Genomic DNA, 57,671 nt, shown 5'->3' with positions numbered 1-57,671 from the left:
TTCTGGTGGCCCGTCAGCTGGCACGGCAGGGCATCGCTTTTTATCCTGACGGCTACCCCGCCTCCAGTGTCATGATTCCCACATCCCTGCCCAATGGCCTCATGCCTGCCCTCATCCGGCAGGAAAGCAGCATGGATGAGTTTGCTGTCAGCCCCCGTCATGCGCTGGGGCTGACCCAGCTTCTGCTCCCCACCGCCATACAGACGGCCCGACGCCACAACCTGCCCTACACGCTGACAGGACCTCTCGACCTGCTGGACCCCAACGTCAATACAACAATCGGCAGCTTCTTCATGGAGGACCTCCATACCCGCTTCGGCCATGTCCTCCCCTATGCATTGGCTGCCTATAATGCAGGCCCGACACGCTCCCGGCAGTGGCAGGAGCAGATGAACAGCCCGGCCTCCCCCGGCCCGGAAGACGAAGACACCCTGTTACGCTGGCTTCTGCTGATCCCTTACAAGGAGACCCGGCTTTACATCGAGCATATTGAAGCAGACATGTCCCTTTATGCCCTTCTACCCAGCCCATGAGACGCTCATCCGATTACCGGGACAGGACATAAAAAAAACGGCCCCTGTTACGGGGCCGTTTTCATAACTGACAGATCGCTCTGAATCAGTTTGCCTGAGCCGGGGCCGGAGCGGCTTCCGGAGCAGCCGGCTGGGCCGGAGCTGACGGCGGGACAGCCGGCTGGGACTTCTGTAGGGAAGAAGCATTCAGGTCGTCAGTAGCCTGCGGAGCCTTGCCGTCTTCCTTCTTCTGGCCGTGCTTCATGTTGCACTTCTTGCCATGATGGTGGTGGCCATGATGATGAGCTGCACCTGTGTGAGCATCAGCAGCAAAAGCCGGAGCAGCAGCGGCTGTCAGGCCGATCAGAGCGAGAGCAGAAAGGGACAGTTTCTTCATAAAATCCTCCTCAATCATCCTTCCATGTGATGACGGAAGGCATATTAGGACGAATATTTCCGCAAGACAATCACGCATATCTAAAAGAAATATTACATAAAAAACAGCTGACTACCCTTATCGCCTTTACCATAATGAAAGGGTTTATTTACACTATCAGCGTTCAGTTTCCCTTTGGCGGACCATAAATTCTGCCTGCACGGGTAATAAAAGCCTTCACCATCAGTTTCACACCTTCATTGAAGACCATGCCGATGGCATTCCGCAGGAGACGGGAGCGGAACTCAAAATCAACGAAGAAATCAACACGACAGCCCTGTCCTTCCGGCGTGAACGTCCAGACATTCTTCAGGTGTTTGAAAGGACCACGTTCGTAGCCCACAATAATCCGATGGGGGCGTTCCAGCCGGACACGGCTGGTATAGCTCTCCCGAAAGGGACCAAATCCGATGGTCAGGTCTGCCAGCAACTCATCTTCCGTTCGGGAGCGGACAACAGACCGCACACACCACGGCAGAAACTCGGGATACTTACCCACATCCGCAACCAGATCGAACAGCTGCTCGGCAGAATAAGGAATAACTCGCTGTTCAGCATGTGTCGGCATCAGCTCTGACCTTTTCCCAGACGACGTTCCCGTGCCTCACGCAGTTCAGCAAAGTCCCTGTCCGCATGGTAGGACGACCGGGTCAGCGGGGAAGAGCTGACCTGAAGAAAACCCTTTGCACGGGCCATCGCCCCATATTCGGCAAACTCATCCGGCGTGACAAAAGACTTCACAGCCGCATGTTTGACAGTTGGTTGCAAATACTGGCCCAACGTCAGAAAATCGACATCCGCAATCCGGAAATCATCCATCACCTGTGCAACCTCCATCTTTTCCTCACCCAGCCCCAGCATCATGCCAGACTTCGTGAAGATGGAGGGATCAAGTTTTTTGGCGTCATCAAGAAGACGGACAGACTGATAATAACGAGCTCCCGGGCGGATACCCGGATAGAGCCGAGGAACTGTCTCAATATTATGATTGAAGACGTCTGGCCGGGCTTCCACCACCACTTCCAGCGCACCCGGCTTCCGCAGGAAGTCCGGTGTCAGGATTTCAATGGTCGTGCCGGGGGAAGACGCCCGGATGGCAGCAATCACATCCGCAAAATGCTGTGCCCCGCCATCAGGGAGGTCATCACGGTCCACTGAGGTGATGACCACATGCTTCAGCCCCAGCTTGGCCACGGCCTCGGCTACATGAGCGGGCTCATCAGGGTCCAGCTTGTTGGGCAGACCCGTCGTAACATTACAGAAGGCACAGGCCCTCGTGCATATCTCGCCCATGATCATCATGGTCGCATGGCGCTGGGACCAGCATTCCCCGATATTCGGGCAGGCTGCTTCCTCACAGACGGTCGCCAGACCATGCTTACGCATCAGCTCTCTTGTTTCATCATAGACAGGATTGCTACCCGGAGCCTTTACCCGGATCCATGAAGGTTTCTTCTGGATCGGGTTATCCGGCCGATGGGCTTTTTCTGGATGCCTTATGGCCGCCATACGTTCCCGCTGATGATTGATAACAATACGCTGAACCATGAATCAGATGTGCAGAGCACCCTCATAAGCTGCGAGAACAGCCTCATGCATCGTCTCGGAGATGGTCGGATGCGGGAAGACTGTTTCCATCAGCTCGGCATCGGTCAGTTCACCCGTACGGGCAATGACATAACCCTGGATCATCTCCGTCACTTCGGAGCCGATCATATGGGCACCCAGCAGCTCGCCTGTCTCGGCATCAAAGACGGTCTTCGTCATGCCTTCAGGCTCACCCATGGCAACAGCCTTGCCGTTGGCAAGGAAGGGGAAACGCCCAACGCGGACCTTATAACCCTCTGCCTTGGCCTTCTCCTCGCTCAGCCCCACAGAAGCCACCTGCGGACGGGCATAGATGCAACCCGGAATATTGCGGATATGGAGAGGCTCCGGAGAACGGCCACTGATCTTCTCGACACAGATCACGCCTTCATGGCTTGCCTTATGGGCCAGCCACGGCGGAGCCGCCACGTCACCAATGGCATAGATGCCCGGCTCACCAGTCCGACAGAACTCATCCGTCTTGATATGAGACCGGTCGACCTGAACCTTCGTCCCCTCAAGGCCGAGGTCCTCCACATTGCCGACGATGCCAACAGCGCAGATCACACGGTCTACCGTCAGATCAACCTTGCCCTTGGCAGTTTCGATTGTGGTGGAGACCTCATTGGCACCCTTCTTCAGCGGGCCGACCTTGGCACCCGTATGGATGGTCATGCCACGCTTCTCGAAGGCCTTGTGAGCCTGTGCGCTGATTTCGGCATCTTCCGTCATGAGGATACGGTCAGCCACTTCAGCCACCGTGACCTCACAGCCCAGATCACGATAGAAGGACGCAAACTCGATGCCGATGGCCCCGGAGCCGATGACCAGAAGACGCCTGGGCAGCGTATCCGGCGTCATGGCCTCACGGGCACCCCAGATGAGCTTGCCATCCGTCTCCAGGCCGGGGAACTGACGCCCCCGTGCCCCGGTTGCCAGAATGACATGCGGTGCCCTGATCTGGCCCGTTTCCTTGCCATCCTTCGTGATGGAGACTTTATGCGCTTCACCGGCACGACCGGCCAGCCTGCCACGACCGTCAAAAGTCTTGACCTTGGCCTTTTTCAGGAGGTGAGCAACACCCTTGCCCATCCTGTCCGCCACGCCACGGGACCGCTTCACGATGGAGGCGAGGTCAAAGGAAGGCTGACTGGCAGACAGGCCATATTCCTGAAGATGACCCAGCGTATGATACACCTCAGCAGAACGCAACAGGGCCTTCGTGGGGATGCAGCCCCAGTTGAGGCAGACGCCGCCCATATGGGTGCTCTCCACCAGAGCCACATTCATACCGAGCTGGCTGGCCCGCAGGGCAGCCACATAGCCCCCCGGACCGCCACCGATCACAATAAGATCAAAAAGGTCAGACATGATCACAGCACCAGAGAGTAAGGGTTCTGAACGAGGTCACGCAGCGTGTTGAGCCACTGCGCACCGAGAGCACCATCCACGGCACGATGATCCACCGAGAGCGTGGCCGTCATGACAGTTGCCACGGCCAGCTCCCCATCCCGCACCACGGGACGTTTCTCGCCCGAAGCAATCGCGAGAATGGCAGCCTGCGGCGGATTGATGATGGCGGCGAAGTCCTTCACGCCAAACATGCCCATGTTGGAGATGGAGAATGTCCCGCCCTGATAATCCTCCGGAGAGAGCTTGCCGTCACGGGCACGGGTCGCAAGACTGCGGGCCTCCTGACTGATCTCCTTGAGGCTCTTGCGGTCAGCCTGACGGATGACCGGTGTCACCAGCCCGTCCGGCACGGAAACGGCCATGGAAATGTCCACATCCTCAAAATGCAGCATTTCGGTCTCGGTGAACTGAACGTTCAGACCCGGCAGCTTCTTCAGGGCCAGAGCCACGGCCTTGATCATCATGTCATTGACAGAAATCTTGCAGCCTTCGGCCTCGAGAGCCTTGTTCAGCCTGCTCCGCAGGGCCAGCAGGGCATCCAGCTCGATGTCAACCGACACATAGAAATGCGGAACCTGCGTCTTGGATTCCGTCAGACGGCGGGCAATGACCTTCCGCATTCCGGAATGCTTCACATGCTCGACATGCCCCGCTGCCGGTGCCGCAGAAGCAGCAGAGGTGGAAGCAGGTTTCTGTTCCTTTGCCTTCTCCACGTCACGGCGCAGGATACGGCCATTGGGACCTGTCCCGGTCAGGCTGGCAATATCAACCCCATGTTCCTTGGCAATGCGACGGGCCAGCGGAGAAATGAAGATGCGCTCTCCCTTGTCCTTCTCAGCCGCAGCGGGCTTTTTATCCGGGTCGAAAGAAGAAATTTCGATCGGGGCCGGTTTCTCGTCCTTTGCCTCAGCCTTCTTCTCAGGCTCTGCCTTTGCCTCGGAGGCCGGGGCATCCGGAACATCTTCACCCTCTTCCACCAGAATGGCGATCGGGGTTTTCACGGCCACATGGCCGGTCCCTTCCGGGATGAGGATTTTCCCAAGAATCCCCTCATCCGCAGCTTCCACTTCCATGGTTGCCTTGTCGGTCTCAATCTCGGCGATCACGTCACCGGACTGGACCATGTCACCCTCTTTCTTAAGCCAGCGGGCGACCGTACCTTCTGTCATGGTCGGAGACAGAGCCGGCATTAAAATATTGATTGCCATTGGTTTCAGTCTCCAAACTGCTTGCGCACAGCTTCAACAATCCATTCCGGCTTGGGCAGAGCCAGCTTCTCCAGATTTGCTGCATAAGGGAGAGGAATATCCAGCCCACAGACACGGGCCGGCGGGGCATCCAGCCAGTCAAATGCCTGTTCGACCGCCACGGTGCAGATTTCGGACCCGATACCCGCAACCGGCCAGCCTTCTTCCACAGAAACGATGCGGTTTGTCTTCTTCACGCTCTTGATGATCGTTTCCGTGTCCAGCGGGCGCAGGGTCCGCAGGTTGATCACCTCGACATCAATGCCCTGCTCGGCCAGAAGCTCGGCAGCTTCCAGAGCCACACCGACCATGATGGAGAAAGCGACCAGCGTCACATCCTTGCCTTCACGCTCGATCTTGGCCTTGCCGATCGGCAGGATGAAATCTTCATCCACCGGGCACGGGAACTTCTTGCCGTAAAGGATTTCGTTCTCCAGAACCACGACTGGGTTCGGATCACGGATGGCTGCACGGAGCAGACCCTTGGCATCTGCTGCGGACCACGGAGCCACGACCTTCAGCCCCGGAATATGGGCATACCAGCTGCCGAAGCACTGGGAATGCTGCGCACCGACACGGGCCGCTGCCCCGTTGGGACCACGGAACACGATCGGACAGGACATCTGACCACCGGACATGTAGCGTGTCTTGGCAGCCGAATTGATGATGTGATCCACGGCCTGAAGGGAGAAGTTCATCGTCATGAATTCAACGATCGGCTTTACACCGGAGAGAGCCGCACCAACGGCCATGCCCGTGAAACCATGCTCCGTAATCGGCATGTCCATGACACGCTTCTCACCGAACTCATCCAGCAGGCCCTGACTGACCTTGTAGGCACCCTGATACTGGGCGACTTCTTCACCGAGCAGGAACACGTCCTCATCACGGCGCATCTCGGCGGCCATCGCATCACGCAGGGCTTCACGCACCGTGATCTCTGCCGTTTCACCCCATTCAGGTTCCACAATCTCAGTGGTGGAGCTGCTGGCAGGAGCCTGTGGCGCAGATGCCGGGGCCGGAACATTCTTTTCCACCCTGGCAGCCGGTTCAGCCTTCGGGCCGAGATCCAGCTTGTCCGCAGCGGAAGCATCTTCACCGTCTTCCAGCAGAACGGCGATCGGCGTATTCACCGCCACATGGTCCGTACCTTCAGTGACCAGAATGCGTCCCAGCACGCCTTCTTCAACGGCTTCCATTTCCATGGTGGCCTTGTCGGTCTCGATCTCGGCAATCACCTCGCCGGGCTTGACCACATCACCTTCTTTCTTGACCCAGCGGGCCAGAGTGCCTTCCTCCATGGTCGGAGAAAGAGCGGGCATGAGAATAGGAGAGGCCATGACTTATTCCCCCACCAGAACGTCGGTCCAGAGCTCGGACGCATCCGGCTCGGGGCTGGTTTCTGCAAATTCGGCAGCATCCTTCACAGTGGCCTTCACATCCTGTTCCACTGTCTTGAAGAAGGATTCATCAATGCCGTGCCTGACCATTTCTGCTTTCAGTGCTTCGATCGGGTCACGTGTGCGGCGCATCTCGTCCACTTCGGAACGCTGACGGTACTTTGCCGGGTCGGACATGGAGTGGCCACGGTAACGGTAGGTTTCCATCTCCAGCAGGAACGGTCCCTTGCCGGATCGGCAATGCTCCATCGCCTCCTTGGCAGCCTGATAGACGGCGGCTACATCCATGCCGTCCACCTTGCGGGACGGGATGCCCCACGGAGCCGCATTCTTCGAGAGGTCCCGGGAAGCGGAAGAACGCTCGATGGAGGTTCCCATGCCGTACCGGTTGTTCTCGATCACATAAAGGCAGGGCAGCTTGTGCAGGGCGGCGAGATTGAAACTCTCGTAAACCTGCCCCTGATTGGACGCTCCCTCACCGAAATAGACGATGGAAACAGCCCCGTCATTCTTGTAGGCACTCGTCAGGGCAAGGCCGGTCCCGATGGCCACCTGTGCACCGACGATACCATGCCCGCCATAGAATTCCTGTTCCTTGGAGAACATGTGCATGGAGCCGCCCTTGCCGTGGGAATACCCACCAGAACGGCCTGTCAGCTCGGCCATGACGCCACGGGCGGTCATGCCCGCCACGAGCATCTGCCCATGATCACGATAGGATGTGATGGAACGGTCACCCTTCTTCATGGCAAGACCGATGCCCGCCACGACCGCTTCCTGACCGATATAGAGATGGCAGAAGCCACCAATCAGCCCCATACCATATAGCTGGCCTGCCTTTTCTTCAAAACGGCGGACCAGGAGCATTTCCCTGTAGGCACGCTCCATTTCTTCCTGCGATAGCGCCGGGCCATTCTGGCGGCTCGGCGCATCCGTCATAGAACCCATGACACTCTCCCGGGGTTAACAACTTTGCGTGAGGCGGACTTGTAACAACACTCCACCCCAAAATCCAGCGATGCCGGACCGGTCAGCCCACTTTTTATACTGGGCTGGTACCCTTTAAAAACCGAGCAGACGCCGTGCAGCAAGGCCGGGGTCTTCTTCCCGCAGGAGAGATTCCCCCACCAGAACGGCACTACAGCCCGCTTCGCCAACTTTCGTCAGATCATCCGTGGTGGCGATGCCACTTTCCGACACGACGAGGCGATCCGGCGGAACCTGAGGGGCCAGGTCCAGCGTCGTCTGAATGTCCGTCTTCAGTGTCTTGAGATTGCGGTTGTTGATCCCGATAAGGAAGCTGTCATAGGCCAGTGCCCGGTTCAGCTCCTCCTCATTATGCACTTCCAGCAGCACGTCCATGTCCAGCCCACGGGCCAGAGCGATCAGCTCGACGGCCTCTTCTTCCTTCAGTGCCGCCATGATGAGCAGGATGCAGTCTGCACCAATCAGACGGCTTTCATGCACCTGCCACGGCTCAAGGATGAAGTCTTTCCGCAGGATCGGCAGGCTGCAGGCTTCCCGCACGGCCTTCAGGTCATCCACGCTCCCGTGAAAGCAGGACCCCTCCGTCAGTACGGAAATGCAGCTTGCTCCTGCATTCTGGTACGACCGGGCAATCTGGGCCGGATCATAGTCAGGCCGCAGAACACCGGCGGAAGGCGACGCCTTCTTCACCTCAGCGATGAGACCGACACGCCTGTCCGCCGTGATATGCTGGAGGGCCTGCCCGAACCCGCGGGTCGGCATGGAGACCTCCTTGGCCCGGGCGGCAATTTCCTTCAGCGGCATGACCTGCATCCGCTGCTCGACATCGAGACGGGTCCGTGCACAGATGCGGGCCAGCACATCACCTGCTGCATCCCCAGCGACGCTGCCGCCTGCCCCCTCTTCCGTCGGAACAGGATGAGACTCTTCCGTGCTGGATACGTCCTGCGTGCTGCTCTCCGCAGACGCATCAGAAACCGGAACCTGTCCGCCGTCCTCGACAGGAGCAAAAGCAGCCATCGACCGCTGTGGCAAAAAAATCATGATCGTCCTGAATCTTTACCTTGGAACATTAAGGAACGGTTCTAGCGTTCATTCCCGAGCACTTACACTCCTTTGAGCACGGATTAAAGCCTCACGGGCCAACCCGTCATCAAGAGACCGTGCCGCCTCGGCGATATTGTGCCGGAGCGCAGGAACGGAAAGCTGACCATTTTCGAGCAGATTGCCCCGACCGGCAACATGCAGACCAACCGCTGCGTTCAGCAGGACTGTATCACGATAACAGCCAGCCTCTCCACTAAAAAGACTCACCATGCGCTGCGCATTACTGGCCGGGTCTCCCCCCTTGAGGGCCGCAATGTCATACCGGGGCAGGCCTGCCATCTCCGGTGTCAGCGCAAAGGAAAAAGACTGGCCATGCTCCCACACATTATTGTGAGTTGACCCGGCAAGTGTCAGTTCGTCAATGCCTCCCTCATCCGTATGGCCATGCACGACCCAGGCCGAAAGAGCACCAAGCTCCCCCAGCACATGCGCCACAGGGCGGCACCATGTTTCAGAAAATACGCCGACAAGCTGCCGCCGGACCCGTGCCGGATTGCAGAGTGGCCCCAGAAGATTGAAAAGCGTCCTGAACCCCAGCTGCTTGCGGACCGGAGCGGCAATCCGCATGGCTGGATGATGGAACGGTGCTGCCAGAAAAGCGAGCTGGTCATCCCGCAGCCGTTCCTCCTGCCGTCCATGATCGGCTTCGGCAGGAATGCCCAGTGCTTCCAGAACGTCCGTTGCCCCGGCACGGGACGAGAGGGCACGCCCTCCATGTTTCGCCACGGGAACACCGAGCCCGGCCAGCACGAAAGCCGTGGCCGTGGAGACATTCAGCGTCCCCAGCCCATCCCCCCCCGTGCCGCAGACATCCACTGTCCCCTCCGGTACCGCATCGAGAGCCTGCATATTGCGCCGGACGGCTCTCACGGCCCCGGACAGCTCCTCCTCCGTTTCTCCCCTCATCTGAAGGGCCGTCAGGAAGGCGGACAGTTCCACATCCGAAACCTCTCCCTCCATGACGAGCATGAAGGCCTGCTCGGCTTCAGAAACATCCAGCTCCTGCCCGGCAGCCACTTTCCTGAGAAGGGACGTAAAAGGCTTTTCCTGCCTGCCCATCAGCCTGCTGCACCTTCTTTCTTCGGCAGGACATTGGCCAGCCGGAGGAAGTTGGCCAGCAGCTCACGCCCGGAATTGGAAGCAACACTCTCCGGATGGAACTGCACACCGTGAATCGGATATTCCCGATGACGGACCCCCATGATGACGCCATCTTCCGTCTTCGCATTGACGACAAGCTCATCGGGAATGCTGGCAGGATCCAGCGTCAGGCTGTGATAGCGCACCATGTCCACCGGGTCTGGCAGACCGGCAAAAACCCCGCTCCCATCATGATGGATGGCGTTGATCTTGCCATGCATCGGCACGGAGGCCCGGACAACATCCGCCCCGAACACCTGCCCGATGGACTGGTGCCCCAGACAGACACCTAGAACGGGCACCTTGCCAGCGGCCTTTTCGATCAGCTCACAGCAGATGCCCGCCTCGTCCGGAGAGCATGGCCCCGGCGACAGCACGATGGCAGAAGGATTCATTTCCAGCGCCCGGTCGGCAGTCAGCACGTCATTGCGCTTGACGGCACACTCCACACCCAGCGCACCAAAATGATGCACCAGATTGAACGTGAAACTGTCATAATTGTCAATCAGCAGAATCATCTGATGGTCTCCTCACTCCGAGAGGTCTTATCTGCCCTCTCAGATGATGCGCCGGACGGGGATTTACACCCCCCTTTCATAGCAATCCTCTGCTGTCCGTTATGAATGGCCTGACCGATGGCCGCCTCCGCCGCCGTGAAAAGCGCACGGGCCTTGGCCCTCGTTTCCTGATACTCTGCTTCAGGATCAGATTCCGCAACCACGCCACAGCCAGCCTGCACATGCATCTGGCCATCTTTCAGCAGGGCCATGCGCAGACCGATGCAGGTATCCATGTCACCATCAGCACCGAAATAACCGACACACCCGGCATAGGGGCCACGCCGGGTCGGTTCCAGCTCATCGATGATTTCCATGGTGCGTATCTTCGGTGCGCCTGTCAGCGTACCGGCCGGGAAAGCTGCGGAGAGCGCATCAAGGGCACCACAGTCCGGCCTCACCTTCCCCGTCACGGTGGAAGAGATATGCATGACATGACTGTAACGTTCCACCACGAAGCGGTCCGGCACCTCCACCGTCCCCAGCTGGGACACACGCCCGACATCATTGCGGCCGAGATCGATCAGCATGAGATGTTCGGCAAGCTCCTTGCCATCGGCCAGAAGTTCTTTCTCCAGTGCCAGATCATGCTCACGGTCCCGCCCACGGGGCCGGGTTCCTGCCAGTGGACGGACCGTCACGATGCCATCCCGCATCCGCACCAGAATTTCCGGCGAGGACCCCACGAGGGTAAATTCCCCCAGCTCCATCAGGAACAGGAACGGTGCCGGATTGATGCGCCGCAGGCTGCGATAGAGAGCCAGTGAAGACAGCGGGAAAGCCGTCGTGAAACGCTGGCTCGGCACGATCTGGAAGGCATCACCGGCGGCAATATAGTCCTGCGCCGTCTTCACCTTCTGAAGAAAATCCTCATGGGTGATGTTGGAAACCGGCTCACCAAGCCTGCTGCCTTCCGGCAGGGTTTCTGCCGGATCGGGCACGGGCTGGCGCAACGCCGCCACGGCCTCTTCCAGCAGGGCTTCACCCTCTTCCACGGCGACACCATCCCGCAACGGGGTGGCCAGAATCAGCTCATCCCGCACCGTATCAAATACGGCAAAGAGCCGGGGGCGGATCATGACACCTTCCGGCAGGTCCAGATCATTCGGTGGCGGGTTAGGTAACTCCTCCATCTGCCGGACCATGTCATAGCCCAGCACGCCGAAAACACCGCCAATCATCGGCGGCATACCCTCCGGCAGTGCCATCCGGCTTTCATCCAGAAGAGCTTTCAGCGACACGAGCGGAGCGGTCTCTTCCTTCCGTCCATCACGGAAGGCCTGACCGTCCTTGCACCGCCATACTGTATCCGGCAGCAGGGCAATGATGGAATAACGCCCCCGGGCCTCACCACCTTCCACGCTCTCGAAAAAGAGGCGGTACGGATCATCAGCCAGACGGGACAGACGGAGAAAAACGGAAAGCGGCGTCAGCAGGTCTGCCGCTTCTACCCTGTGTAAAATCCTGCTCACTGCTGGCCGAGCCTTCCAGAAATCATGCTGAGGACCCTGTCATTCACATCATTGAACAGGGCTGCGTTGAAATGGCGTGGCGGAGCCGCACGGGTATAGGACATGCCCAGCGTCTCCTGAAGATCATTGCGATAGGCTGCCGTCATCTGGGCGGCAAGACGCTGCCGGATGGCCTGCATCAGGGTCGATGATTCCTCATAGGTTCCCGTCACATTGACGAGCCAGTAGGCATCACCCGCCTGAAGCATAGCCGTCTGCCCCGTCTTCTGCTGGAGGGCGGCCTTCAGAATCAGTGCGGGCACGTCATGACGCAGCTGAAGGTTGGAAAAATGCTCATCCTTCTGGAGCATGGCCTCTTCCTTCTGCCCTGCCAGTGCCTGACGCAGACCCGTTTTCTTCGCTTGCTGGAAGAGGGCCGTCACCCGCTGTTCCGTGGCATGTTTCCGGGCATCGGCCAGCCAGGCATCCTTCACGCCCTGCTGGACCGCCTCATAGGGTTCCTGCGTGCCCGGCGTGACGTCATCCACCATCACGGCAAAAGAGCTGCCATCCGGTTCCGTCACGACATGCGGCGGCTCATCCTTCTTCTGGCTGAAAATCTGTTCGATCAGGGCCTGGCGCAGGGCCGCATCCCCTGGCAGCGGGGCTGGCTCGCCACCCGGCAGATTGCCATGAGCGTCCAGGCTGCCCTCCAGAGGGAAGGCCCCGATATCAGCCGGCACCTTGTCCAGTGTCACGGAACCGGCCACGGCTTCTTCAAAGGCTCTCTGACGATCCTTCAGCATGGAAGCCGCACGGGCGTTCGCCAGGTCTTCACGGATGCTGTCTTTCAGGCTCTCAAAACTGGCATGTGTCGCCGGCTTGACGGACAGGACATGCACCACGCTCCATCCCGCTGCCGTATGGACGGGAGCGGACACTTTCCCTTCCTGCGTGGCAAAAGCCGTCTTCCCCAGAGCCGGATCAGGCAGGTCCGTCTGGCGGGCATCATTCAGCGTTGCGGGAATGGCCTTCGGATACTGTTTCTGCAGGGCGGCCCAGGACTGCCCCCCCTGCCATGCCGCCGCAAGCTCCTGCGCCGTGGCTTCATCGCCCACGGCCAGAACTTCGATGGACCGCAGTTCCGGACTGTTATAGCGGGCAGCCTCGGCAGGGTCCTGCATCTTCATCCGGTAGGATGCCTGAAGGTCCGCATCAGAAATCTGGATCGTCTTCGCCACGCTGCCTGCCGTCATGACGACGATGCGGGCATGACGGTATTCCGGCTTGCGGAACTGCCAGAGATGGTTCTGGTAATACCGTTTCAGCTGGTCATCGGTCGGCTGGGTGGAGACCGCACCCAGAGAGAACGGCAGACGTACCATGTCCACCACCTGACCATGACCAATATGATTCACCATCCAGTCCAGTTCCTGCGCCGGAGGCTGCACGGTCTGGCCAAAGGCCAGCATGGTCGCCCGGCCATACAGCATCCGCCGCGTTTCCTGAATCAGGTCCTGATGGCTGAGATTATTCACCCGCAGGAGATCGTCCATCTTGTGAGGGTCAAATTTCCCGCTCGGGTCCCTGAAGTCCGGCATGGCGAAAATCACGCCACGAATCGTTTCATCACCCGGATTGAGGCCATTGCGCTCTCCAGCCAGGGCACCCTCATGAACAAGGATGAGGTTGCGCAGTGCGGCATGTCCAACCTCCTGACGCCCCTGCGGGGTCTTCAGGAAATCAGCCGCACCGCCATTCTGCTGCATGGCATAGCCAACCTGCCGCTGGACGGCTTTCTGGAACTCGACGGGCGTGATCTTGTGCGACCCGATCTGCACCACGGTATCACCACCGAGACCGGCCATGCCGCCGCCCATCCCGAAAAACGTACCTCCCAGAACAACAAAGGAGAGGAAGACCACAAAGGCAATCACCCGGCCGAGCCAGGAGTCAACCAGGAAATGACGCAGGGCAGTAATCATCGAAGGCGCATATCACTTTACTGATGGCAGAATAGCATTAGCAGAGGAAACCCGCTAAGCTGCCCCAGCATAGAGATGCCGACACAGATTGACCAGCACGGCGTGTTCCTTACTTCGCCCAGGCGGAAGAGATGCATCGTGCCGACCGGGGAGAGCAGAATGACCACCGTACCCAAATTCGTCATTGGGAACTGGAAAATGCAGGCTCGCCACGAGCATGGCCTCCAGCTCGCACGGGACATTTCCCGCCGTCTGAAGGATGCGCCGCCACCGCCTCACCTCCACACCATCATCTGTCCGCCTTTCACCCAGCTGGATGGCGTCCATCAGGCCCTGAAGGAAACCGGCCTGCCCCACGAACAGCTGGGCATGGGGGCGCAGGACTGCTACCCGGCCTCATCCGGCCCCTTCACCGGGGACATTTCCGCCCCGATGATCAGGGACCTCGGGGCACGCTATGTCATTCTCGGCCATTCGGAACGCCGCCAGAACCACGGTGAGACCGACGCCATCATCCGCCAGAAGGTCAAGGCGGCCACGGCGGCCGGGATCACACCGATTGTCTGCATCGGCGAACATCTGGCCGAACGGAACGAAGGACGGGCCGCCAGTGTCCTCTCCACCCAGATCGAAGGGTCACTGACCAGGGGCTTCCGTGGAATCCTTGCCTATGAGCCTGTCTGGGCCATCGGCAGCGGCATCACGCCCTCCCGTGACGAGCTTCAGAGAAAGCTGACCCTGATCCGTGCCCTGCTGCCCATGAGGCTCATGACAGATGACATTCGTGTCCCGGTCCTGTATGGCGGGTCTGTCACTTCCGTTCAGGCACCTTCCATCATGTCCATCGAGGCGGTGGACGGGGTGCTGGTCGGCAGTGCCAGCCTTGAAGCACAGAGCTTTCTGGACATCATCGACGCTGCGGCTGAAGCGACGACGCCTCAGCCCTCCCCATAACCTGTTGGACCTGACTGCATGACCACATTACTGCTTATCCTCACTGTTCTGGTTGCCCTGGCCCTCATTGGCGTTATCCTGATCCAGCGTAGCGAAGGCGGTGGTCTCGGCGTTGGCAGCAGTCAGGGGCTTGGCTCCTTCATGTCCGGCCGGGGTACGGCGACCCTGCTGACCCGCAGCACGGCCGTGCTGGCCGCCATCTTCATGGTGCTCTGCCTCTGTCTGGCCGTGCTGAACCGTGGTGCCTCCAGCGGCAATACGGGCCGTGACATTCTGGCCCACCCGCCGGTCAGCCAGCCTGCCAGCTCCACCGCACCGGCCCAGACACCCCAGCATCCCTGATCCGGCCTTCAGGGAAAGCGGACTGCACAATCTGCTTTCCCTCCCCCCCTCTTCGCTATATAAGGGCCTCCCATGATGCGCTTTGTTTTTGTGACGGGTGGGGTTGTATCCTCCCTCGGTAAAGGTATTGCTTCGGCGGCTCTGGCCGCCCTCCTCCAGGCCCGTGGGCACAAGGTCCGCATCAGGAAACTGGACCCTTATCTGAATGTCGATCCGGGCACGATGAGTCCGTATCAGCATGGTGAGGTGTTCATCACTGATGATGGTGCCGAGACCGACCTTGATCTCGGCCATTATGAGCGGTTCACGGGTGTTCATGCCCGCCGCTCCGACAACACCACGACAGGCCGCATCTACTCCAATGTCATCGCCCGGGAACGCCGGGGCGACTATCTTGGGGCAACTGTCCAGGTCATTCCGCACATCACCGATGCCATCAAGGAAGCCGTGGTCACCGATACGGATGGCTATGATTTCGTGCTGGTCGAAATCGGCGGTACGGTCGGCGACATCGAGAGCCTTCCCTTTCTGGAAGCCATCCGCCAGCTCCGTAATGATCTCGGGCATGAGAACACGATGTGTGTCCATCTCACCCTCCTGCCCTATATTCCGTCCGCCGGTGAACTGAAGACGAAACCGACCCAGCACTCCGTCAAGGAGCTTCAGAATGTCGGTCTCCAGCCGCAGATTCTGCTCTGCCGGTCCGACCGCCCCATCCCGCAGACGGAACGGCAGAAGATCGCCAGCTTCTGCAACGTGCGCCCCGAGGCCGTGATTGCAGCCCTGGATGTCGACACCATCTATGCCTGCCCCATCGCCTATCACGAACAGGGCATGGACCGTGAAGTCCTGCGCTATTTCGGCCTGCCTCATGAGACCGCCCCGGACCTCTCCCGCTGGGAAAAGATTGTCCGTGGAGTGCGGGAGCCGAAGGGTGAGGTCCGCATCGGGATCGTCGGCAAATATACGGCCCTGCTGGACAGCTACAAGTCTCTGGCAGAAGCCCTGCTGCATGGCGGGATTTCCCAGGATGTCCGTGTCCACATGAACTGGATTGATGCGGAGGAGCTGGAAACCCCCGCCAACCTCGACGCACTACTGAAGGACATGGACGGCATCCTCGTGCCCGGTGGTTTTGGTGAGCGCGGGTCTGAAGGCAAGATCAATGCCGTACGCTATGCCCGCGAAAACAGCATTCCATTCCTTGGCATCTGCTTCGGCATGCAGATGGCGGTGATTGAATGTGCCCGCTCCCTTGCCGGACTGAAGAAGGCGTCCTCCACGGAGTTCGGCCCCACGGAAGAGCCACTGGTCGGCCTCATGACGGAATGGGCACGTGGCACGGAACTTCTGCGCCGCCGTGAAGGCGGAGACCTTGGCGGGACCATGCGGGTCGGTGCCTATCCGGCCAGGCTGGTCGAAGGGTCCCGTGTGGCGGAAATCTACGGCAGAACGGACATCCGTGAACGCCACCGTCACCGCTGGGAAGTCAATGTCCATTACCGTGAGGTTCTGGAAAAGACGTCCCTGCGCTTCTCCGGCATGTCCCCTGACGGCGTGCTGCCGGAAGTCGTGGAATATCCCGATCACCCGTGGTTCATCGGTGTGCAGTACCATCCGGAACTGCTCTCCAAGCCGTTCGATCCGCACCCGCTCTTCGTGGGCTTCGTAGGAGCAGCAAAAAAGGAACATCTTTCACGGAAACAGAGGGCATGAACGTCCCTCTTAGCAAGTTCATCATTGGTCAGGATCAGCCCTTCCGGCTGATCGCTGGCCCGTGCCAGATTGAATCCCGTGACCATGCCTTCTTCATGGCCGAAGCCCTGCACACACTCTGTCAGGAGCTGGATATCGGGCTGATCTACAAGAGCAGCTTTGACAAGGCCAACCGCAGCTCCGTCCGGGCTGCCCGTGGCATCGGCATGGAAGAAGGGCTGAAAATCCTTTCCGACATCCGCTCCCGCTTCGACATGCCCGTCCTGACGGATGTTCATGCGCCGGAGCAGTGCGCCCCGGCAGCAGAGGCCGTGGATGTTCTCCAGATTCCGGCCTTCCTCTGCCGGCAGACGGACCTGCTCCTGGCTGCCGGGAAGACAGGCAGGGCCATCAATGTCAAGAAAGGGCAGTTCCTGGCCCCGCAGGACATGCAGAACGTGGTGGACAAGCTGAAATCCACTGGCAATGAGCGCATCCTGCTCTGCGAGCGTGGCACCTGCTTTGGCTACAACACGCTCATCAATGACATGCGTGGCCTGCCGATCATGGCACGGACGGGTTTCCCTGTCGTGTTTGACGCCACCCACTCCGTCCAGCAGCCCGGTGGACTGGGAACCGCCACGGGGGGACAGCGGGAGTTTGTAGCCCCTCTGGCCCGTGCCGCCATTGCCACCGGTGTCAGTGCGCTTTTCATCGAGACCCATCAGGAGCCGGACAGGGCCCCCAGCGATGGTCCGACAATGATCCCCCTTTCGGAGATACGTGCCCTGCTGTCCTCTCTCAGGAAGCTGGATCAGCTTGTAAAGGAAGACGTCCTCTGAACAGGGGACTCTTTCCAGAGTTCAGAAATGTCCCTGTGGGGACAGCAGCGCGAGCAGGAACCCCGCCACACACAGCCCTGTGCTGACCGCCCTGACCATGAAATAGCCCGGTGGCAGGTCACCACAGCGGTTGGCGATTCGTTCCAGCGCAAAGACACCAATGAAGCCGAGTGCCTCCAGCCCGAAACCGGTCCTCAGATTTCCAAGCAGCCCGACGCAGAGGGACAGCCAGCCCCACAGGAAGGCAAAAGCTCCCAGAAGGAGTGCCCGCCTGTCCCGCAGCCCTTCTCCCTTCGGCAGAATGATCGTGGGTTTGCTGACAAGAAACCCCCACTGCACGGCCCCATAGAAAGACAGCAGGCACCCCCCATAGGCCAGCAGGATCAGGCTGAGATGGGGCAGTGCGGTCAGAATCCCTACCAGAAACAGCCACACACCCACCAGGAGGGGGAAAACGCCGCCAAGCGCAACAAGCATGGCAGCCGTGACAGGAAATTGTCGCATCTTAATTGACCTCAAGCGCATATTTTGAGACTGAAATAAAGCGAAAGCGGATCCTAGCCTTACCTGATGATAGGCTGTTCAGGGTTCGCCGCATAGAGTCAGGAGAATTCCCTTGAGCGCTATTGTTGATATTATTGCCCGCGAAATTCTGGACAGCCGTGGTAACCCGACTGTTGAGGTCGATGTTGAACTGGCCTCCGGTGTCGTCGGTCGTGCTGCCGTTCCTTCCGGTGCCTCCACCGGTGCCCACGAAGCTGTGGAGCTGCGCGATGGTGACAAAAAACGCTTCCACGGCAAGGGTGTCCTGAAGGCAGTCAACGCCGTGAACACGGAGATTGCCGACAAGCTGCGCGGCATGGAGTCCGAGAACCAGATCGCCATTGACCAGGCCATGATCGACCTCGATGGCACACCGAACAAGGGCCGTCTTGGTGCCAATGCCATCCTCGGCGTGTCCCTCGCCGTGGCCCGTGCCACAGCCGAGGAACTGGACCTGCCGCTCTACCGTTACATCGGTGGCACGTTCGCCCATGTCCTGCCGGTCCCGATGATGAACATCATCAACGGTGGTGAACATGCCGACAACGCCATCGACTTCCAGGAATTCATGATCCAGCCGGTGGGGGCTTCTTCCGTTGCTGAAGCCATCCGCATGGGGTCTGAAATCTTCGCCTGCCTGAAGAAAGAGCTGCACAAGAACGGCCTGAACACCAATGTTGGTGACGAAGGTGGTTTTGCTCCGAACCTGAAGTCCACTGAAGAAGGCCTGAAGTACATCGAGAAGGCCGTTTCCGACGCTGGCTACAAGTTCGGCACGGACATCACGATCGCCCTCGACTGTGCCTCCTCCGAGTTCTACAAGAACGGCCGTTACGAGATGAAGGGCGAAGGCAAGAGCTTCTCCTCCAGCGAAATGGTCTCCTATCTGGAAGAGCTGACCAAAAAGTTCCCGATCGTCTCCATCGAGGATGGTCTGGCCGAGGATGACTGGGAAGGCTGGAAGGAACTGACCGAGCGTCTGGGTGACCGCATCCAGCTGGTCGGTGACGATCTCTTCGTGACCAACCCGGCCCGCCTGAAGGAAGGCATCGAGAAGGGCGTTGCCAACTCCCTGCTCGTGAAGGTGAACCAGATCGGCTCCCTGACAGAGACCCTGCACGCCGTGGAAATGGCACAGCGTGCCCATTACACGACCGTGATGAGCCACCGTTCCGGCGAGACGGAAGACAGCACCATTGCTGACCTCGCCGTTGCCCTGAACACCGGGCAGATCAAGACAGGCTCCCTGTCCCGCTCTGACCGTATGGCCAAGTACAACCAGCTGATCCGCATTGAGCAGCAGCTGGGTGACAGCGCAAAATATGCCGGTCACAGCATCCTGAAGGTCCGCAAGTAACAGCTGACCACGGCAGGTCAGGCGACTGACCTGCCAACCGGAAAAAGCCCTCATCCGCTGGATGGGGGCTTTTTTCATGCCGGTGCCTGTCTTGCCTCAGCAGCAGAAGGCCCTATAAATGATCGTCAGAAGTTTTTCCGATTATCATGACCGCTGAGGAGCCACTGCATGATCGTTCTGCTGCGCCGTGCGCTGGGTGCCGTATTCGCCCCCTTCCTCTTCCTGCTTCTGACGGCCTATTTCCTCTGGAACGCCCTGCATGGCGATCTGGGCATCACCGCCTATCAGCACCAGAAAACGCTTCAGGCTGAAGCACAGACGGCCCTGCAGGATGCCCACAAGGAGCAGGACATATGGCGGCGGCGGGTCATGGCCCTGAATGAGAATGCTCTCGACCCGGACATGCTTGACGAGCGTAGCCGTGTGATGCTCAACAGCAGCCGCAAAGGTGATCTGGTCATTCCCTATGGGGAAAAGAACGCCCTTTACTGAGAAACCCGTCTTCAGCTGGCTCCCCATCCCTCATTCAAAGACACAAAAAAAGCGGCCCGCAAGGCCGCTTTCTTCTTCATCAGATGATCTGATGATTACTTGATCTTTGCCTCGCGGAAGACAACGTGCTTGCGCACGACCGGGTCGTACTTGCGCACTTCCATCTTGCCCGTTGCCGTACGGGCGTTCTTCTTCGTGACGTAGAAATAGCCCGTATCTGCGGAAGAAACGAGACGGATCATGATTACGTTTGTCTTGGCCATATTACCCTCGGACTGCTGCCGCATGATGGGACGCCGCTTCATCATTATCGGAGCAGCACATCCCCTATACCTGGGCGGAACAATGATACCTTGTGCCTTTCAGGTCAAGCCCTTTCAGGCACAGGATACCACCATTGAGACAGATTATAGTCTTTTTCTCGCAGGATAAGTCTTACTTATCCCAGTCAAACTGGTACACTCCATCATCATAATGAGAACGTGCATGATGATGAGAACGTGCATGATGATGAGAACGTGCATGACGCACAGGGACTTCAGAGCCCAAGGCATCCATATAAGTTGAACCTCCTTTCTTAGAATAATGCTCTCTCTTCTTAAGACGATGCCTCTTTTTTGCAGAAACAGCCTTAGTTTTTGGGACCAGTGCCTTATGCTTGGTAGAGAGATCCTCCCTAATCATAGGCTGAGACTTCGCCTGTGAATGCGGAGCCGTAGCTACAATAGGCGAATTCGTAGACATATCATAAGGCCTCCTTAGAACCGTTCCACCAGCTCTAAGATGCGGTGAAGTTGACTTAGAAGGGGAGGCTTCTTGCGCATCATTATGCTGCTGATGACGAGGAACTTCAGTCACGTAGCCGTTATCAGGCTGTGCGTATGTGGCTCCCCCTGTTCCCGTTCCATCACTGCCATGACCATGCCCGAATGTCTTGGCATGTTCGAACAAGGCGGCCTTGCTGTGGCTGACAATCTTAAGGCTGCCATCCGGAGCGATCAGCGTGTCAGTACCATCGCCATTCGGAATGACAACAATGCCACGATTCACCGACTCCATGTAAGGTGGTGCATTATCCTTCACATGAGAGGCAATGGGTTTACCAATCGGCATCACATCCCTGCCGGACCCATAACGCTGGCTGACGTCTTCCCCGACGCTCATGCCCTGCCCATCACCAAGCTGCTGCCGCAGATCCGCATCAAGCTGAGGACGGGCCTTCTGCCATTTTTCAATGAAATGCGCATCAGAGCGGCTGACATCCCGGAGGCTGGGTACCGGCTCCGGCTGGCCGGGCCAGACATCGCCATCTTCCGCCACGACAGGGGTGGCCGTCACCTTCGCCCCACGCACACGCTGGGCCGTCTCGCTACGGGTATCGGGCGTGTTCGGGTTCCCATATGGGTTGAGTGTCCCGCTCAGATGTCTGTCCAGCCCTGTACAGCTGACAGCAAAACCAGTGCAGCCCACCGCAAAGAAGGACATTACAACCCCTGCCTTCTTCAGGCTTCCTTCTCTGATCTTCATGCCATCCCCTTTGCAACCGTCACAACCCGATCATGGAAGAACATAACCAGTCCCCCGTCACCACTATATTGATCTACCCGATATCTCAAATCAGTCTATCCCCGCATCCGTGCCACAGTCGCCCTGAGATACCCTGTCCCTGTCAGAAGCGTAGGAATGACAGACAGCCAGAGCAGCACCGCTCCGGTCACGCCAAAGTACCATGTCACCTTGTCATATAGAGACCCGACCGCCCCCTGGCCCAGAATGAGACAACCGATCGCCACCATCTGCATCCCCGTTTTCCATTTGGCCAGACGGGTGGAAGGGATCGTCTCATTCCGGGACGCCATATATTCCCGCAGCCCGCTGATCAGGATTTCCCGCAGCATGATGAGGATGGCCGCATAAAGCGAACCGAAACGCAGCCCCCCCATGCCGGCAAGAGCCAGCAGCAGCCCCCCCACAAGGAGTTTGTCCGCAATGGGGTCCATCATCCGGCCGAGGTCTGACGTCAGCCCCTGCCGGCGGGCCAGAGCACCATCAAGATAATCCGTCACGCAGGCCCCGACATAAAGCAGAAACGCCATATCCGCCCACAGGCCACCAGCTGCCAGACACCCGATGAGCACCGGAATGACAAGAATACGGAAAAGCGTGAGAAGATTGGGAAGATTGATCACCTTATATCCCTATATGGTAAGGTCACTCCCCAACACGGTGCTCAGTCAGGGTTTTTCGAGGACGTCACTCTGCTCTCTTACCCATTCTGGATGGAAATATCCATAAATGACCTGCGCCATTTCACGATTAATTCCCGGTACACGTTCCAGCTCTTCCAGAGCAGCCTGCCGGACCTGCCGGACAGAGCCGAAACGGGTTAGAAGAGCCTTCTTGCGGGCAGGGCCGACACCGGGAACATCATCCAGCCCGGAATGCGTCAAGGCTCTGGAACGCCCTGCCCTGTGCGTGGTGATGACAAAGCGGTGAACCTCATCCCGCAGCCGCTGCAGATAATAGAGGACGGCATCATTCACCGGCAGCTGGAACGGCTCCTTCCCCTCCACGAAGAACCATTCCCGCCCCGCATTGCGGTCCACACCCTTGGCAATGCCCACTACCGGAATGGATGACAGCCCCCGTCCGGCCAGTATGTCCTTCACGGCACGGACCTGCCCTTTGCCACCATCAATCAGCAGAAGGTCCGGCCAGGTGTCACTGCCTGCATCCTCCATGCTCAGCTGGGCAAAACGGCGGCTCATGACCTCCTTCATCATGCCGAAATCGTCACCCGGAGCCACGGGACCACGGATGGAAAATTTCCTGTAAGCCCGCTTCACGAAGCCTTCCGGCCCGCCAACAACCATCGCCCCATAAGGGGCCTGCCCCATCAGATGCGAGTTATCATAGACCTCGATCCGCCGGGGCGGTGCGGGCAGGTCAAACAGTTCTGCCACTTTCTCCAGCAGCACGGCCTGCCCGGCCGTTTCAGCCAGCCGCCGTTCCAGAGCTTCCCGGGCATTAAGAACGGCATGATCCAGCACGGCTTTCTTTTCGCCCCGCTGCGGCTGGAGCAGCTGCACCTTCTGCCCCCTCTGAAGGCTCAGGGCTTCGGCAAGCAGGGGCTGTTCCGAAGGTTCGCTGCTGGTCAGCACCTGCAGGGGGGGCTGCTTGTCTTCATAGAACTGGAGCAGAAAGGCCGCCAGAACATCAGCGGCTGGCTCATCCGCCCCATGCCGGGGATAGAAGGCCCGGTTGCCGTTATTCCGCCCCCCACGGATAAAAAAGACCTGTATGCAGCTCTGTCCGGCCTGCTGCCAGAGAGCCACCACATCGGCCTCACGGATGCTGATGGGATTGATGGTCCCTGACGCCCGCAGATTGGCAAAGCCCCGGATACGGTCCCGAATCAGGGCCGCCCGCTCGAAGGCCATGTCTTCCGAGGCTTTTTCCATCTCCGCTGTCAGACGCTGCTGCAGCTCCCGGCCTCCACCACTCAGGAATTCCTTCGTCTGTTCCACAAGCCCCTGATATTCGGAAGGGCTGATCCGGTCCACACAGGGGGCGGAACACCGCTTGATCTGATGGAGCAGGCAGGGCCGTGTGCGGGATTCAAACACGCTGTCCGTACAGGTCCGCAGCATGAAGGCTCTCTGGATGACCTGAATGGTCTGGTCCACGGCTCTGGACGAAGCAAAAGGCCCCCAATAGGTCGCCCCTTTGACGGGTTTCCCCCGTTGACGCATCAGGCGGGGATAAGCGTGATCCCCACTCAGCAGAAGCCACGGATAGCTCTTGTCGTCCCGCAGAAGGATGTTGAAGCGGGGCTTCATCCGCTTGATGTAGTTGGCTTCCAGCAGCAGGGCTTCGGCCTCGGTACGGGTGACGACGATCTCCATGCTGACCGTCAGGGACACCATGAGCCTCAGCCGTTCCGGCAGACGGGCCACATGCGTATAGGAGGTGACACGCTTCTTCAGATTCAGGGCCTTGCCGACATACAGCACCTCCCCCTTTGCACTGAGCATCCGATACACGCCGGGACTGTCGGGAATCGTCTTCAGAGCCTTCCGAATCGCAACGACGCCATGGGGTGTATCAGCCATTTCTCTTGGTTTTCCGCCAGTTTCCTGTGATCATGACAACCCTTTTACACTCATCCACCATTCCTGTGGAAAAAGCTGTGAATACTCCAAGGGTAAAAGCACACAGCACAGGGTTTCTCTTCTTTTTTGCTAGATTGCCCATTTTTTAGGCACATGGAGCAACCCATTGAAAAATAAGAAGTTGTGAAAGATTTTTCCCTGCCCCTTCTCTCCCTCCTGCCCCCCGGAGAGCATAATGACTGTCAATCCTGTTTCTGAAAAAATTAGTGGGCAAAAAAAGTTACAAAATCCTTCAGAAGGAGACTTTTATGTTTGACTTTCGAAAATTTCCTTCTCTGCACTCTCCATGAGGCGCAGCATGTTTCCACCACATATGGCCCGAATCTCGGCTCCATCCAGCCCTGCCCGCTCCAGTGCCACAGGCAGATGATGCGTCTCGCTGGCATCCTGCCAGCCCTCTATCCCGCCACCGCCATCAAAGTCGGATGAAATGCCGACATGCTCCACACCAATCCTGCGGGTAACATACAGCACATGCTCCACAAAGTCGGCCAGCGTTCCTCCACCTCCACGACGCAAAAATGGAGCCATTGCCGTTATCTGGATCAGACCCCCACTGGCCTTCAGGGCATCAAGCTGCCCGTCATCCAGATTGCGGGGATGATCACACAGGGCACGCACACAGGAATGGCTGGCAAAGACCGGAACCGTGGAGACCTCCACGGCCTGCATCATGGTCCTGCGTGAAGCGTGGGAAACATCCACCAGCACACCGTGCCGGTTCATCTCCCCTATGACCTCCCGCCCCAGAGCAGACAGACCGCCATGAGCCTCTTCCCGCCCCTGTCGGACAACGGCTGAATCCGCCAGCAGGTTGTGGCCATTATGAGTCAGGGTCATGTAGCGCACGCCATACCGCCTGGCGAGATGACCGATCCGGGACGGGTCATCCGCCAGCGGGTAGCCATTCTCCATGACCGGTACCAGAGCCACCTTCCCGGCTTCCGCCGTCTGCCGCACCTCCTGCGCCGTCCGGCACAGGACAGCCCGACCGGGAACATGAAGCGGCACCATCTCCTGCATGGCCTCCAGCATGGCCCGTGCCCGCCGCCAGGCGGCGTCATGCCCTGCGTTGTCAAGAGATGCCTGGGGCGTATAGGCTGCCAGACAGGCCGCCCCCAGTCCCCCGGCCTCTGCCTTGGGGATGGTGAAACGGCGTTCCGCCTCTCTCATGGCAATGTCCGCCTGATCCCGCTTCCGCCAGTCGGGCAGGCCGTCCGCCGTCTTTTCTTCCCACGGAATATCAATGTGAGTGTCAATCATGAGGACGGGCATGGGCGGGGTGCTTTCTTTATTCATCCTTTCCAGATTGGCGTAAAACCGGTCAATCGCAAGATCATCCCTTGAAATTTCCTGCCCGAGAGGGGATCAGGAGACATGCGCCTTATTACATGGAACATCAATTCACTCCGCCTCCGGCTGCCTCTGCTCCAGCGTCTGATCGAGGAGCAGGCCCCTGATGTCATCTGCCTTCAGGAAACCAAGGTACCGGACCCGCTCTATCCGCAGGATGCTCTGGCTGATCTGGGTTTTCCCCACCAGCTCTACCGTGGCATGAAAAGCTACAATGGAGTCACCATCCTTTCCCGCACACCGCTGGCCCCTGTGCCCGATACGCCAGACTGGTGCGGCAGGACGGACTGCCGCCACGTGGCAGCGGACGTCCAGACACCGTCAGGGCCAGTGACCATCCATAATTTCTATGTGCCTGCCGGTGGCGACATTCCTGATCCTCAGGAGAATGACAAGTTCGCCCACAAGCTCGCCTTCCTTGAGGAAGCGACAGACTGGTTCAAAGCCAATCCCCCCAGGCGGAGCATTCTGGTGGGCGACCTCAACATCGCCCCGCTGGAGCATGACGTCTGGAGCCATCGCCAGCTCCTGAAAATCGTCAGCCATACACCACCGGAAACATCCCGCCTGCTGGACTGGCTGGGAACCGGGTTTGAAGACGCCATGCGGAAGGCCATTCCGGAGCCTGAAAAGCTCTTCACATGGTGGTCATACCGTAACCGGGACTGGAAAAAATCCAACCGGGGCCGCCGCCTGGATCATGTCTGGGCAACACCGGACATCCTTCCCGGCCTGAAGAGCATTGATGTTCTCAGCCCGGTCCGGGACTGGGCCTCACCATCCGACCATGTGCCTGTCCTGATGGATATTGCCCTCTAAAAGACAGAATGACACATTAGAAGAAAGGCTGGCGGGGTCTCTCCGCCAGCCTTCTACATGCTGAAATATCTGAGCGTTTCAGAGGTCGGGATTGAGGCAGTAACCGCCCCCTTCCGTCAGAAGGATGCCCGCCCGCCCGTGATCGGGTTCGATCTTCTGCCGCAGGCGGTAAATATGGGTCTCCAGCGTATGGGTCGTCACCGAAGCATGATAGCCCCAGACTTCATGCAGCAGCACCTCCCGCTCCACCGGTTGGCCACCCGCACGGTAAAGATATTTCAGGATGGCCGTTTCCTTTTCCGTCAGATGGATCCGCTGGCCTTTTTTCTGGTCTGTCAGCTGCTTTCTCGCCGGCTGGAACACATAGGGGCCAATGTCAAAGACGACATCTTCACTATTTTCAAAAAGGCGCAGCTGCGCCCGCAGGCGGGCTTTCAGCTCCCCCATGCGGAAGGGCTTGGCAACATAGTCATTCGCACCGGCATCCAGCCCCCGGATCACGTCATCCTCATCATGGGAGCCTGTCATGATGATGATGGGAATATGAATGCCCTTATGCCTCAGCCTGGCACAGAAATCCCGGCCATCCCCGTCAGGAAGATTTACATCCAGCAGGACAATATCAATCCGTCCGCCAGTGGAGCGGTCCATGACCTCCCCTGCGATCGCAAGAGTGGCAGCCTGTTCAACCCGGTACGCTCCATCCTCTTCCAGCTGCTCAGCCAGCAGAAGACGCAAAGCATCATCATCGTCAACAATCAGTATTGAGTGATGAGCATTCATGTCCCAAAAATCCTGTCCGTAGTGCGCTCAAAATCCCCCTCTCCAGCTACCCACGGGCAGACGGACAGAAGGGATCATCATTCCTATAGGGTACTACCCTAACCCGAATGATCGCCGAACACTATGTCTCTGCACGCAGCTCTGGTTCCTCTTTTGCGTCTGCCGCCGGATCACGCACTTCAGGGGCCTTCATGGATATGACGAGGTCCCCCACAACCGGCATGGTCCGGGCACGGTCTTCCGCCGACTGTATGAAGATGCCCGTACCCCGACGGACAATCAGCAGGTCCAGCCGGTTCTCTTCCCTGTCAAACAGATCAAGCGTCGCTTCCGTCACGGTCGCACTGACAAAACGCCAGCCACGGCTGAACAGCGTATCGAAGAAGGTATAGTTCCAGCCCGGTTCACCCAGTACCTTGCCCCGGGCATCACGGGACAGGCCACGATACAGGTCCAGCCGTGCCACACCGGGGCTGACCTGATAGACCCTTTCCCGCCCCATATGAGGAGCCATGTGCCCGCAGACCATGCCGTTATAGATGGCATCCCCCGTCGTGGCGATCAGGTAATCGGCAGGCCGTTCTTCCAGAGCTTCCTGCCCTGCGGCGGACAGCAGCTCCGCCTTGAGGACAGGCACCCCACGCCGTGCAGCGGGCATGAGTTCCTGGGCGGTCGTATCCACCACCAGCACGGGCACCTTCTCTTCATTCAGGCAGGCGGCCAGATCGATCGACCATGAATTGCCACCCAGAATGACCAGGGCAGGCTCATTCGACAGTGTCAGATGGAGACGCCGGGCCAGCGGGCCAAGGGAGAAGCCATGACAGATCATCGTCACGGCAATCACGCAGAAAACGGCAGGCATGACGAGATCAGCCGAAGCATAGCCCGCCTCCGAGAGCTTGATGCCCGCCGCACCCGCCACGGCTGCCGCAACAATGCCCCGTGGGGCGATCCAGCCCACGAAAATCCGCTCCTGCCAGCTTATGCTTGTGCCCAGCGTGGCCAGAAAAATGCACAGGGGACGGACGACAAACAGCACGACCAGTGTCAGGAGCAGGATGGGAATGGACAGTCTGGCCAGCACGGCACGATGCAGGTCCGCCGTCAGCAGGATGAACAGGACGGACACCATCAGCACGACGAGGGATTCCTTGGTCCGTTTCAGCTCGTTCAGGCCGGGAATATGCAGGTTGGTCAGCATCATGCCGAACACGGTCACGGCAATCAGGCCTGCCCCTTCCATCGCCAGCGTGCAGGCCTCGAAAATGACCAGAGCCAGCGTGACCATGACCGGCACCTTCAGCAGCTCCGGCATCAGGTCCCGCGTGAAGAGATAGCGCAGCAGATAAGCTGGCAAAATGCCCGCTGCCACGGAGATCGCCCCTGCCACCAGCATGTCCGGCAATGTATGAACAAAGAAGAGCTGCTTGTGCAGGTCCACATGCAGGAGCATGATCTGCATGACCACGGCGGCCAGAATGGCCCCCAGCGGATCATTGACGATCGCCTCCCACCGCAGGAACGCCGCCACACGGGGGTGAAGCTTGGCACTCCGCAGCAGGGGAAGAATGACCGTCGGCCCCGTCACCACGATGATGGCACCGAAAAGGAAAGAGGTTCCCCATTCCAGATGGGCGACATAATGGGCGGCCAGTGCCCCCAATATCCAGTTGATGGGCAGGGCCACCATCGTCAGGCGGGCCACACCCTGCCCCGCCTCCCGCAGCTGCCGGATATCCAGCACCATGCCGCCTTCAAAGACGATCAGGGCCACCAGCATGGAGACCAGCGGGCGGAATGCATGGCCCAGTGTTTCTGAAGGGTGCAGCCAGCCCAGCACGGGGCCGAAAAGCAGCCCCATGGCAAACAGCAGCACGATGGCCGGCAGACGCAGACGCCATGCCACCCACTGCGCCAGCATACCCGCCCCGAATGTCAGCACCACCCCGAAGAGAACATCATAGGCCATAGGGGATCTATTTCCTCCAGTCAGACAGAACCTCCTGCCCCACGATGCGGGCGGGAAGGCCACCATCAGATAGTAGCCATTTTCATGCCAGATGCACAAATCTGCGTTACCGTCAGGCTACAGACTGGATAACCACCCCCTCCGCCCAGGGTCAGCCCTGTGCCGCCTTCTCCATCGTGGCCACGAAGAAACCGTCCGTCCCGAAACCATGCGGTGTCAGGGAGAAGAGAGCCTCCTGCCGCAGGGATTCCGGCAGGAGGGCCGAGCGTTTTTCGGCAGGCAGCAGGCTGTAATGGGTCTGCCTCTTCAGGAAGGATTCAATCTGTTTCCGGTTCTCGACACCCAGCAGGGAGCAGGTCGCATAAACCAGCTTTCCGCCCGGACGGACGAGACGGGCCGCAATATCAAGAATGGCAGCCTGCTTGACGCAGAGTTCCCTGATATCCTCTTCTGTCAGGCGCAGACGGGCATCCGGGTTGCGCCGCCATGTCCCCGTACCGGAACAGGGGGCATCGACCAGAACCGTATCAAACTGGCCTTCCCGCCGCTTCGTCCATTTGTCACCCTCACTCAGCAGATGGCGGGTCACGTTATGCACGTCCGCCCGACGGAGGCGTTTCGTGGCTCCATCAAGCCGCACGCGGGAAACATCACAGGCGACGAGCTGCCCTTTATTCTCCATCGTCATGGCAAGGGCCAGCGTCTTTCCGGCAGCCCCGGCGCAGTAATCCAGCAATCTCTGCCCCGGCCTGGCATCAACGGCAGCAGCGATCAGCTGGCTTCCCTCATCCTGAATCTCCACCATTCCTTCCCGGAACAGGGCGGCCGCCGTGACCGGCTGACGTCCTTCCAGACGGATACCCCACGGGGAGAGGGCCGTCGGCTCACCGTGAAAACCCTCCCGCTTGAGACGGTGCAGGGCTTCCTCCCGTGTGGCCTTGAGCAGATTTACCCGCAGGTCCAGTGAAGGTGCCCCCATGAGGGCACGCATTTCTTCTTCCAGACGGTCACCGAAATCCTCTTCCAGATAAGGGTGCAGCCAGTCCGGATATTCCAGACGCACTGGAAGGGACTGTTTTTCACTGCTGATCTCCTGCCCTTCCAGAGCCTCCAGCATGATCATCTCACGCTCGCTCAGGGGGGCAGGCGCATAACGCTCACCACTGAAAAGGGCCTGAATGGAAGAAAAAGGCTGCCCGACAAAATGCAGCATGGCCGCACAGAGCAGCCGTGGGGAAATGTCCTCATCCCGGTAGCGCAGGTCCGCCCGCAGATGCCAGTGCAGCCGCCGCCATGCCCGCAGCACGTCCCACGCGAGAGTGGAAATGGCCCTGCGGTCGCCACCACCAATATAGCGGCGTTCACGGAAAAAATTGTTGGCTACGGCATCAGCCGGACGGTGCGGTGCGTTCTGGATCGCACAAAGCAGATCAATCGCACCAGAAAGACGAGCAGCGGGGGTCATGGCCCCCGCCTACTCTGTTTCCCTCCATCAGGAAAGGAAAAAATGCCCCTCAGAGCCGATAGTTGGGGGCCTCACGGGTGATGGTCACATCATGCACATGGCTTTCCCGCAGACCGGCATTGGTGATCTTGCGGAAGCGGGCACGGGCCTGAAGATCAGCAATGGTGGCAGAACCGGTGTAGCCCATGCCAGCCCGCAGGCCGCCAACCAGCTGATGCACCACGGCAGCCATCGGCCCCTTGTACGGCACCTGCCCTTCAATCCCTTCCGGCACCAGCTTCAGCGTATCCCGCACTTCCCCCTGGAAGTAGCGGTCAGCCGAACCACGGGCCATCGCCCCCATGGACCCCATGCCACGATAGGCCTTGTAGGTCCGCCCCTGATACAGGAAGCTTTCACCGGGGCTTTCCTCACAGCCTGCCAGCATGGAGCCGACCATCACGACATCCGCACCGGCCCCGATGGCCTTGACGATGTCACCGGATGTCCGGATACCCCCATCAGCGATGGCCGGAATGTCCAGCTCATGACAGGCTGCGGCTGTTTCCAGAACGGCAGAAAACTGGGGCACACCCACACCGGCCACGACACGGGTCGTGCAGATGGACCCCGGACCAATGCCGATTTTCACACAGTCCGCACCGGATTCAATCAGTGCCCTTGCCGCTTCCGGCGTAGCCACGTTACCGGCAATCAGCTGCACGTCAGCATATCTGTCACGCAGGCGGGCCACGGTCTCCAACACGCCACGGGAGTGGCCATGCGCCGTATCGACCACCAGCACGTCCACGCCAGCCTCAACGAGAGCAGCCCCACGGTGGAGACCATCTTCCCCGACGCCAATCGCTGCGGCGCAGAGCAGACGGCCTTCCGCATCCTTCACGGCCAGAGGATGGGTCGTGGCCTTATCCATGTCCTTGACAGTGATCAGACCGATGCAGCGTTCAGCATCATCCACGACCAGCAGCTTCTCGATCCGATGATCGTGCAGGAGCTGACGGGCCTGCTCCGCAGAGGCACCATGCCTGACCGTGACCAGACCTTCATGGGTCATCAGGTCCCGCACGCGGGTACGCCTGTCTTCCGTGAAGCGCATATCACGGTTGGTCAGGATGCCGACCAGCCTGCCATCCTTCTCCACGACCGGAAGGCCGGAGATGCCATGACGGGCCATGATCTCATGAACGTCGCTCAGCGTCTGGTCCGGTCCCACCGTGACGGGATTGACCACCATGCCCGCCTCAAAACGCTTCACCCGGCGGACCTGTTCGGCCTGCCCTTCCAGCGTCAGATTTTTGTGGATGACACCCATGCCACCCTGCTGCGCCATGGAAATAGCCATCTCATCTTCCGTCACCGTATCCATGGCGGAAGAAAGCAGCGGGATATTCAGTTCCAGCTTGCGGGTCAGACGTGTTTTCGTGCTGACCTGACCGGGAAGGACGGATGATTCAACCGGCTCGATCAGCACATCATCGAACGCCAGAGCATCACGCACACGGCTGTAAAGTTTGTCGTTAAAAGAATCTGTCATGATGCCCACGCCCCCGATCGTGCGTCCTGTTCGATACAACTAGGTCAGCTTATTCCAATAGTCAGGATATTAAGCTGTTGGCAGGGTCTCATAACGCACTCTGCATATAGAGGCAAAGGAAATCGGCCGGATGATGCCTGACATCACAGTGATGATGAGAAACGGGGCGTGGGCCTGCCATCCGTCCCGGCCGCCAGTTCCTTGCGCCGTGTATCGAACACGGCCGCCAGATGCCGGAGGAAAGGCTTACCCTTTTCCGTCAGGCTTACCCGGTTGCCGTCCCAACGGATCAGCCCATCTTCTTCAAAAGGCCGCAGGGCTTCCAGCTCTCCCGCAAATGCCTCGTCCAGACTCTGCCCTTCTGGAATATGGGGCGTCAGGTCCACACCAGAGAGGCACATGATGGTCTCGATCACCTTCCCCCGCCAGCGGTCCTCTTCCGTCCGGAACACCCCACGGGCGACAGGAAGACCATCACTGTCTTTCAATGCCCGAATATAGGCCGCCGTGGACGGAATGTTCTGATAGAACCCGTCAGGTGTCATGGAAATGGCAGAAGCCCCCATCCCCAGCAGGACGGGCGATGCATCAATCGTGTAACCCTGAAAATTGCGATGCAGCGTCCCTGCCTCATAGGCACGGGCCATCGCATCTTCCGGATGGGCGTAATGATCCAGCCCTATGGGCTTATAGCCTTCCTCGACCAGAACCCGGTCAATCATGTCCGCCTGCTGCAACCGCTCTTCAGAAGAAGGCAGGGAGTCCTGCGGAATGAGCTGCTGGCGTTTCTGCTTCCACGGAACATGGGCGTAACCGAACACGGCCAGACGGTCCGGCCGCATCCCGGCAACACGTCGGGCCGTATCCTGCACGCTCTCGACCGTCTGATAGGGCAGACCATAAATCAGGTCGATATTCACCCCATGAACACCCGCCGCATGGGCCTGCTGGACGCAGGACAAGGTCTGTTCGTAAGACTGTATCCGCCCGCAGGCTTCCTGCACGGTATGGTCAAGGTCCTGGACACCGAAACTGATACGGTTGAAACCAAGCTCTGCCAGCAGGGTCAACATGCCCTCCGGCACATGGCGGGGGTCCATCTCCATGGCAAGTTCAGCATCATCAGCAAGCCGGAACTCTTCCCGGACGGCAGCCATGACCTTCCGCAAAGCTGATTCTGGCAGGGTCGTTGGCGTACCGCCCCCAAAATGGAGATGACGGACCACACGCCCCCGCCCGACCAGCGCAACAACACGACGCATCTCATCCAAAAGCAGATCGCCATAAACCTCCCGCCCCTCTTCCTGCCGCATTACCGCCGTGTTGCAGGCACAGAAACGGCACAGCTCATCACAGAACGGAACGTGGAAATAGAGAGAGACAGACTGTCCCGGTGGCAGTGCCCCGAGCCAGCCCGCTACATCCCGCGGCCCGATGGCCTCGGAAAAACTGACGGCCGTTGGATAGCTGGTATAGCGTGGCAGGTTGCCACCATAACGGGCGATCAGGTCAGGAGAAATTTTTGCAGCCACAGTCTCACCACATTCCAGCTCTGATCGGTCGGGGATGGCCCAAGCTACAGCGATGCGCCCTGTCATGCAACTCAGCCGTCTTCAAGAAGCAACACACGGTATATTTTTCTTAGGAAAAATGGCTGGGAGACCTGGATTCGAACCAGGGCTGACCGGGTCAGAGCCGGTAGTTCTACCGCTAAACTATCTCCCAAGCGGTGGGGCTTTTCCCGCTGCAAACTCACCACGAAAATGGCTGGGAGACCTGGATTCGAACCAGGGCTGACCGGGTCAGAGCCGGTAGTTCTACCGCTAAACTATCTCCCAAGCGGCGTTCGCTGAGGGCGTTCCTAGCCTCATTCCTCGTACGGCGCAAGGGGCTAAAGAAAGTTTTTCTTCATTTTACGGGACGCCGGAGCGCACTGGCCAGAAAAGCCCCGCCGATCAGAAGGATGCCAACAAGCCCCGTCACCCATTCCGGCACGTCCACCAGCACGCTGACCAGCATCAGCAGGGAGAGGATGAAAATGGTGTAGAATGCCCCATGCTCCACATAAACATACTCGGCCAGAGCGTTGGTCTTCAGCATGGAGAGCGTCATGGAGCGGACAAACATCGCCCCTACCCCAAGCCCCAGCGCAATGACAATCGGATCGGTCGTGATCGCAAAAGCCGAGATGACGCCATCAAACGAGAAGCTGGCATCAATGAATTCCAGATACAGGAAGGTCAGCAGCCCGCCACCTGCCGCCATACGGGAGGCTCCCGGTTCGCCGATCAGCCAGACCAGCGTTTCCTTGCCCAGAATATAGGCCGCCACACCACCACAGCCCCAGAAGAGGAACGCCATCGGGTCATGCCCCACCCCCATCAGGCGGCTGACAAGCATGAGGACAGCCAGCGTCAGCCCGACAGGCAGGGCCGACACCCCACCCAGACGGGCCGCCGGACGCTCCAGCCATGAGAGCCAGTGATGGGTCTTGTCGTCATCCAGAAAATAATTCAGCGCAATCAGCAGCAGGAAAGCCCCACCGAAAGCGGAGATCATGTCCTTTGCGCCCAGCATGATGGCGGCGTAACGCTGTGGCTCCATCACAGCCAGACGGGCCGCCTGCCACGGGGACAGTCCCGCCACCAGGGCCACCAGCAGCACGGGAAACAGGAAGCGCATTCCCAGTACGGAAATCGGCATCCCCCAGCTAATGTAACGCTTCTGCCAGCGGGGCGACATGGTCTTCAGGATGCCGTAATCAACAATGGCATTATCCATGGATTCAGCCGTTTCCATCAGGGCGAGGATGGCCACGCCTTCCACGCCCATGAGGGCACCATACAGGCTGGGTGTGTGCCCATATCCCAGAGCGGCACCCACACACAGGGCCAGAGCGGCCAGAACGAAAGCGGCGTAAAACTGTCTCAAGAGCTGTCCTGTTCTTCCAAACCGAGCGTTCATGCTCATTTCCTGCACGCCCCTTACAGGCAAAGCAGACCGGGCGGCAACAGGAAGGCAGCGGAGCTGTCCTGCCCGGGCAAAAGACAGACTTTGCAAAGACCCGGTAAGAGCCTATTCTTCTCCCATGAGTCCGAAACATACGCCCCCTTCCTCCCGCCGCTCCAGGAGCGGTACGACGGCCCCCCGCATTCCCGGCAAGCCTCTTCGCCATTCCCGCACGCCCGGCACACGGGACACGGCAGACGATGCCGCCACCTCGCAGACCCTGCGGACACAGACCGTCAAGCTCCGCAAGGCCCGGGGGCGTACACCGGCGCAGCAACGCTGGCTGAACCGTCAGCTGAATGACCCTTATGTCTCCGCCGCCCGGCAGCAGGGCTGGCGGTCCCGTGCTGCCTTCAAGCTGCTGGAAATGGATGACCGTTTCCACTTCATCAGGCCCGGCAGCCGGGTCGTGGACCTCGGGGCCGCACCGGGTGGCTGGGCGCAGATTGCCGTCAAGCGTGGAGCTGCCAGGGTGATTGGCGTGGACCTTCTGCCCGTGGACCCGGTTCCGGGAGCTGAAATCATTGAAGGCGATTTCATGGAGGTCGACATGCCGGAACGACTCCAGTCCATGCTGGGCGGCAGGGCTGACCTTGTCATGTCCGACATGGCCCCCAACACGACCGGCCATGCTGCCACGGATCATATCCGCATCATGGCCCTTGCGGAAAATGCCCTTGATTTCGCCCTGAAAATTCTTGCCGAAAACGGAGCCTTCATCGCCAAGGTCTTTCAGGGCGGTTCTGAAAAAGACATGCTGGACCTGATGAAACGCAATTTTGCAGTTGTCAGGCATGTCAAGCCACCGGCATCCCGGAAGGAATCAAGCGAGCTTTATGTCATCGCCACAGGATTCCGTGGTGAAACGTAATTTTGCCAGTTATCCAGCCCCGTTCCGGGACCTGTTTGACAGTGCCCTGAACGGCGATCAGGAGGCCTGCTTCGATCTTCTGCCTCTGGGCATACAGAACGGGCTGTTTCCAACCCTTTCTCGCTGCGTCCCGCAGGATTTCCCCCACGACATTCCCAGGCATGTTGTCCAGTTCTGGGACAGTCCCGAACCACCGGATGACATCCAGCAGGCCATGCAGGGCATCCGGCAGGCCAACCCGGACTTCACCTATCATCTGGAATGTGACGCCTCCGCACGGGCCTTCATTCAGAAACATTACGGTGCAGAGATCACGGCCCTTTATGACGCCTGCCCCCACCCGGCCATGCGTTCGGATTTCTGGCGGCTCTGCCATCTACATGTGAAGGGTGGCGTCTATGTCGATGCTGACGTGATAAGCCGTGCCCCCCTGACCGAGATCACCAGAGGAACCGATTTCAGGACATTACTGTCCTATTCCATCGGTCAGCCGTGGTGCCTTGATAATGACGTCCTCATCTGTGAGGCCGGCAACCCGCTTATGCAGCACATCATGAACATCATGTTCCAGCGGGTCCGGCATGTTCTGGCAACGGGCCATTTTGAAAATGTCTGGGTCTCGACCGGCCCCGGTGCCATGGTTGTCGGCACGATGAGCTGGATTGCCCAGGCCCTGCACAGGCACGAAATCCCCTTCAGCGGGATCAACCGGTTCCTGTCCATCGCCGGGATCGTCTTCGTCCCCCATCCCCAGATTGAACAGACACTCGATACCTGCGCACATTTTACCTATCAGGGTACCAGTGCCAACTGGCGGCAGTTCGTCACATGGCCTGACGGAAACAGCGGCTGAGAAATATCCCCTCTACGGTTTCACATCCACCGTCAGTTCCTGCACTGCCTGCATCAGGACTTTCCGTTCATGCGGAGCGGTGACATCTGCCAGCGTGACTTCATCCAGCACATTCATGAAAGCGAAGCGGGCCTTCAGGAGCGTCTGTTTCAGGCGGCATCCTCCCACCAGAATGCAGCCCGAAGCCTCTTCATCCTTGCGCATACAGCCCACGAGGGCGAGATCATCCTCCGTACAGCGGACGACATCTCCCAGATAGATGTCCTCGGCCCTGCGCCCCAGACGCAGTCCGCCCTTGCGGCCACGCAGCGTCTTGATGAATCCATGCCGCCCCAGCCGATGCACCACTTTGACCAGATGATTCTCTGAAATTCCATAGACACGGGCAATCTCCCCAATGGAGACGAGATGCTCCTTCCGTGTTTCCAGATAAATCAGGGACCTGAAAGCGTAATCAGTATAGAGGGTCAGACGCATTCTGAAGGCTCCTGCCTGCATGGAAAACAGGAGACATGATGACAGTGGCTCCCGGCTTCAAAACTAACAGAAAGATGCCTGTTGCCAACCACTTTCCACATCCGTTCCCCTCACCTTGACAGGGGACTGAATACCTCTATCTTAAAAGATGTATTTTATGTGTATCTTTTAAGAGGATCATCATGCCCCTCTCCGCACAGACACGCACCATCGTCACGGCCTGCATCCCGGCACTGGAAGCGCACGGCCTCGCCATCACGCAGGACATGTATCGTCGCCTTCTGAGTAACGAAAACATCCGTGATCTCTTCAACATCTCCCATCAGAAAAATGGGGATCAGCCCAGAGCACTGGCCTTCGCCATTCTTGCCTATGCCCGCCATATTGATGACCCCACCGCCCTGAAGGACATGATCGAGCGCATTGCCGAGAAACATGTCGGGCTGAACATCCTGCCGGAGCATTATCCTCATGTCGGCAAGGCCCTGCTGGAGGCCATTGCCCATGTTCTGGGGGATCAGGCCACACCCGACATCATGGAGGCCTGGAAAGAGGCCTATGGTTTTCTTGCTGACGTGCTGATCAATCGGGAACAGCAGATTTACCATGCCCATGCTGCGGAAAAAGGCGGATGGACAGGGTGGCGGAGCTTCCGCATTGCCCACCGCCATGAGGAAACGGCCGACACGGTTTCCTTCACCCTCAGCCCTGCTGATGGCCAGCCCGTCATGCGGCACCGTCCGGGCCAGTATCTCAGCTTCAGACTGAACATTCCCGGTGCAGGAACGGAACGGCGAAATTACAGCATCTCTTCCGCCCCGGCAGAGGATCATTACCGCATCACCATCAAGCGTCAGGCTGGTGGTGTCGCTTCCTGCTGGTTCCACGACCATGTGCAGGTCGGCAACATGCTGGATGTGTCTGCCCCGGCAGGTGATTTCACCCTGCCTCCCACAGAAGACCGGCCGGTGGTTTTCCTCTCCGCAGGGTCCGGCATCACGCCGGTCATGTCCATGCTCGACACGCTGGCTGCACAGGAGGCCCGGCCTCCCATTCATGTCATTCACGGCACACAGACGCCGCAGACTGAAATCTTTGCCCGTAGAATCCGTGAGCTGGCAAAGGCCGGCACCATCACGGCAGACCTGTTCTACAGCCAGACAGGCCACCTACCACCACGCATGGAAGGCATCACCGCCCATACCGGGCGTCTCACCTCATCAGAGCTGGGAAACCATGCCAGCCACGATGCAGAGTTTTATGTCTGTGGCCCGACAGGCTTCCTGATCACCATGATTCAGGCCCTGCGGGAACGGAACATCCCCAGGGAACGCATCCATTACGAGATGTTCGGCTCGGCCTCCGACCCGTTCCTTGTCACACAGGCCTGATCCCCTACCGGCTCAGGCCGGTTCTGCCGTGCGGACCTTGTCCAGAAGCTTGGTCAGAGAGGCCAGAATCTTCCGGGCCATGCTGATCCGCACGGCATTCGTCATTTCCCGCACCATGGCCAGCTTGTGGTCGGGCCGTATCTTCACACCGGCCTTCTCATTGCGGGCGGCCCAGCGGATCAGACCATCCGGATTGCCGAACCTGTTCTTGCGGAACTGAAGCACCATGCCTTTCGGCCCCGCCTCCAGCCGTTCCACGCCCGTCTCACGACAGAGCTTCTTGATCATCACCACATCCAGAAGATTTTCCACCTCCTGCGGCAGGGGGCCGAAACGGTCCACCAGCTCGACCCGCATGGCATCCACATCCGCCTCATCCTTCAGGGCGGCAATGCGACGGTACAGACCAAGACGGACGGGCAGGTCCTTCACATACTCCTCTGGCACAAGAACGGGCAGGCCGAGGATGATGTTCGGCGTCCAGCCTGTATCTTCCTCCTCACCTTCATTCCGCATCCGCCGCAGGTCCGTCACGGCATCCTGAAGCATCTGCTGGTACAGCTCGATCCCGACTTCCTTGATGTGGCCGGACTGCTCATCCCCGAGAAGATTCCCCGCTCCACGCAGGTCAAGGTCATGGGAGGCCAGCGTGAAGCCCGCCCCTAGGGAATCCAGCGTCTGCATGATCTCCAGCCGCTTGACGGAGGACGCCGACAGGACATGCGTCTGCGGCCATGTCAGATAGGCATAGCCCCTCTGCTTGGCCCGCCCCACACGTCCCCGCAGCTGATAAAGCTGCCCGAGGCCGAACATGTCCGCCCTGTGAATGATGATCGTATTGACCCGGGGCATGTCCAGCCCGCTCTCCACGATGTTGGTGGAAAGCAGAATGTCGTACTTCCCTTCCGAAAATTCCGTCATCACAGTTTCCAGCTCGGTAGGAGTGAGACGGCCATGAGCCTCGGTGATGCGGGCATCGGGCACGATCTCCCGCAGCCTGTCGGCCATATGCCGCATGTCCGTCAGCCGGGGCACCACGCAGAAGACCTGCCCACCCCGGAAACGTTCCCGCTGGATGGCCTCATGAATCATCACCCGGTCAAAAGGCGTGATGAAGGTACGTACGGACAGGCGATCCGTCGGCGGGGTGGCGATCAGGCTCATCTCCCGCACGCCGGAGAGGGAAAGCTGAAGTGTCCGTGGCAGAGGCGTGGCGGAGAGCGTCAGCACATGCACGTCTTCCCGCAGGGCCTTCAGCTTCTCCTTGTGGGACACGCCGAAATGCTGTTCCTCATCAATGATGAGCATTCCCAGCCGCTCGAACGACACGGCTTTGGAAAGCAGCGCATGGGTCCCGATGACGATGTCCACCGTTCCATCGGCCAGACCATCCCGCACCTTCGTGGCTTCCCTGGCCGTGACCATGCGGGAGAGCTGCTCCACCTTCACGGGCAGCCCCTCGAACCGCTTTCTGAAACCGATATAATGCTGCCGGGCCAGAAGGGTCGTGGGGACCACAACCGCCACCTGCATCCCGGACATGGCCGCCACGAAGGCCGCCCGCAGGGCCACCTCCGTCTTGCCGAAACCCACATCCCCGCAGACAAGCCGGTCCATCGGCCTGCCGCTGCTCAAATCCTCCAGAACGTCCGCAATGGCCCGTGACTGGTCTTCCGTTTCCATGAAGGGGAAGCGGGCACAGAATTCGTCCCACATCCCTTCCGCCGGAGCCATGATGGGGGCTTCCTTCATGGCACGGGCCGCCGCCGTGCGAATCAGTTCACCCGCCATTTCCCGCAGACGGGTCTTCATTTTCGCCTTGCGGGCCTGCCACGAGCTGCCCCCCAGACGGTCGAGCAGCACGGTTCCCTGCTCAGAGCCGAAACGGCTCAGCAGGTCAATATTCTCCACGGGCAGAAGGAGCCGCTGCTCCCCATCGTAGAGGATGGAGAGATAGTCATGGGCCACACGCCCTTCCCGCACGGTCTCCAGCCCGACATAGCGGCCAATACCGTACTCCTCATGCACGACAAGATCACCCTCGGAAATCTCGCCGATCTGCGTGATGAAGTCATTGCCCTTGCGTCTGCGCCGAGGCGGGCGGGCCAGACGTTCCCCCAACAGGTCCTGCTCGGACACGAAGGCCAAACGCTCCCCGGTAAAACCCCGCTCCAGCCCCATCACGACAAGCCCGACAGCCCCGCGGCCCATGCCCGCCGCCTGTGCCCAGTCATCGAAATTTTCACAGGGAATGTCATGGTCCCGCAGCAGACTGCTGATCCGTTCCCTGGAACCATTGCTCCAGGCCGTCAGATAGGTCCGCCGCCCCTGCTTTGCCCAGTCCTGCACATGGGTGGAAAACTGCTGGAAGACCCCCTCCCGTCCTGCGCCCCCCATGCTGGCAAAGACCGGCCCTGGCCTGTACCCGGCGTCCACGCCCTCTGCGCCATCAGGCTGGGCAAAAGGTGACAGCAGGACAGTGGGGTGCCCCTTCAGCATCCCATCCCAGCCATGACGGTTCAGATAGAGCCGGTGCGGTGGCAGGGGCCGGTAGGGAAGTTCCCCCTCATGCCCCGCAGCACAGCGGGCCTGATAGTGATCAGCGATCATGTCCAGCCGTGCCGTTAGAATATCCGGCGTGTCACGCTCAAAACTCAGGGCGGCATCCGGCAGATAGTCCAGCAGGGTTTCCATATGGTGACCGTCACCATCATGGAACAACGGCAGATAATGTTCCGCTCCACTGGCCCTGCGCCCTTCCAGAAGCTGACGGTAGAGAACATCCTCCATTGCCCCGACACCGAACACATCCCGCCATCCTGTCTGGAAACGGCTCAGACTGGCCTGATCCAGCGCATATTCCGAAACAGGTGTCAGGCTGAAACCTGTCCGCCTGTCCGTGGAACGCTGGGTAGCGGCATCGAAGCTGCGGATATTGTCCACCTCATCCCCGAACAGGTCCAGCCGGACAGGTTCGCCTGAATCGGCAGGGTACAGATCGAAAATGCTGCCCCGCATGGCGAATTCGCCACGTTCCATCACCGTATCCACACGGCTATAGCCGCTGGCAACGAGCCGCTCTGCCAAATCTGCCACATCCAGCGTGTCGCCCACCTTCACATGGATGGTCTGCCCCGCAAAGGCCGCACGGGGTGGCACACGCTGGAGCATGGCATGGACAGTCGTCAGCACGATCCGGCCTGTCTCCGGCCGTGGTTCCAGCAGGTGGCTCAGTGTGGAGACACGTTCGGCCACGATGGAAGGGTTGGGCGAAATACGGTCATAGGGCAGGCAGTCCCAGGCCGGGAAGCGCAGGACGGACACTTCCGACACCAGCCAGCCCAGCATGTCCGCCAGAGACGCAAGGGCGGCATCATCATGCGTCACATGCACGAGTGTCCCCTTATGTTCGGACAGACGCTGACGGAGCAGAAACGCCACCGCACCATCAGGCACCCCCCAGACTGTCGGACCAAAGGACGCAATGGCGGAACGATCGGCAGGCATCAGCGCAGGCTCTCCACTCATGAAAAGGACATTTTTATTATCAGCCGGTTTTGCTACCCTATACCCCTCCCCACGCCCCCTGTCAGCCCGGAAGCCACCACGCCCCCCGATGCCATGCCCCTAGCCCCTCCCTCTGCACGGATTGCTCCACTTCTGGCTCCCATCAGCAGCCTGCCGGGGACAGGACCACGCCATGCCACAATGCTGGGCAGGATCAGCAATGGAAAACGGATCATCGACCTGCTCTTCACCCTGCCGGAGAAGCTGATCGACCGCCGTCAGCTCATGACCATTGCCGAAGGACGAAAACTGCTGGCAGGCGACATACTGACAAGCCATGCCCGTGTGACCGGCATACGCCGCCCCACCCGTGCCTCCCAGCCGACCGTCCTGACGACAAGGGACAGTACCGGCACCCTGGAAATCACCTTCTTCCAAAAAGGACGTCTTTTTCTGCCACCGGAAGGGACGGAAATTCTCGTTTCAGGCAGAGTGGGTCACTATCACGACCGGCTGATCCTCTCCCGGCCTGACCACATCATGGCCTGGGAAAAGAAAGACAGCTTCCCATGGCTTGAACCCGTATGGCCCCTGACGGCGGGCCTGTTCCCCTCCACCGTCCGGAAGGCCATGCAGGCCGCTCTGGCCCTGATCCCTGCCGACCTCCCGGAATGGCTGGACCCACCCCTCATGCAGCAGAGGGACTGGCCCGATTTCGCCACGGCTCTGCGGCTGATGCACTTCCCCGAAAGCCTGCCTGCGGACAGAGACCTCACCCCCGCCCTTGAGCGTGCCCGTGCCCGGCTGGCGGCGGATGAAGTACTGGCGGACCAGCTCTGTCTGGGGCTGGCCCGCATGCAGGCCAGAACACGGACAGGCCGCCCGCTGAAGGGAGATGGCTCCCTGCGCCATGCCCTGCTGGAACGGTTCGGCCATCAGCCCACAGCAACCCAGAGCCGTGTCATGGCCGAAATCTCAGCGGATATGGAACGCCCCGCCCCCATGATGCGCCTGCTGCAAGGCGATGTCGGTGCCGGGAAAACCCTTGTCGCCATGACGGCCATGCTTCAGGCCGTTGAGGCCGGAACACAGGCCGCCTTCATGGCCCCTACGGAAATCCTTGCCCAGCAGCACGCCAGCACGTTCGAGGCCCTGTGCCCCGTGCCGTTCGTGTTTCTCAGCGGGTCCGTCAAGGGAAAGGCACGCCGGATTGCGCTGGCAAAACTGGCAGATGGCCATGCAAAAATTGCCATCGGCACCCATGCACTTTTTCAGGATGGCGTCACCTTTGCCGATCTTGGACTGGCCGTCATTGATGAACAGCACCGCTTCGGCGTGGAACAGCGCATGAGACTGGCCAGCAAGGGTCCCTCCACGGACCTGCTCGTCATGACCGCCACCCCCATCCCCCGCACTCTCCAGCTTACGGAATGGGGAGAAATGGGCGTCAGCCGGCTGGACAGCAAACCAGCCGGGCGTCAGCCCATCCATACGACCGTGCATAACATGGGGATGCTGGATGATATTTTCGCTGGAATAAAACGGGCACTGGATCAGGGAAAACAGATATTCTGGGTCTGTCCGCTCATTGAAGAAAGCGAGACCCAGAGTGCCGCTGCCGCAGAAGAACGCTGGGCCGAACTGACCAGACGCTTCGGCCCCATCATCGGTCTGGCGCACGGCAGGCAGGACATCGACACACGACAGGACGCCCTGACGGCTTTCCAGAAAGGCCGGACCCGCCTGCTGGTTGCCACGACCGTGATTGAGGTTGGCGTGGACATTCCCAATGCCACCATCATGGTCATCGAGCAGGCCGAACGCTTCGGCCTTGCCCAGCTACATCAGCTCCGTGGGCGTGTCGGCCGGGGAACGCAGAAATCCTTCTGCCTGCTGCTGCATAGTGAAGGAACCAGCTTCACGGCCCAGCGTCGTCTCCACCTCCTGCGGGATACGGAAGATGGCTTCCTGATCGCTGATGAAGATTTCCGCATCCGTGGCGGGGGCGACCTTACGGGGAACCGCCAGTCCGGTCTGCCGGGATTCCGTCTGGCCGACCCGACCCGCCTGTCCCTGCTCCTGACAGCCATGCGGCAGGACAGTCAGCGGGAACTAACCCGTGATCCTGAACTGAAAAACCCGAGGGGAATGGCCCTTCAAGACCTTCTTCATCTGTTCGACCGTGCCAGCCCTGCCCGACTACTTGTTTCCGGCTAGGTTTCCCAGCAATGTTTAATTTTTATGAAATCTTGTTAAGGGGAGAATCCAAACACTCAAAAAAATTCTCTGATTTCTTGGAATAAAGATTATCAAATTTTTATCTTTTTCTTTCTAGCGTAATTGGAAAAACATGCTACTTTCACAAACGGAACATGTAGTCATGCTTCCAGCTGAACGACCCGAGGAGACAGAGTGACTGTTTCCTCCCTGATGACCCCAATACGGGACGAGACCCTTGAGAAATAATAGATCCGACCGCAGCTCCTTTTCCTCCCGCCGCGGCGGCTTTGACCGCGATTTCATGACCCAGCCTTCTTACTTCGACGATCGCGGCAGTTACGATGCTCCGCGCGGTGGCGGCTTCGGTGGTGGTGCTCCCCGCCGTAGTGGCGGCGGCCGTGGCGGTCCGCAGATCACGCCGACTGGCCCTGAAATCACCGGCACCGTCAAATGGTTCAACACCGAGCGTGGCTTCGGCTTCGTCGGTCTGAGCGACGGCAGCGGCGATGTTTTCCTCCACGCCAATACACTGAGCACCCTCGGCCATACTGAGCCGGCTCCGGGCACGACGGTTGTTGTCCGTGTCGGTCAGGGTCCCAAAGGCCGCCAGGTTGCTGAAGTGGTTTCTGTTGATGCCAGCACGGCTACGGCAGAAGCTCCCCGCCGTCCTGCCGCTCCCATGCGTCAGGAGCGTTTCCACCCGGCTCCTGACCTGTCCCAGGCCGAGGAAATGCGTGGAATCGTCAAGTGGTACAACACCACCAAGGGTTTCGGCTTCATCACGCCGGAGAATGGCGGCAAGGACGTGTTCGTCCACGCCTCCGCTCTGGAACGTTCCGGCCTGCATGGTCTGGCTGATGGCCAGACAATCGGCATGAAGGTCGTGCAGGGTCACAAAGGCCCCGAGGCTGTGGAAATCACGGCTGGCTGATGGCGTAGCCCATACGACACCTGACGAGAAAAACCCTCACCGTCCCCTGGATGGTGAGGGTTTTCTTTATCGCACACCCCGCTCTGCCGGACCGGCAGGGAGAAAAGAAAGCGGTCAGTACTCTCCCCGCCCCTTGTTGCGCAGCAGACGGGCCTTGTCCCGCTGCCAGTCACGATCCGCAATGGCGTGCCGCTTGTCTTCTTTCTTCCGGCCTTTGCCGAGGCCCAGCGTCACCTTGGCAACACCACGGGCATTGAAGTGAATGTCCAGCGGCACCAGAGACGCCCCCGCCTTTGTAATTTCCCCGATATACTTCGCCAGCTGTTTACGGTGCAGCAGCAGCTTGCGGGGTGCCCGTGTATCAAAACGGGACAGCACGCCCCCCTGATATTCAGGAATATATGAGTTCAGAAGCCACAGCTCTCCATCCCGCTCAATGGCGTAAGCCTCACTCAGGGTCGCACGCCCCATGCGCAGGCTCTTGACCTCCGGCCCCTTGAGGACGAGTCCCGCCTCCACCGTCTCCAGAATGGTGTAATTGAAGCGGGCCTTCCGATTCTGTGCGGCAATGCCGTGAGAAATCAGCCCACCTTTTGTCTTTTTCTTGCTGGCAGCCATGTCTCTACGTCTTAACCCAGAAGACCGAGCGAATGCAGGGCCGCATCCACACGCTTCTTCGTTGCCTCGGTGATCTCCACCATCGGGAGACGGAGTGTGGATTCGCACAGACCAAGACGGGACAGGGCATATTTCGCCGGGGCCGGACTGGTCTCGGCAAAAAGGGCATCATGCAGCGGTGTCAGCCTGTCCTGAAGGGCAATGGCCTCTTTCACCTTCCCTTCCTGCCAGAGACGGTGCAGCTGTGAGCAGAGGTCCGGCACGACATTGGAGGTCACGCTGATGCAGCCATGCCCACCCGCTGCCAGAAAGGACAGGATCGTCCCGTCCTCACCAGAAAGCTGATTGAATTCGGCTCCAGCCTCACGCCGCACGGCCAGCGGACGGCTCAGATTGGCCGTGGCATCCTTCGTACCGACAATGTTCGGGTGCTTTGCCAGACGCCCCAGCGTCTCTGGCGTCAAGTCCACGACGGACCGGCCCGGAATGCAGTACAGCCAGAGCGGCAGCGGCGTGGCATCTGCCACCGTCATGAAGTGGCGGTACAGGCCTTCCTGTGTCGGCTTGTTGTAATAGGGCACGACCACCAGCAGGGCATCTGCCCCCACCTTATGGGCATGACGGGCCATGCCGACAGCTTCATGCGTGCTGTTGGAGCCGGCTCCGGCCATCACCAGCGCACGACCGGCAGCCACCTCCACACAATGCTCGATGACACGCCCATGTTCTTCATGGGAAAGGGTCGGGCTTTCCCCCGTCGTCCCGGAAGGAATGAGGCCTGTCGTCCCCCCCTGAATCTGACGCTCGATCAGGCGAGCAGCGGCCTGTTCATCCAGCGCACCATCCTTCTTCATGGGGGTGATCAGGGCGGTCAGCGAACCGTGGTACCGTTCATTAATCGTCTTTGCCATTGCTTTACTCTCCGCCCTCATCCCTGCACATCACTCTCATAGGCTGACTTACCAGCCGACATGCCGCCATTATAGTGAGACCTCCCCTCTGGAGAAAGGTCACATATCGTCCCGGAACGCACTCCGGGGGTAAGTCCCCAGAACGTGATGCTCCTGACTGGCCTCAGCCAGTGCCAGAAGGGCCTCATGCACCTTCCGCTCATCCGGCGCACCTTCAATGTCCATCAGGAAGCGGGAGGCCTCGAAGGAGCCGCCCAGCATATAACTCTCAATCCGTGTCATGTTGACCCCATGCTGCGCAAAGCAGGTCAGCACGTCACACAGCGCACCCGGAACATGACGGACATGAACGATCAGGGTCGTCATCATGGGCTGTCCGGCTTCACACTCCACCACGGCGTCTGGCGGGGCAACACGGTAGAACCGGGTCGTATTATGGGCAGCATCCTCCACATTGCGACGAAGAATCTCAAGCCCGTTCAGCTCACCGGCGAGGGAGGAGGCAATGGCGGCATCTTCCTTCCGCCCCCAGCCCGCCACCAGCTCGGCGGCCCCCGCCGTGTCGAACTCCGTCACCGGCTCCAGGCCATACTGGTCCAGCAGACCCCGCACCTGCGCCATGGCAACCGGATGAGTATGGACACGCTTCACGTCCTCAAACCGTGCCCCCTTCACACCCAGCAGACAGTGTTCCACCCGCTGGAAATGCTCCCCCACGATCTTCAGTCCCGCTTCCGGCAGAAGAGCGTGAATCTCCGCCACACGACCGGCAAGGGAATTCTCACAGGGCAGCAGGGCCTCATCCGCCTGCCCGTCCCGCACGGCCTCGATCGTTTCCGCAAAACTGCGGCAGGGCAATGTCTCCCAGCCCGGCCGTGTCGCCCGGCAGGCCAGATCGGAATAGGCCCCCGGCCGCCCCTGGAACGCAATCACCGGCATGATGCCTGCCCCCCGACTCTGGCCCTGATCCGTGCAAGGTCTTCCGGCGTGTCCACACCCAGCGGGGCCGTCCCAATCCGGGCACAGCCGATCGTCATGCCCGCCTCCAGCGCACGGAGCTGCTCCAGCTTCTCCCGCTCCTCCAGTCCGGATGGCGGTAACGTGACGAACCGGGCCAGTGCCTCACGCCGCCACGCATAGACACCCACATGGTGCCAGTACACGCCCTCACCCCACGGAATCACGGACCGGGAAAAATAGAGTGCCCGCGCCACGTCACCATCATTCTGGAAGGTGCAGGCCACTTTCACGACCGAATCGGCATCACGCTCTTCAACGCTCTTTACCGGAGCCACCAGTGTCCCGATATCGAACCGTCCCTCTTCCAGCGGGCGCAGGGCCTGCCGGAGAGTATCCGGCTCCACGAGAGGCAGATCGCCCTGAAGATTGATCACGCAGTCATATCGCCCCTGCGGGTCATAGGCCTCGATCGCCGCCTGCACCCTGTCCGACCCACTGGGCAGGGCAGGGTCAGTCAGAAGAGCCTCCACACCCACCATGCCCGCCACGGCAGCCCGGATTTCCTCATCACCGGCAGCCACGAGGACAGGCCCCAGCCCAGCGGCCACGGCCCGGCGGGCAACATGAACGATCATGGCGTCACCATCAATCTCGGCCAAAGCCTTGCGTGGAAGCCGTGTGGAGGCAATTCTGGAGGGAATGACAATAATCGGTCGCATAATCTCCTGATTGCCGTGCAGGCCCGCCTGCGTCAATCAGCCCATCAGGAAAAAGGCGTAATCCTCATGAGTCGGTCTGATCTTTCCTCCTATCTGGCCCTTGCCCAGCACTGCGCCGATGCCGCCCGGCAGGTCATCCTACCCTGTTTCCGCCAGTCTCTGCCCATCATCTCCAAGGAGGATGACAGCCCCGTCACACGAGCGGACCGGGAGGCTGAGGCCACCATGCGGGCCATTCTGGAAGAGCATGTCCCCCATCATGCCATTCTGGGCGAAGAGGCCGGAACCTCCGGGGCACTGGGGAAAGACTGGCTCTGGGTACTGGACCCCATAGATGGCACACGCTCCTTCGTAACCGGGCGGCCAAGCTTCACGACACTAGTGTCACTTTTCCATGAAGGACGCCCCGTACTGGGTCTGATCGACCAGCCCGTCACCCGTGAACGCTGGCTGGGGCTGGAAGGAGAACCCAGCCGCTACATCGCCCCCCATCTGCCCGGAACCATCGGCACCCGGCAGAATGTTCCCCTCAGGGAAGCTGAACTCTCCTGCACGGCACCGGAAATCTTCCGCCCCACACAGTTCCGGCAGTTCCAGACACTCCAGACAAAAGTCCGCCGGACCTCGTGGGGTGGTGATGCCTATGCCTACGGGCTGCTGGCCCTCGGCCAGATCGACCTCATTGCCGAAGATACGCTCAAGCCGTGGGACTGGGGGCCGCTGGCCCCCATCATCGAAGGTGCCGGTGGCAGCCTGACGAACTGGTCGGGCGCCCCCCTGACACTGGAAAGTGAAGGAACCGTTCTGGCCTGTGCCAGTACAGCCCTGCGTGATGAGGCCATACAGGCCCTTTCCTCTTAACGATCTGTCCATTACAGATAGATAACGATTCTTCATGAGGTCACATCTGCTGACCCGGTTACCACGATGAGGTTACCTGAACATGCCCCTCTCCCTCGCCAAGAACAGAATCAATATTCTCCTGCTGGAAGGCATCCATGACAGTGCCGTCAATTATCTGGAGCAGCAGGGCTATGCCTCTGTCACCCGGCTGAAAGGCGCGCTGGAAGGTGATGCTCTCAAGGAAGCCCTTCAGGGTGTCCACATGGTCGGCATCCGCAGCCGGACACAGCTGACAGCTGATGTCATCAATTCCGCCAACCGCCTCATGGCCATTGGCTGCTTCTGCATCGGGACCAATCAGGTGGACCTCAAGGCCGCCCGGATGGCTGGCATTCCGGTCTTCAATGCGCCCTTCAGCAACACCCGTTCCGTTGCCGAGCTGGTCATGGGCGAGATCGTGATGCTGCTCCGCCGCATCCCGTCCCGCTCCGATGCCTGCCACAAGGGTGGCTGGGAGAAATCCGCCAATAATGCATGGGAAGTCCGTGGCAAGACGGTCGGCATTGTCGGCTATGGCTCCATCGGGTCCCAGCTTTCCGTCCTGGCCGAATCCTTCGGGCTGCGGGTTCTCTATTACGACATCGCCCCCCGCCTGCCACATGGTAACGCCATTGCCGTCAGCTCTCTGGAAGAGCTGCTGGGCCAGTCCAACATCGTGACGCTGCATGTTCCCGAAACACCGGAAACACAGAACATGATCGGCGAGGCCGAAATCCGGGCCATGAAGCCGAACTCCATTCTGCTCAATAATGCCCGTGGCACCGTCGTGGACCTCGAGGCTCTCGCCCGTGCACTGAAGGACGGCCACCTGATGGGTGCCGCCATCGACGTCTTCCCCGTGGAGCCGAAGAGCAGCCAGGAACGTTTCACCACGCCGCTTCAGGGGCTGGAGAACGTGCTGCTGACCCCGCATATCGGCGGCTCCACGATGGAGGCGCAGGAGCGCATCGGCGTGGAAGTCGCCCAGAAGCTGGTGGATTACTCCGATGTCGGGTCCACCATCGGGGCCGTCAACTTCCCGCAGGTCCAGCTGGGCGAACGCCCCGGCGGGATGCGCTTCATGCACGTCCACTCCAACCAGCCGGGCATCCTTGGCCAGATCAACGACATTTTCGCCAAGGCCGCCTGCAACCTGACGGCCCAGTTCCTCCAGACGGATGGCGAGCTTGGCTATGTCGTGACGGAAGCCGAGGCACAGGAAGGCCAGAATGTTCCCGAGCTTGAGAAAAGCCTGCTGGAGCAGCTGCGCAGCCTGAAGGGAACCTTGCGTGCCCGCTCCATCCGTCCCCTGCCTGCTGAAGACTGAGCCTCTGCGTTCCCCGGTCTGCGTCTGACAGCCGCCCGGCAGTTTCGCTGTCGGGCGGTTTCATGTCCGGCCCATAAGGATTCCTGACATCATGGCCGCTCTCCCGCCATCTCTCGCCCGCATCCAGAGTTTCACCTTCTCCGGGATCGACGCCCTGCCTGTCATGGTGGAGGTGCAGATTTCCAGCGGCCTGCCCTCTTTCATCATTGTCGGAATGCCCGCCCGGGCCATTGCCGAATCACGGGAGCGTGTCCGGGCGGCCCTGTCCGCCATGGGGCTGGCCCTGCCGCCCAAGCGGATTCTCGTCAATCTCACACCGGCTGACCTGCCCAAGGAAGGGGCACATTTCGACCTCCCCATCGCCCTCGGCGTTCTGGTCGCCATGAGTGTCATCCCTGCCGAGGCCGTGGCCCATCTGGCCGCTCTGGGAGAAATCGCCCTTGATGGTACGGTCAACCCTGTAAACGGAATTCTCTGCGCCGCCCTGACGGCCTCCGCACAGGGACAGGGACTGATCTGCCCGGCCTCGCAGGGAGCAGAGGCACGCTGGGGCCACCCGGCTCTGGACATTGTTGCCGCACCATCCCTCAAGGCCCTGATCGGTCATCTCCGCAAGGAACAGCCCCTGCCAGATGAGCCGCCTCCCACGCCGCAGCCCCCCGATTACGGCTCCGACCTGCGGGACGTGAAAGGCATGATGCAGGCCCGCCGTGTGCTGGAAATCGCCGCGGCGGGACGTCATTCCCTGCTCATGTCCGGGCCGCCGGGGTCTGGCAAATCCATGCTGGCCAGCCGCCTGCCCGGTATCCTGCCCGACCTCACTGCTGCCGAAATACTGGAGACCAGCCGCATCCACAGCATTGGCGGCCTGCTGCCCGCCGGGCGTCTCGTCAATCGGCCACCTTATCGGGCACCGCACCATAATACGACCCTTCCCGCCCTAGTCGGTGGTGGACCGAAAGCCATGCCCGGCGAAGTCAGCCTTGCCCATAATGGCGTGCTGTTTCTGGATGAATTCCCCGAATTTCCCCGCAACTGCCTCGAAGGATTACGCCAGCCCGTTGAATCGGGCGAGGTCACGATCTCCCGTGCGGCACGCCATACGCATTATCCGGCCCGCTTCCAACTTATTGCCGCCATGAATCCCTGCCGCTGCGGCTATGTCCATGATGCTGAACGGGCCTGCAACCGGGCACCCCGCTGTGCACAGGATTACACCGCCCGCATCTCCGGCCCGATGCTGGACCGTATGGATCTATGCGTGCATATCCATTCCCTGTCTCCTCTGGCCATCAACCGTGCCCCGACGGGGGAAAGCAGTGCAGACGTCCGGGCCAGAGTGCAGGCAGCCTATGACCGGCAGATGGAACGGCAGGGAGCCTGCAATGCCGTGATGCCCCCCGAAGGCTTCCGGTTCGGAGCCGATGCCCTGACCCTTGCCGAACAGGCTGCTTTACGGATGAAACTCTCTCACCGGGGCATCACACGCATGTTCCGTGTCGCCCGCACGATTGCCGATCTGGACGGCACGGAAACAGTACAGAAACACCATGCGGCAGAAGCCCTCTCCTACCGCACGCCCCTCTGACCTCAGCGTTTCAGTCCGTCCAGCCCACGGGCCAGGTCAGCCTTCAGGTCCGCAACATTCTCCAGCCCGACCTGAATCCGGAAGGCTGCTCCTTTGGGCAGTCCCTCCTCATGATGCCGTGTCAGGCCGCCAGATGTCGGCAGGACAAGGCTTTCATACCCGCCCCAGCTGGCCCCGATGCTGAACAGGTTCAGCCCGTTCAGCAGGACAATCATCGCTTCCTGCGTGATCCCCTCAGCCAGTTCCACACCGAAAAGACCGCTGGCATCGGTGAAGTCACGCTTCCATATTTCATGGCCCGGACAGCCTGGCAAAGCCGGGTGCCGCACTCGGGCTACCTCCGGGCGGCTCTCCAGCCAGAAGGCAAGCTCATAAGCAGAGCGGGCCTGCTGGGAGAGACGGACCGCCATTGTCTTCAGCCCCCGCAGGGTCAGCCAGCAGTCATCCGGGGCACCGCAGGCCCCCAGTTCGATCGCCGCACGACGCAGGGCTTGCCAGTGTTCCGGCCTCTGCACCGTGATCGACCCCAGAATGACATCCGCATGGCCGCTGGGATATTTTGTCAGGGCCTGAATGGACACATCAACCCCGGACGTGAAAGGCTGAAAAGCCCCGATCCCCCATGTATTGTCCAGCAGCAGCCGTGCTCCGGCCCCATGCGCCATCCGGGCAATCAGGGGAATATCCTGAACCTCGAACGTATGGCTTCCAGGACTTTCGGCAAAGATAACCGTCGTGTTGGGCCGGATATGCGCCCGCAAGGTGGCTTCATCAGCACGGGGCGGATAGAAGCCTGTTTCCACCCCGAAGCGGGCCAGCGTACCAAGGGCAAAACGCCGTGTCGGACCATAGACCGAATCAGGCAGGAGCAGATGATCCCCAGCCTTCAGGAAGGCCAGCAGGGCCACGCTGCACGCCGCCAGCCCGGAATTGACGACCTGTGTATGGCTTCCCCCCTCCAGTGCAGTAATCACCTGCTCCAGCCTGTGCTGGACCGGATTGCCCATAGCCCCATAAACAAGCTGGTGGTCATAGGCATAGCCGCCTTGGGCCTCCATCTCCTCCACGGTCGGAAAAATGACGGTGGAACCACGCTCGACCGGCATGTTGACAAAACTGCCCTTCTGATCCGGAGTCTGCCGCCCTGCATGGGTCAGGAACGTGGCGAATTTCTGCCAGCCCTCACCAATGACAGGCCCTGTCTCCGTGGTCTTCTTTCTGTGCCTCATGCCTGTCCCTCCTGCTCCATCATCCAGACCGGCCCAGCCTATCGGACGGGCCTTCGTCTGCCTAGCGGCGGCATGACCCGCAACGGGCAGGACCAGCTCCACATCATGTCCGGCCCCGATGACTGGGCAATTTCTGCCACAATTTCCCTATGATGTCCTTTCTTTACAGGGCAGTATAGACTGAATGCAGTTTCTCCAGACCTGTCCGGCAGGTCCTTTTCATTGATCTTCAGGCCGTTACACCCCATGCAGGACCCGACATCACCCCTTGCAGCCCCTCATGCCCTCCGGCTTGTCAGCTGGAACCTCTTTCATGAAGATGGGGCCACGCTTGAGGATATCCGCCTCCTCATCCGTGTCACCAGACCCGACATTCTGCTGATGCAGGAATGCCGCCTGTTCACTACCCGTCTGCCGGATCTCATGGGGGGGCATTTCAGCCGTCTGGCCTCGGAAAGGCGTGTTCACGGCACGGCCTGCTGGAGCCGCCATCCCTTCCTCACCCCACCCCGTCTGCACATGCTCCCGCCCGGTCTGGCCGCATGGCGGTCCGCCCAGCTGCTGGAATTTGATACCGGTTTCGGGCCATTCACCATCGCCAATGTTCACCTATCTCATGGCCCCATTCTCAACCGCCGTCAGCTGCGCCTCATCCGGCAGGAACTGTCAGAACGGGCCATCATCATCGGGGACTTCAATCAGGTCGGCCCTGCCATGCTGCGTGGTTTTGAAGATGTCGGACCACGGGAGCAGACCCACCGTATGCTCGACAAAGTCCCCCTGAGGCTGGACCGCTGCCTCGTCCGGGGGTTCTCCCTGCTGGACAAGCGGGTCTATCCCCGCTTCGGATCGGATCACCGCCCCATTGCCGTCACGCTGCAACCGGCCCCCGTAACGGAACCTTCCGGCCTGATTTCAAAGATACGGAAGCAGAAGACGGCAGGCCGCATTCCGTAACCGGACCATGAGCGGCCATGATTCTATCTCCGGCAGTTCCAGCTGGTGATGGCAGTGCCCCAAAATGAATTCTTCCAGATGACCGGCCGTATCGGCGTCATGCAGGGTCATGTTGCATTCAAAATTGAGCCGCAGGGATCGCCTGTCCAGATTGGCACTGCCCACGAAACTCCATGCCCGGTCAACCGTCATGAGCTTGGAATGGTTGAAAGGCGGATCACCCAGCCAGACCCGGCAGCCGGACCGCACCAGCAGCCTCAGGCAGGCATCACGGGCATAATCCGTTATCGGATGGTTGCTCCGCCGGGGCACGACAATATCAACCCGCACCCCACGCAGGGCGGCCAGCCCCAGCTCCGTCGCAAAGCGGTCATCCGGGATGAAATAGGGCGTCATGAAACAGACATGGCTCCGGGCCAGAATGACCGCCTGAAGGATCGTATATTCGATCTTCTCGATGTCCGTATCCGGCCCGGACGTCACGACACGGGCGGGGATGGTGCCTGCCGACACGGGAACGGGGAAATATCTCTCCCCTTCCAGCGTTTCTCCCGTGGTGAAGGACCAGTCCCGGGCAAAGACCTCTGAAAGCTGCTGCACCACAGGCCCTTCCAGACAGAAATGCGTGTCTGCCACCGGGATGCGCCGCCCCTCTGGCTGACTGAATACATTCTCATCCCCGATATTCAGCCCCCCCATGAAGCCGACATGGCCATCAACCACCAGTATCTTGCGATGATCCCGCAGATTGATGAACGGCATCCGCCACGGCCAGAGTGAATGCATGAAACGGGCACAGCGTATGTTCTGCCGCCGCAGATGCTGGATGATGGGGCTGTAGAGATAGCCACTCCCGACGCCATCCACCAGCACACACACCTCAACCCCACGCTGGTGGGCCGCCACCAGTGCGTCCACGAATGTCCGTCCTATCCGGTCATATCGGAAAATGTAAGAACAGAGCAGGATAGAATGCCGTGCCTGCGCAATGCTGTCCAGCATGCAGGGATAGGCATTGTCGCCATCATGCAGACACTCCACCCTGTTCCCCTTGAGCAGGGGCAGACCTGTCAGCTCATCCAGCATCCCGACCAGGGGATACATGAAGCTGTCCGACGCATCATGGGTCCACGTTGCCAGAAAGGCCGTCTCTTCCGGGTCAACGTCCTCACGCAGTTTCTGCGCCCGGCGACGGACCCGGTTGATCCCGAAACAGAGATAGAGCAGCGATCCCATATAGGGCATGAACCAGCAGAACCCGATCCAGCCCGTTGCCGCAGCCGTATCCCGTTTGGTGAGCAAGATATGGGCCGTTGCCAGCAGAGAAAGACTGACAGACAGCAGCCCCAGCAGAAACGTGACCGAAAACAGCTCCGCCATGTCCTTCTCCTCCTTCCATCATGCATCAGCCAGCCTGTTTCCTCCTGTCTGACGACAGGCAGAGAAACAGGCTGGCTCATGACCATGTTGCTGTTATTTCCGCAGCATCCATTGCGGAGCCACCTTGCCGACGGAGCCGCGCCGCCCTTCCAGCTGGGCCAGATCATCCGGAGAGCGGGTTCTCTGCCCTTCCTTCCAGACAAGACCTTCCGCCAGAGTGAACAGACAGACATGCTGCATGGCCGCATCATCCGCCAGTTTCTGGAGGCTGACACCGCTCCCCCTGGCCATCTCGGCCACCTGATCCAGCGGGAAGATGAGGGCACGTTTGGCCGTTGTCAGACAGAGAACATGCGTCCCTTCTCCGGCAGGATAGACGAACTGTATCCGCCCTCCATCTCGCAGATTAAAGACCTGACGGCCCGTCCGTTTCTCGGCAGAAAGATTACGGGCGGTCACCTGCATCCCTTTTCCATCACTGCTGGTCAGGAAATAACGGGTGTCATCATCCCCAAAGGCAAAGAAGGCCACCACATGATCGTCCTGTGCCAGATCAGCCAGTGTCCGTACGGGCTGGCCAAAGCCCCGCCCACGGGGCAGGTCTGCCACCTTCAGCGTGAAGGCCCGTCCACCTGCGGCCATCAGGCAGAGGCGGTCCGTACTCTGGCACTCGACATGCCAGGCCAGCCCATCCCCTTCCTTGAAGCGATGGTTCTCCACATCATGCCCATGCCCCTTGACGGCACGGACCCAGCCTTCCTGCGAGAGCAGGACCGTGACAGGCTCACGCTCCACGGCCAGAGCGGCAGAGGTGTCAATGCTGACCGGGGCCTCACCCATGATTGTGCGCCGCTGGCCGTAAGGACCACCTTCAAACAAGGCCTGCATCTTCTGGAGGTCTTTCCCGATCCGGGTCCAGCGGCGTTTCTCGGACCCCAGAAGGGCTTCAAGTGACGCCTGCTCCCTGCCCAGACCATCCCACTCCTTGCGGATTTCCATTTCTTCCAGACGCCGCAGGGACCGCAGACGCATGTTCAGTACATAATCCGCCTGAAGTTCACTCAGGGAAAATGCTTTCATCAGGGCAGGCTTCGGCTCATCCTCCTCCCGGATGATGCGGATGACCTCATCCAGATTCAGATAGACTTTCAGGAAGCCTTCCAGAATCTCCAGCCGTTTCAGGACGGTATCCAGACGGTGCTGCGTGCGACGGACCAGCACATCATGAACATGCTCCAGCCATGCCTTCAGCACCTCCCGGAGAGACAGTACGCCGGGAATTTTCCCCTGACTGAGAACATTCATGTTCAGGCTGAACCGGCTCTCCAGCATCGTGTGCTTGAAGAGTGTCTCCATCAGCACGTCTGGTTCACAGTTGCGGGTTTTAGGCTCCAGAACCAGCCGGATATCGGTCGTGCTCTCATCCCGCACGTCGGCCAGAAGAGGAAGCTTCTTCTCTTCCATCTTCCTGGCGATATCCTCGATCAGCTTGCCCTTCTGCACCTGATAGGGAATTTCCGACACGATGATGGTCCAGAGGCCATTCCGGCCCTTCTCGACAGCCCAGCGTGCCCGGATGCGGAAGCTGCCCCGCCCCGTCTCATAAGCCTGGACGAGCGTCTGCCGGTCCTCCACCAGCAGGCCGCCTGTCGGGAAATCAGGCCCCGGCACGACATCCAGAAGCTCTTCCGTAGTG

The 57,671-nt window shown here is 59.7% G+C and carries 50 protein-coding genes and 2 tRNA genes (2 of these 52 only partly in view); 17 read left to right on the top strand and 35 right to left on the bottom strand.

Annotated features, from left to right (window positions below; genetic code table 11):
- On the top strand, window positions 1-533 hold the end of the coding sequence (locus tag NQF87_RS01555) for a lytic transglycosylase domain-containing protein (RefSeq protein ID WP_266126663.1). 1,366 nt of this gene lie to the left of the window's left edge; 533 of the gene's 1,899 nt are visible here — the last part of the coding sequence; the start codon falls outside the window, past its left edge; it ends in the stop codon at window positions 531-533.
- 85 nt (window positions 534-618) lie between these two features.
- On the opposite strand, the gene NQF87_RS01550 is transcribed toward NQF87_RS01555, so the two are convergent.
- The 12 genes from NQF87_RS01550 to NQF87_RS01495 all read right to left on the bottom strand — a co-directional run bounded on the left by NQF87_RS01550 (window position 619) and on the right by NQF87_RS01495 (window position 13,822).
- Window positions 619-909 carry a hypothetical protein gene (locus tag NQF87_RS01550; RefSeq protein ID WP_266126662.1) on the bottom strand — a complete coding sequence of 97 codons (291 nt, stop codon included), beginning with the start codon at window positions 907-909 and terminating at the stop codon, window positions 619-621.
- 163 nt (window positions 910-1,072) lie between these two features.
- Complete coding sequence (locus NQF87_RS01545) at window positions 1,073-1,516, bottom strand: type II toxin-antitoxin system RatA family toxin (RefSeq protein ID WP_266126661.1); 444 nt, start codon at window positions 1,514-1,516, stop codon at window positions 1,073-1,075.
- Entirely contained in the window at window positions 1,516-2,496 is a 981-nt protein-coding gene (lipA, locus tag NQF87_RS01540; protein ID WP_266126660.1) for a lipoyl synthase, read from the bottom strand. The genes NQF87_RS01545 and lipA overlap by 1 nt, the downstream gene beginning before the upstream one ends.
- A 3-nt stretch (window positions 2,497-2,499) precedes the next feature.
- Window positions 2,500-3,906 (bottom strand): dihydrolipoyl dehydrogenase, encoded by a 1,407-nt coding sequence (gene lpdA, locus NQF87_RS01535; protein ID WP_266126659.1) that lies wholly within the window; start codon window positions 3,904-3,906, stop codon window positions 2,500-2,502.
- A 2-nt stretch (window positions 3,907-3,908) separates the two neighbouring features.
- Complete coding sequence (locus NQF87_RS01530; RefSeq protein WP_266126658.1) at window positions 3,909-5,156, bottom strand: pyruvate dehydrogenase complex dihydrolipoamide acetyltransferase; 1,248 nt, start codon at window positions 5,154-5,156, stop codon at window positions 3,909-3,911.
- Between the two features lie 5 nt (window positions 5,157-5,161).
- Entirely contained in the window at window positions 5,162-6,535 is a 1,374-nt protein-coding gene (locus NQF87_RS01525; protein ID WP_266126657.1) for a pyruvate dehydrogenase complex E1 component subunit beta, read from the bottom strand.
- Between the two features lie 3 nt (window positions 6,536-6,538).
- Window positions 6,539-7,543 (bottom strand): pyruvate dehydrogenase (acetyl-transferring) E1 component subunit alpha, encoded by a 1,005-nt coding sequence (gene pdhA, locus NQF87_RS01520; RefSeq protein WP_266126656.1) that lies wholly within the window; start codon window positions 7,541-7,543, stop codon window positions 6,539-6,541.
- A 114-nt stretch (window positions 7,544-7,657) separates the two neighbouring features.
- On the bottom strand, window positions 7,658-8,626 hold the full coding sequence (trpC, locus tag NQF87_RS01515; protein ID WP_266126655.1) for an indole-3-glycerol phosphate synthase TrpC: 969 nt from the start codon (window positions 8,624-8,626) through the stop codon (window positions 7,658-7,660).
- A 48-nt stretch (window positions 8,627-8,674) separates the two neighbouring features.
- Entirely contained in the window at window positions 8,675-9,748 is a 1,074-nt protein-coding gene (trpD, locus tag NQF87_RS01510; RefSeq protein ID WP_266126654.1) for an anthranilate phosphoribosyltransferase, read from the bottom strand.
- On the bottom strand, window positions 9,748-10,347 hold the full coding sequence (locus tag NQF87_RS01505; protein ID WP_266126653.1) for an anthranilate synthase component II: 600 nt from the start codon (window positions 10,345-10,347) through the stop codon (window positions 9,748-9,750). Before NQF87_RS01505 ends, trpD begins: the two co-directional genes overlap by 1 nt.
- Window positions 10,344-11,858: an anthranilate synthase component I gene (trpE, locus tag NQF87_RS01500; protein WP_266126652.1), complete on the bottom strand. Its 1,515-nt coding sequence runs from the start codon at window positions 11,856-11,858 to the stop codon at window positions 10,344-10,346. The genes NQF87_RS01505 and trpE overlap by 4 nt, the downstream gene beginning before the upstream one ends.
- The gene (locus NQF87_RS01495; RefSeq protein WP_266126651.1) at window positions 11,855-13,822 is read right to left on the bottom strand and encodes a peptidylprolyl isomerase; all 1,968 of its coding nucleotides are present in this window, start codon (window positions 13,820-13,822) and stop codon (window positions 11,855-11,857) included. The genes trpE and NQF87_RS01495 overlap by 4 nt, the downstream gene beginning before the upstream one ends.
- Window positions 13,823-13,981: 159 nt before the next feature.
- Between NQF87_RS01495 and tpiA the strand changes: the two genes are divergently transcribed.
- The 4 genes from tpiA (at window position 13,982) to kdsA (ending at window position 17,655) form a co-directional block, all read left to right on the top strand.
- A complete protein-coding gene (tpiA, locus tag NQF87_RS01490) occupies window positions 13,982-14,776 on the top strand; it encodes a triose-phosphate isomerase (protein WP_266126650.1) in 795 nt (264 codons plus the stop codon).
- A gap of 18 nt (window positions 14,777-14,794) precedes the next feature.
- Window positions 14,795-15,118, top strand: a complete 324-nt coding sequence (gene secG, locus NQF87_RS01485) for a preprotein translocase subunit SecG (protein ID WP_266126649.1) — start codon at window positions 14,795-14,797, stop codon at window positions 15,116-15,118.
- Between the two features lie 72 nt (window positions 15,119-15,190).
- Complete coding sequence (locus tag NQF87_RS01480; protein WP_266126648.1) at window positions 15,191-16,834, top strand: CTP synthase; 1,644 nt, start codon at window positions 15,191-15,193, stop codon at window positions 16,832-16,834.
- Entirely contained in the window at window positions 16,831-17,655 is an 825-nt protein-coding gene (kdsA, locus tag NQF87_RS01475) for a 3-deoxy-8-phosphooctulonate synthase (protein WP_266126647.1), read from the top strand. The genes NQF87_RS01480 and kdsA overlap by 4 nt, the downstream gene beginning before the upstream one ends.
- A 21-nt stretch (window positions 17,656-17,676) precedes the next feature.
- Here the strand turns inward: kdsA and NQF87_RS01470 are convergent, their stop codons facing one another.
- On the bottom strand, window positions 17,677-18,159 hold the full coding sequence (locus tag NQF87_RS01470) for a DUF3429 domain-containing protein (RefSeq protein WP_266126646.1): 483 nt from the start codon (window positions 18,157-18,159) through the stop codon (window positions 17,677-17,679).
- Between the two features lie 112 nt (window positions 18,160-18,271).
- On the opposite strand from NQF87_RS01470, the gene eno reads away from it, so the two are divergent.
- Window positions 18,272-19,555 (top strand): phosphopyruvate hydratase, encoded by a 1,284-nt coding sequence (gene eno / locus NQF87_RS01465; RefSeq protein WP_266126645.1) that lies wholly within the window; start codon window positions 18,272-18,274, stop codon window positions 19,553-19,555.
- A 168-nt stretch (window positions 19,556-19,723) separates the two neighbouring features.
- Window positions 19,724-20,047, top strand: a complete 324-nt coding sequence (locus NQF87_RS01460; RefSeq protein WP_266126644.1) for an FtsB family cell division protein — start codon at window positions 19,724-19,726, stop codon at window positions 20,045-20,047.
- 95 nt (window positions 20,048-20,142) lie between these two features.
- Here the strand turns inward: NQF87_RS01460 and rpmG are convergent, their stop codons facing one another.
- The 5 genes from rpmG to NQF87_RS01435 form a co-directional block, all read right to left on the bottom strand.
- Window positions 20,143-20,310, bottom strand: coding sequence for a 50S ribosomal protein L33 (gene rpmG, locus NQF87_RS01455; RefSeq protein WP_043561310.1), 168 nt, complete (start codon window positions 20,308-20,310; stop codon window positions 20,143-20,145).
- A 172-nt stretch (window positions 20,311-20,482) separates the two neighbouring features.
- Window positions 20,483-21,574, bottom strand: a complete 1,092-nt coding sequence (locus NQF87_RS01450; RefSeq protein ID WP_266126643.1) for a hypothetical protein — start codon at window positions 21,572-21,574, stop codon at window positions 20,483-20,485.
- Between the two features lie 95 nt (window positions 21,575-21,669).
- The gene (pgsA, locus tag NQF87_RS01445) at window positions 21,670-22,236 is read right to left on the bottom strand and encodes a CDP-diacylglycerol--glycerol-3-phosphate 3-phosphatidyltransferase (RefSeq protein ID WP_266126642.1); all 567 of its coding nucleotides are present in this window, start codon (window positions 22,234-22,236) and stop codon (window positions 21,670-21,672) included.
- Window positions 22,237-22,281: 45 nt separating this feature from the next.
- Window positions 22,282-24,159, bottom strand: a complete 1,878-nt coding sequence (gene uvrC, locus NQF87_RS01440) for an excinuclease ABC subunit UvrC (protein ID WP_266126641.1) — start codon at window positions 24,157-24,159, stop codon at window positions 22,282-22,284.
- 306 nt (window positions 24,160-24,465) lie between these two features.
- Window positions 24,466-25,482 carry a dipeptidase gene (locus NQF87_RS01435; RefSeq protein WP_266126640.1) on the bottom strand — a complete coding sequence of 339 codons (1,017 nt, stop codon included), beginning with the start codon at window positions 25,480-25,482 and terminating at the stop codon, window positions 24,466-24,468.
- Between the two features lie 114 nt (window positions 25,483-25,596).
- On the opposite strand from NQF87_RS01435, the gene NQF87_RS01430 reads away from it, so the two are divergent.
- Complete coding sequence (locus tag NQF87_RS01430; protein WP_266126639.1) at window positions 25,597-26,391, top strand: exodeoxyribonuclease III; 795 nt, start codon at window positions 25,597-25,599, stop codon at window positions 26,389-26,391.
- A 78-nt stretch (window positions 26,392-26,469) separates the two neighbouring features.
- On the opposite strand, the gene NQF87_RS01425 is transcribed toward NQF87_RS01430, so the two are convergent.
- From NQF87_RS01425 to NQF87_RS01390, 8 genes are all read right to left on the bottom strand, one after another.
- Complete coding sequence (locus tag NQF87_RS01425) at window positions 26,470-27,174, bottom strand: response regulator transcription factor (RefSeq protein ID WP_266126638.1); 705 nt, start codon at window positions 27,172-27,174, stop codon at window positions 26,470-26,472.
- A gap of 121 nt (window positions 27,175-27,295) precedes the next feature.
- A complete protein-coding gene (locus NQF87_RS01420) occupies window positions 27,296-29,146 on the bottom strand; it encodes a cation:proton antiporter (RefSeq protein WP_266126637.1) in 1,851 nt (616 codons plus the stop codon).
- 151 nt (window positions 29,147-29,297) lie between these two features.
- Entirely contained in the window at window positions 29,298-30,611 is a 1,314-nt protein-coding gene (locus NQF87_RS01415; protein WP_266126636.1) for an RsmB/NOP family class I SAM-dependent RNA methyltransferase, read from the bottom strand.
- A gap of 49 nt (window positions 30,612-30,660) precedes the next feature.
- Complete coding sequence (gene guaB, locus NQF87_RS01410; protein WP_266126635.1) at window positions 30,661-32,145, bottom strand: IMP dehydrogenase; 1,485 nt, start codon at window positions 32,143-32,145, stop codon at window positions 30,661-30,663.
- 143 nt (window positions 32,146-32,288) lie between these two features.
- Complete coding sequence (gene hemN, locus NQF87_RS01405) at window positions 32,289-33,677, bottom strand: oxygen-independent coproporphyrinogen III oxidase (protein ID WP_407651986.1); 1,389 nt, start codon at window positions 33,675-33,677, stop codon at window positions 32,289-32,291.
- A gap of 119 nt (window positions 33,678-33,796) precedes the next feature.
- Window positions 33,797-33,870 (bottom strand) — tRNA-Gln (locus tag NQF87_RS01400).
- 39 nt (window positions 33,871-33,909) lie between these two features.
- Window positions 33,910-33,983, bottom strand: a tRNA-Gln gene (locus NQF87_RS01395).
- Window positions 33,984-34,053: 70 nt separating this feature from the next.
- Complete coding sequence (locus NQF87_RS01390) at window positions 34,054-35,076, bottom strand: DUF475 domain-containing protein (RefSeq protein ID WP_266126633.1); 1,023 nt, start codon at window positions 35,074-35,076, stop codon at window positions 34,054-34,056.
- 157 nt (window positions 35,077-35,233) lie between these two features.
- Here NQF87_RS01390 and NQF87_RS01385 point away from each other — a divergent pair, with 157 nt between their 5' ends.
- Window positions 35,234-36,025 (top strand): RlmE family RNA methyltransferase, encoded by a 792-nt coding sequence (locus tag NQF87_RS01385; protein ID WP_266126632.1) that lies wholly within the window; start codon window positions 35,234-35,236, stop codon window positions 36,023-36,025.
- A complete protein-coding gene (locus NQF87_RS01380; RefSeq protein ID WP_266126631.1) occupies window positions 36,012-36,878 on the top strand; it encodes a glycosyltransferase family 32 protein in 867 nt (288 codons plus the stop codon). Before NQF87_RS01385 ends, NQF87_RS01380 begins: the two co-directional genes overlap by 14 nt.
- A 12-nt stretch (window positions 36,879-36,890) precedes the next feature.
- Here NQF87_RS01380 and NQF87_RS01375 read toward each other — a convergent pair whose 3' ends face one another.
- Window positions 36,891-37,355, bottom strand: a complete 465-nt coding sequence (locus tag NQF87_RS01375; protein ID WP_266126630.1) for an RrF2 family transcriptional regulator — start codon at window positions 37,353-37,355, stop codon at window positions 36,891-36,893.
- Between the two features lie 176 nt (window positions 37,356-37,531).
- Between NQF87_RS01375 and hmpA the strand changes: the two genes are divergently transcribed.
- Entirely contained in the window at window positions 37,532-38,746 is a 1,215-nt protein-coding gene (gene hmpA, locus NQF87_RS01370) for an NO-inducible flavohemoprotein (RefSeq protein WP_407651985.1), read from the top strand.
- Window positions 38,747-38,758: 12 nt separating this feature from the next.
- On the opposite strand, the gene mfd is transcribed toward hmpA, so the two are convergent.
- Entirely contained in the window at window positions 38,759-42,253 is a 3,495-nt protein-coding gene (gene mfd / locus NQF87_RS01365) for a transcription-repair coupling factor (protein WP_266126628.1), read from the bottom strand.
- Between the two features lie 114 nt (window positions 42,254-42,367).
- Between mfd and recG the strand changes: the two genes are divergently transcribed.
- Window positions 42,368-44,470, top strand: coding sequence for an ATP-dependent DNA helicase RecG (gene recG, locus NQF87_RS01360; RefSeq protein WP_266126627.1), 2,103 nt, complete (start codon window positions 42,368-42,370; stop codon window positions 44,468-44,470).
- Between the two features lie 238 nt (window positions 44,471-44,708).
- On the top strand, window positions 44,709-45,404 hold the full coding sequence (locus NQF87_RS08775; protein ID WP_323670703.1) for a cold-shock protein: 696 nt from the start codon (window positions 44,709-44,711) through the stop codon (window positions 45,402-45,404).
- Between the two features lie 114 nt (window positions 45,405-45,518).
- Here the strand turns inward: NQF87_RS08775 and smpB are convergent, their stop codons facing one another.
- The 4 genes from smpB to NQF87_RS01330 form a co-directional block, all read right to left on the bottom strand.
- Window positions 45,519-46,022, bottom strand: coding sequence for an SsrA-binding protein SmpB (gene smpB / locus NQF87_RS01345; protein WP_266126626.1), 504 nt, complete (start codon window positions 46,020-46,022; stop codon window positions 45,519-45,521).
- Window positions 46,023-46,033: 11 nt separating this feature from the next.
- Window positions 46,034-46,933, bottom strand: a complete 900-nt coding sequence (gene dapA, locus NQF87_RS01340) for a 4-hydroxy-tetrahydrodipicolinate synthase (protein ID WP_266126625.1) — start codon at window positions 46,931-46,933, stop codon at window positions 46,034-46,036.
- Window positions 46,934-47,032: 99 nt separating this feature from the next.
- Window positions 47,033-47,872, bottom strand: coding sequence for a prephenate dehydratase (locus NQF87_RS01335; RefSeq protein WP_266126624.1), 840 nt, complete (start codon window positions 47,870-47,872; stop codon window positions 47,033-47,035).
- Entirely contained in the window at window positions 47,863-48,612 is a 750-nt protein-coding gene (locus NQF87_RS01330) for a 3-deoxy-manno-octulosonate cytidylyltransferase (protein WP_266126623.1), read from the bottom strand. The genes NQF87_RS01335 and NQF87_RS01330 overlap by 10 nt, the downstream gene beginning before the upstream one ends.
- A 66-nt stretch (window positions 48,613-48,678) precedes the next feature.
- Between NQF87_RS01330 and NQF87_RS01325 the strand changes: the two genes are divergently transcribed.
- The 3 genes from NQF87_RS01325 to NQF87_RS01315 all read left to right on the top strand — a co-directional run bounded on the left by NQF87_RS01325 (window position 48,679) and on the right by NQF87_RS01315 (window position 52,409).
- Window positions 48,679-49,473: an inositol monophosphatase family protein gene (locus tag NQF87_RS01325; RefSeq protein ID WP_266126622.1), complete on the top strand. Its 795-nt coding sequence runs from the start codon at window positions 48,679-48,681 to the stop codon at window positions 49,471-49,473.
- A gap of 82 nt (window positions 49,474-49,555) precedes the next feature.
- Entirely contained in the window at window positions 49,556-50,821 is a 1,266-nt protein-coding gene (gene serA, locus NQF87_RS01320) for a phosphoglycerate dehydrogenase (protein ID WP_266126621.1), read from the top strand.
- Window positions 50,822-50,912: 91 nt separating this feature from the next.
- Entirely contained in the window at window positions 50,913-52,409 is a 1,497-nt protein-coding gene (locus NQF87_RS01315; RefSeq protein ID WP_266126620.1) for a YifB family Mg chelatase-like AAA ATPase, read from the top strand.
- A 2-nt stretch (window positions 52,410-52,411) separates the two neighbouring features.
- Here NQF87_RS01315 and metC read toward each other — a convergent pair whose 3' ends face one another.
- Window positions 52,412-53,638, bottom strand: coding sequence for a cystathionine beta-lyase (gene metC, locus NQF87_RS01310; protein ID WP_266127026.1), 1,227 nt, complete (start codon window positions 53,636-53,638; stop codon window positions 52,412-52,414).
- A gap of 246 nt (window positions 53,639-53,884) precedes the next feature.
- Between metC and NQF87_RS01305 the strand changes: the two genes are divergently transcribed.
- Window positions 53,885-54,595: an endonuclease/exonuclease/phosphatase family protein gene (locus tag NQF87_RS01305; protein ID WP_266126619.1), complete on the top strand. Its 711-nt coding sequence runs from the start codon at window positions 53,885-53,887 to the stop codon at window positions 54,593-54,595.
- Here the strand turns inward: NQF87_RS01305 and NQF87_RS01300 are convergent.
- Together NQF87_RS01300 and parC are read right to left on the bottom strand one after the other, a co-directional pair.
- A complete protein-coding gene (locus tag NQF87_RS01300) occupies window positions 54,554-55,975 on the bottom strand; it encodes a phospholipase D-like domain-containing protein (RefSeq protein WP_266126618.1) in 1,422 nt (473 codons plus the stop codon). The two genes, NQF87_RS01305 and NQF87_RS01300, sit on opposite strands and share 42 nt — an antisense overlap.
- 93 nt (window positions 55,976-56,068) lie before the next feature.
- Window positions 56,069-57,671, bottom strand: the 3' portion of a protein-coding gene (gene parC, locus NQF87_RS01295; protein WP_266127025.1) for a DNA topoisomerase IV subunit A. 611 nt of this gene lie beyond the right edge of the window; the window shows 1,603 of its 2,214 coding nt (coding positions 612-2,214); its start codon lies off the right edge, out of view; its stop codon occupies window positions 56,069-56,071.

Origin of the sequence: Bombella dulcis (assembly GCF_026385505.1) — a bacterium.
In the GTDB taxonomy this organism is placed as follows: Bacteria; Pseudomonadota; Alphaproteobacteria; order Acetobacterales; family Acetobacteraceae; genus Bombella; species Bombella dulcis.
The sequence above is the reverse complement of the archived record's forward strand: the minus strand, read 5'-3'. Positions and strand labels throughout refer to the sequence as shown.

Excerpts from the sequence above, each read along its gene's own strand:
- NQF87_RS01550 (WP_266126662.1), bottom strand. The coding sequence starts at position 909 with ATGAAGAAACTGTCCCTTTCTGCTCTCGCTCTGATCGGCCTGACAGCC.
- NQF87_RS01545 (WP_266126661.1), bottom strand. The coding sequence starts at position 1,516 with ATGCCGACACATGCTGAACAGCGAGTTATTCCTTATTCTGCCGAGCAG.
- lipA (WP_266126660.1), bottom strand. The coding sequence starts at position 2,496 with ATGGTTCAGCGTATTGTTATCAATCATCAGCGGGAACGTATGGCGGCC.
- lpdA (WP_266126659.1), bottom strand. The coding sequence starts at position 3,906 with ATGTCTGACCTTTTTGATCTTATTGTGATCGGTGGCGGTCCGGGGGGC.
- NQF87_RS01530 (WP_266126658.1), bottom strand. The coding sequence starts at position 5,156 with ATGGCAATCAATATTTTAATGCCGGCTCTGTCTCCGACCATGACAGAA.
- NQF87_RS01525 (WP_266126657.1), bottom strand. The coding sequence starts at position 6,535 with ATGGCCTCTCCTATTCTCATGCCCGCTCTTTCTCCGACCATGGAGGAA.
- pdhA (WP_266126656.1), bottom strand. The coding sequence starts at position 7,543 with ATGGGTTCTATGACGGATGCGCCGAGCCGCCAGAATGGCCCGGCGCTA.
- trpC (WP_266126655.1), bottom strand. The coding sequence starts at position 8,626 with ATGATTTTTTTGCCACAGCGGTCGATGGCTGCTTTTGCTCCTGTCGAG.
- trpD (WP_266126654.1), bottom strand. The coding sequence starts at position 9,748 with ATGGGCAGGCAGGAAAAGCCTTTTACGTCCCTTCTCAGGAAAGTGGCT.
- NQF87_RS01505 (WP_266126653.1), bottom strand. The coding sequence starts at position 10,347 with ATGATTCTGCTGATTGACAATTATGACAGTTTCACGTTCAATCTGGTG.
- NQF87_RS01495 (WP_266126651.1), bottom strand. The coding sequence starts at position 13,822 with ATGATTACTGCCCTGCGTCATTTCCTGGTTGACTCCTGGCTCGGCCGG.
- tpiA (WP_266126650.1), top strand. The coding sequence starts at position 13,982 with ATGACCACCGTACCCAAATTCGTCATTGGGAACTGGAAAATGCAGGCT.
- secG (WP_266126649.1), top strand. The coding sequence starts at position 14,795 with ATGACCACATTACTGCTTATCCTCACTGTTCTGGTTGCCCTGGCCCTC.
- NQF87_RS01480 (WP_266126648.1), top strand. The coding sequence starts at position 15,191 with ATGATGCGCTTTGTTTTTGTGACGGGTGGGGTTGTATCCTCCCTCGGT.
- kdsA (WP_266126647.1), top strand. The coding sequence starts at position 16,831 with ATGAACGTCCCTCTTAGCAAGTTCATCATTGGTCAGGATCAGCCCTTC.
- NQF87_RS01470 (WP_266126646.1), bottom strand. The coding sequence starts at position 18,159 with ATGCGACAATTTCCTGTCACGGCTGCCATGCTTGTTGCGCTTGGCGGC.
- NQF87_RS01460 (WP_266126644.1), top strand. The coding sequence starts at position 19,724 with ATGATCGTTCTGCTGCGCCGTGCGCTGGGTGCCGTATTCGCCCCCTTC.
- rpmG (WP_043561310.1), bottom strand. The coding sequence starts at position 20,310 with ATGGCCAAGACAAACGTAATCATGATCCGTCTCGTTTCTTCCGCAGAT.
- NQF87_RS01450 (WP_266126643.1), bottom strand. The coding sequence starts at position 21,574 with ATGAAGATCAGAGAAGGAAGCCTGAAGAAGGCAGGGGTTGTAATGTCC.
- uvrC (WP_266126641.1), bottom strand. The coding sequence starts at position 24,159 with ATGGCTGATACACCCCATGGCGTCGTTGCGATTCGGAAGGCTCTGAAG.
- NQF87_RS01435 (WP_266126640.1), bottom strand. The coding sequence starts at position 25,482 with ATGATTGACACTCACATTGATATTCCGTGGGAAGAAAAGACGGCGGAC.
- NQF87_RS01430 (WP_266126639.1), top strand. The coding sequence starts at position 25,597 with ATGCGCCTTATTACATGGAACATCAATTCACTCCGCCTCCGGCTGCCT.
- NQF87_RS01425 (WP_266126638.1), bottom strand. The coding sequence starts at position 27,174 with ATGAATGCTCATCACTCAATACTGATTGTTGACGATGATGATGCTTTG.
- NQF87_RS01420 (WP_266126637.1), bottom strand. The coding sequence starts at position 29,146 with ATGGCCTATGATGTTCTCTTCGGGGTGGTGCTGACATTCGGGGCGGGT.
- NQF87_RS01415 (WP_266126636.1), bottom strand. The coding sequence starts at position 30,611 with ATGACCCCCGCTGCTCGTCTTTCTGGTGCGATTGATCTGCTTTGTGCG.
- guaB (WP_266126635.1), bottom strand. The coding sequence starts at position 32,145 with ATGACAGATTCTTTTAACGACAAACTTTACAGCCGTGTGCGTGATGCT.
- NQF87_RS01385 (WP_266126632.1), top strand. The coding sequence starts at position 35,234 with ATGAGTCCGAAACATACGCCCCCTTCCTCCCGCCGCTCCAGGAGCGGT.
- NQF87_RS01375 (WP_266126630.1), bottom strand. The coding sequence starts at position 37,355 with ATGCGTCTGACCCTCTATACTGATTACGCTTTCAGGTCCCTGATTTAT.
- mfd (WP_266126628.1), bottom strand. The coding sequence starts at position 42,253 with ATGCCTGCCGATCGTTCCGCCATTGCGTCCTTTGGTCCGACAGTCTGG.
- recG (WP_266126627.1), top strand. The coding sequence starts at position 42,368 with ATGCCCCTAGCCCCTCCCTCTGCACGGATTGCTCCACTTCTGGCTCCC.
- smpB (WP_266126626.1), bottom strand. The coding sequence starts at position 46,022 with ATGGCTGCCAGCAAGAAAAAGACAAAAGGTGGGCTGATTTCTCACGGC.
- dapA (WP_266126625.1), bottom strand. The coding sequence starts at position 46,933 with ATGGCAAAGACGATTAATGAACGGTACCACGGTTCGCTGACCGCCCTG.
- NQF87_RS01335 (WP_266126624.1), bottom strand. The coding sequence starts at position 47,872 with ATGCCGGTGATTGCGTTCCAGGGGCGGCCGGGGGCCTATTCCGATCTG.
- NQF87_RS01330 (WP_266126623.1), bottom strand. The coding sequence starts at position 48,612 with ATGCGACCGATTATTGTCATTCCCTCCAGAATTGCCTCCACACGGCTT.
- NQF87_RS01325 (WP_266126622.1), top strand. The coding sequence starts at position 48,679 with ATGAGTCGGTCTGATCTTTCCTCCTATCTGGCCCTTGCCCAGCACTGC.
- serA (WP_266126621.1), top strand. The coding sequence starts at position 49,556 with ATGCCCCTCTCCCTCGCCAAGAACAGAATCAATATTCTCCTGCTGGAA.
- NQF87_RS01315 (WP_266126620.1), top strand. The coding sequence starts at position 50,913 with ATGGCCGCTCTCCCGCCATCTCTCGCCCGCATCCAGAGTTTCACCTTC.
- metC (WP_266127026.1), bottom strand. The coding sequence starts at position 53,638 with ATGAGGCACAGAAAGAAGACCACGGAGACAGGGCCTGTCATTGGTGAG.
- NQF87_RS01305 (WP_266126619.1), top strand. The coding sequence starts at position 53,885 with ATGCAGGACCCGACATCACCCCTTGCAGCCCCTCATGCCCTCCGGCTT.
- NQF87_RS01300 (WP_266126618.1), bottom strand. The coding sequence starts at position 55,975 with ATGGCGGAGCTGTTTTCGGTCACGTTTCTGCTGGGGCTGCTGTCTGTC.